The following is a 54,592-nucleotide window of genomic DNA, read 5'->3' as shown; positions in this document are numbered from 1 at the left end:
CCGTCGTCGACGTGCACGTGAACCGCGCCCCCTACGGCGGCCGGATCACCTCCTCCACGTACACGCCGGGCAGCTTCCTGGCCGCCTACCGCGCGGAGAGCGCGCACCGCAACGAGCACAGCGAGCTGTGGGTGCGCGACGGCGACCGCACGGTCGTCTTCCGTCAGATCGTCGGCGTGCTGGCCCGCCGGATCGTCACCCGCGTGGTGCCGGGACAGCAGGTGGCCACCGGTGAGCGGGTCGGGCTGATGAAGTTCGGGTCCCGGATGGACGTCTTCGTCCCCCCGGAGTGCACCGTCACCGTCACGAAGGGACAGCGGGTGCGGGGCGGCGAGACCGTCATCGCCCGCTGGTCCCACCCCAGCTGAGGAGCGGGCGGATGCCAGGGAGGCGCACCACCACCGTCGAGTTCGTCCGGGGTTCCGTACGCGGCGGGCGGCGGCGGGCTCGCTCGTGGCTGCCCAGCCTGTTCACCCTCGCCAACATGATGTGCGGCTTCGGGGCCATCCTGGTCGCGTTCCGCGGCGAGTACCGGCTGGCCTGTCTGCTGATCGCGTTGTCGGTCGTGTTCGACATCGCCGACGGCGCGGTGGCCCGGCTGGTCGGCGCCGTCTCCCCGTTCGGTCTGCAGTTCGACTCGCTGGCCGACCTGGTCTCCTTCGGCCTGGCCCCGTCCCTGCTGGTCTTCGCCCTCTTCTCCGACGGTCGGGACTCCCTCGACGCCCTGGGCTGGGTGGCCTGCTTCCTCTGGGTCGCCTGCGCCGCCATCCGGCTCGCCCGCTTCAACACCACGATCGACCCGACGGCCGACAAGCGCTTCTTCACCGGCCTGCCCAGCCCTGGCGCGGCCGGGGTCGTGCTGGCCAGCGTGTACGCCTTCGCCGACCTGATGCAGGGCCGTGACCGGCTGTGGGTGCTGCTGGTCGTCGTCGTCCCGGGGCTGCTGATGATCAGCAACATCCGCTACCGCTCGTTCCGGTCCTTGGTCAGCCCGAAGAGCGGCAAGCCCTACGGCCTGGTCACGTCGGTCGTCCTCGTCGTCGTCGGCCTGCTCACCGTCCCGACCGTGACCAGCCTCGTGGTCGCCTACAGCTACCTCGTCTCCCCGCTGGTGATGCCGGTGCTGACCCCCCTGGGCAGGCTGGTCCCCGACCGGGTGAAGGAGGTGCTGTCCTGAGCGTGCGCCGGGTCCGGCCCGACGACGTCCCGACGGTGCTCCGGCTGGTCCGTGAGCTGGCCGCCTACGAGGAGTCCGTGCACGAGGCCCAGATGACCGCCGACCAGCTGCACGCAGCGCTGTTCGGGGAGTCCCCGGCCCTGTTCGGGCACGTGGCGCTGGGCGGCGACGGCGACATCGCCGGCTTCGCACTGTGGTTCCTCAACTTCTCCACCTGGCGCGGCACCCACGGGCTGTACCTGGAGGACCTCTACGTCTCCCCGTCCCACCGGGGGACCGGGCTGGGCCGGGAGCTGCTGCGCACGCTGGCCGACGAGTGCGTGGCCCGCGGGTTCGCCCGGCTGGAGTGGTCCGTCCTGGACTGGAACACCCCGTCCATCGAGTTCTACAGAGCTGCCGGTGCGGTGCCGATGGACGGGTGGACGGTCTTCCGGCTCACCGGTGACGCCCTGACCCGGTTCGCGGCCGACCGTCGCTGACCCACCCGACCGACAGGAGAACGGCGTGACCACCGAACGCGGCGAGTCCGAGTGCTGGCTGACCGACATGGACGGCGTCCTGGTGCACGAGGGCAAGGCGCTGCCCGGCGCCGCTGACTTCCTGGCCCGGCTGGTCGAGCGCAATCGCCGGTTCCTGGTGCTGACCAACAACTCGATCTTCACCCCGCGCGACCTCTCCGCCCGGCTCTCCCGCAGCGGCCTCGACGTCCCCGAGCAGGCGATCTGGACCTCCGCGCTGGCGACGGCGGACTTCCTGGCCTCCCAGCTGCCCGGCGGCTCGGCGTACGTCATCGGCGAGGCCGGGCTGACCACGGCACTGCACGAGGCCGGGTACACGATGACCGACACCGACCCGGACTACGTCGTCCTCGGGGAGACCCGCACGTACTCGTTCGAGGCGATCACCCAGGCGGTCCGGCTGGTGGGCGCCGGCGCCCGGTTCATCGCCACCAACCCCGACGTCACCGGCCCCTCCCCCGAGGGCCCGCTGCCGGCGACCGGCTCGGTGGCCGCGATGATCACCAAGGCCACCGGCGCCGAGCCCTACTTCGTCGGGAAGCCCAACCCGATGATGTTCCGCAGCGCGATGAACCGGATCCAGGCGCACTCGGAGTCCACCACGATGATCGGTGACCGGATGGACACCGACGTCGTGGCCGGCATCGAGGCGGGGCTGGACACGATCCTGGTGCTCACCGGCTCGACCCGCGCCGAGGACGTCAGCCGGTTCCCGTTCCGGCCCAGCCGGGTGCTGCCCTCGATCGGCGAGGTCATCGAGCTGATCTGAGGGAGGAAGCCCTCGCCCCCGCGAGGGGGCCTCAACGTTCGAAGAAGGCCAGCCGGGCCTCGGGGGTGGCCAGCAACCACAGCTCGGTGGCGACCAGGGCCAGCACCGGCAGACCGATCAGCGGCTGCTGCGCCTCGAACGCCGCGTTGTAGGCGAGCAGGCCCAGCAGGATCTGCAGCACGATGACCGGGCCGCGGGCCCAGCCGGACACCCGCCACAACCCGACGGCAGCGGCCGCCAGCAGGGCCGCCCCCAGCCCCACGTAGACCACCTCGGCCAGCGCCCGGCCGACGCTGTCCGGCGAGCCGGTCAGCGTCAGCACGAGCAGCGTGAGCGCGAGGGCGGTCAGCGCGAGCGCCTCCACGGCGACCACCAGCGCAGCCCGCCGGACGGCGGTCGGCGCCGGCGTGCGGGGCCGAGCCCGGCTGGCTGCGGTGGGCTCGGCCGCCCTCCCGAGCAGGCCCTCCGCCCACGGCCGACGACGGCCCGGGGTCTGTCCGTCCTGACCTGACACGCCGCCGAGGTTACGCGCGGGGCACCTCACCTCCCGGTGCCCCGGACGTGCCGCACCGTCGCCGCGGGGCCGGTCGATATGTTGGGCGGCATGCGTGCGCTGCTGGTGGCGAACCCGGCGGCCACGACCACCACCCGCAAGGTGCGCGACGTGCTGGTCCGGGCACTGTCCAGCGAACTGCGGGTCGAGCTGGCCGAGACCGCGCACCGCGGTCACGCGCGGGAGCTCGCCGCCCAGGCCGCGGTGGACGGCGTCGACGTCGTCGTGACCCTCGGGGGCGACGGCACCGTCAACGAGGCCGCCAACGGGCTCCTGACGGCCGGTCCGGGGCCCCGGGTGCCGATGCTCGCCGTCGTCCCGGGCGGGTCGACCAACGTCTTCGCCCGCGCCCTCGGCCGCTCCCGCGACCCGGTCGAGGCGACCGGGGAGATCCTCGACTCGCTGCGCGCCGGCCGCACCCGCCTGGTCTCCCTCGGCACCGCCTCCGCGCTGACCGGCGACGAGGGGACGACGGAGGGCTGGACCACGCCCCGCTGGTTCGTCTTCGCCGCCGGGATGGGCTACGACGCCGACGTGATCTCCCGGGTCGAGGCCCAGCGCGCCCGGGGGCGGCGGTCCACCGGCAGCCTCTACATCGGGGCCGGGGTCAACGCGTTCCTGCTGGGGCGGGACCGGCGTCGTCCGCCGATGACCCTCGACCTGCCCGGCGAGCCCCCCGTCGACGGGCTGTTCCTCGCCCTGGTCTCCAACGTCAGCCCGTGGACCTACCTGGGGGCCCGCCCCATCGACCCCAGCCCCGACGCGTCCTTCGACACCGGCCTGGACGTCTTCGCGATGGGTCGGGTCGGCGTCGTCCGGATGCTGCACCACCTGCGCCAGACCATGGCCGCCCGGCCGGACGCCCGGGGCCGCGGGGTGCACCGCTGGCACGACCTCGGCGAGCTCACCCTGACGTCCACCCGCCCCCAGGGCTGGCAGCTGGACGGTGACCACCTGGGCACCGCCACCGGGCTCCGCGTCCGGTCGGTCCCGGAGGCGCTGCGCGTCGTCGTGTGACCGAGGCGCTGCGCGTCGTCGTGTGACCGAGCGCTCGACAACGAGACCCCACGGGGTGGTGCACGGTCGCGCCGAGTGGGGTAGGACGGAGTGGCGAGGTCGTGCGGGGCGTGGTGAGGTTGCTCACGAGCGCCGTCGAACGCCCGGCGAACTGCTTGACAGTGCGTCCACTCGTGAAAGCATCACAAGCAAGCAACCTGCTGGTAACACAGCAGGCGGTCGTCGTTCTCCGTGCTGACACCAGCCCCCGAGCAGCAGGGGCGGTCTCCGGACCGACGACCGGACACCCTGACGAGATCGAGGAGTACATCGCCATGGACTGGCGCCACCGCGCGCTCTGCCGGGACGAGGATCCGGAGCTCTTCTTCCCGATCGGGACGACGGGCCCGGCAGTCGTCCAGATCGAGCAGGCCAAGGCTGTGTGCCGCCGCTGCCCGGTCGTCGAGTCCTGCCTGGACTGGGCCCTGACCTCCGGACAGGACTCCGGGGTCTGGGGCGGTCTGTCCGAGGACGAGCGCCGTGCCCTGAAGCGTCGGACCGCACGCACCCGGGTCCGCACCGCCTGACGAAGGACCCCGTCCTGCGCACGCCCGCACACTCGGGGCGAGCCTCTGGACGGGGCCGAGTGCAGCAAGGGCCGCTCCGTACCGGAGCGGCCCTTGCTGCGTTCACCGGCGAGGGCGCCCGGCGCCCGGGAGGCTGAGCACCGCCTCGGTCCCCGGGCCGCCGTCCGACGGCGGGCCCATCTCCAGCGTCCCGTGCAGCTCGCTGGTCACCAGCGTCCGGACGATCTGCAGCCCGAGCCCCGTGCTGGCCGCCGGGTCGAACCCCGGTGGCAGGCCGCGGCCGTCGTCGCGGACCCGGACCACCAGGTCGTCACCCGTCCGCTCGGCGGCGAGCACGATCGTCCCCGGCTCGCCCTCCTCGAACGCGTGCTCGGCCGCGTTGTGCAGCAGCTCGGTCACCGCCATCACCAGCGGCGTCGCACAGGCCGCAGGCAGCTCCCCGATCGCGCCGTCGCGGGTGATCCGCGCCGCCGGCCCCACCGAGGTGACGTCGCCGAGCATCGGCAGCACCTGGTCCAGGACGTCGTCGACCTCCACGACGTCCTCCCGGCTGCCCGCCAGCGTCTCGTGCACCACCGCGATCGAGGCCACCCGGCGCACCGACTCCTCCAACGCCGCCCGGGCCGCCGGCTCGGTCATCCGGCGGGCCTGCAGCCGCAGCAGCGCGGCCACGGTCTGCAGGTTGTTCTTCACCCGGTGGTGGATCTCCCGGATGGTGGCGTCCTTGGTCATCAGCGCCCGGTCCCGGCGGCGGACGTCGGTGACGTCCCGGACCAGCACCAGCGCGCCCGCCTCGCCGCCCGGGGCCTGCAGCGGCAGCGCGCGCACGAGCATGGTCGCCGCGTCGTTCTCCACGTCCATCGGCTCGGGGAACCGGCCGGCGACCGCGGCGGCGATGCTCGCGGCCACGGCCTCACCGGCGACGCGCTCCGCCGAGACCCGGCGCGTCACCTCGGCCAGGTCGGCGCCGACCACGTCCCCGGTCAACCCCATCCGCCGGTAGGCCGACAGGGCGTTGGGGCTGGCGTAGACCGCGTGCCCGGTGCCGTCCAACCGGACCAGCCCGTCCCCCACCCGCGGGCTCATCTCCGCGTCGTCCAGCATCCGCGGCGGGAAGGTGCCGGCCGCCACCATCAGCGAGAGGTCGGCGGCGATGTCGAGGTAGGTGAGCTCGAGGGTCGACGGGGACCGGGTCGCTGCGAGGTTGGTGTCCTTGGCCAGCACCGCCACCACCGCGCCGTCGTGCCGCACGGGGATGACCTCCCGATGGCGGAGGCTGGTCCCCGACACGTCGCGATCTCCGTCGGTGATCGGCTGGCCCTCCCGCTGGGCACGCAGCAGCGGCTCGGCGTCGGCTCCGGTGGCCTCGCTTCCCACCAGGTCCTCCGGCTGGCTCGTGGGCGCCGTCAGCGGGCGGACCTGGGCCACGCACCACCAGGCCCCGCTCTGCAGCGGCACCCACAGCGTGAGGTCGGCGAAGGACAGGTCGGCCAGCAGCTGCCAGTCGGCCACCAGCCGGCGCGCGTGGTCGACCTGGGACGGGCTCGCCGAGCCGCGGGTGAGACGTTCGGAGAGGCTGCTCATCGTGAGCCGGAGCCTACGGCCCTGTCCGGAGGCCACCCGGGCCTGCGAGGACGGATCGGGACAGGGCCCGCTGTCTACTCTGCTCCGGTGGCCTCCTCCGCACCCGTCGTCGGCCCGGCCGGCCCTGCGGACTTCGCCCGCATCGCCGAGCTCACCGTCGCCGCCTACGCCGCCGAGGACCTCGCGCCCGCCGAGTACCTGCCCCAGCTCGCCGACGTGGCGGGCCGGGCGGAGCAGTCGAAGCTGCTGGTGGCTCGTGACCTCGACGGGGGCATCGTCGGCAGCGTGGCGCTGGTGCTGTCCGGGGACTTCGGCGAGGTCGTCGAGTCCGCGGACGAGGCGGCGTTCCGGATGCTCGCCGTCGACACCGCGGCGCGCGGCCGAGGCATCGGGGCGGCGTTGGTGCGCGCCTGCCTGGACCGGGCCCGGGCAGCCGGCAAGCGGCGGATGGTGCTGTCCACCGGCGACCAGATGGCCGCGGCGCACCGGCTCTACCGGCAACTGGGGTTCACCCGGCTGCCCGAGCGGGACTGGACGCCGGTGCCCGGCGTCGACCTGCGGGTCTACTCGCTCGACCTCTGAGGGGTCCGTCAGCCGGGGAGGACGGTGGCGATCAGGTCGCCCTCCTGGAGGACCTCGCCCTCCACCACGTGCAGCTCGCCGACCGTGCCGGCGCGCTCACTGAGCACCGGGATCTCCATCTTCATCGACTCGAGGATGACCAGCGTGTCGCCGGCAGCGACCTCCGTGCCGGGGGCCACGAGCACCTTCCACACGCTGGAGACCATCTCGGCGTGGATCTCCTCGACCGCCACCGGTGCCCCCTGTTCCCTGACCTGCGCCGACCCGCCTCAGCCGACGGTGTGCACATGAAAGCACGCGGAGAGCCGGAGGCCGCAGTCCACCGAGCGCCGGCTCAGTTGCAGTCGGGGACGAGTGCACCGGCGATGCGGCGCAGCACGCTGCAGACGGCGGCCCCGTCGTGCGGGACGCCGATCTCCGGGACACCGGTGAGGAGCTCCGCTGCGGCCCGCGCCGCGCTCGCCGCATCGGGACCGGCGGCGCTGACCGTGGCCAGCAGCGCGTCGTACCAGCCGTCGAGCCGGTCCCCCTCGTCATAGCCGCTGACCGCGACCAGCTCGGTGCCCCCGGCGATCCGACCACCGGAGGGCAGGACGTCGGGGAGCCGGCCGCTGACCCGGCCCTCGGTGCCCGGCGGCAGCGTCGACCGCAGCTGGACGGCCAGCCCGGCGCGCGGCGGCTCCTCGGCGTCGTCGGGGAGCCCGCCCACCGGCGCACCGGACACGCTGCCGAGCGCGAGGGCGACGGCGTCCAGCCCGTGGGCCCGCTCGAGCACGGCGATGTCGAGGGAGAACCCGGCCGCGACCTCGGCGAGCTCACCACCGGGGTCGATGCCCACGGTGACCAGCCCGCGCCAGCCGAGCTCCGGGAGCCGCCGGGCGGCCGCGGGCAGCGACCCCAACCCGTCGGGGGGCGTCCAGGAGACCCGTGGGGTGCCCCCGGCGCGGTCGCGCAGCACCGGGGTGACGTGGTGCAGCCCTTCGGCGCTGACCCAGGCCAGGAAGCCGCGCTCACTGGCCGGCTCGACCCCGTCGCCGCCGAGGCGCTCGAGCACCCCGGCCTCCGGGCCGACCCAGCCCAGCCCGGCGTCGGCGACCGCGGCGGCCAGCCGGGCGTTCCCGGCGAGAGCGGGGGGAACGGGGAGCACCGCGTCGACCCGGGTGCGCCGGGCGGCCTCGACCAACCGGCGGACGTCGAGGTAGGACTCGGCCGCCGGGGCCGGACCCAGCAGCACGGACTCGTCTGCCATCCGCACGTGCCGGGCGTTGCGCTCGGCCTCCGAGTGGACCGCCACGGCCTTCACGCCCAGCTGACCGCACGCCCGGATCACCGCGCAGGCCATCGGCCCGCGACCGGCCACGAGCACGCTGTCGACTGCCTGGACCACGTCGTCCTCCTCTTCCCGGCTGGGCCGGTCCTGCGCACATCGGCGGTACCGGCATCCTGCCGGTGGCCCGGTCCACCACCGGCCCCGACCGCGCACCAGCGCACGGTCCCCGGCCCACCCGTGAGAGCCTTGCAGGGTCAGCTTGACCGGTGGACAGGTGCCCTGCAGCTCACACGGGGCACCCCACCACCGGGACCGATCCGCACCCGGGCGTCCTGCCCGGGTGGAGCACAGAGAGGAGGGGCAGCGATGTCCAAGCGTGGACGCAAGCGGCGCGCCCGCAAGAAGAGCGGCGCCAACCACGGCAAGCGCCCCAACGCCTGACGGCGGGGGGAGCGCTGCACCGCCCTAGGTGGTGGGGCGCTCCCCCGGCGGCTGGTCGCCGTGCACCCGGATCGTGCTCGACTCGATGCTGGCCTTCTCCACGCGCACCTGCGTGCCGTCCTCCTCGAAGGAGACGCTCGTCAGCTGCACCTTGATCCGGTCCCGCAGGCCCATCGGCGTGGGGTCACCGCCGCAGCGCCGGCGCACCAGCGCCTTGAACTCCTGCTCGATGCCGAACTGACGCAGGCACGGCGAGCAGTCCTCGAGGTGCTCGGCGATGACCGCCCGGCGGGCGTCATCGGTCTCGTGGTCGAGGAACTCGAAGACGTGGGAGAGCACGTCGTCGCAGGAGGTGACGTCGTCACCGTGGAGGTCGTGCCGAGCGCCGTCGTGAGCGTCGGTGCTCATGAGCGGGTCGCCTCCTCAGCAGCTCCGGCCGCGACGAAGCCGCGTTCCCGGGCGTAGTCGGCCAACAGCTTCTGCAGTCCGCGCCGACCGCGGTGCAGGCGGGACATCACCGTGCCGATGGGCGTGCCCATAATCTCGGCGATCTCCTTGTAGGCGAACCCCTCGACGTCGGCCAGGTACACCGCGAGCCGGAAGTCCTCCGGCAGCTGCTGCAGCGCGTCCTTGATGTCGGTGTCCGGCAGGTGGTCCAGCGCCTCCATCTCCGCGGAGCGCAGGCCGCTGGAGGTGTGCTCCTCGGCGGCGTACAGCTGCCAGTCCTGCACCTGCTCGGTGGGGTACTGCTGCGGCTGGCGCTGCTTCTTGCGGTAGCTGTTGATGTAGGTGTTGGTGAGGATCCGGTACAGCCACGCCTTGAGGTTGGTCCCCTCGGCGAACTGGTGGAAGGCGGAGTACGCCTTGACGAAGGTCTCCTGCACCAGGTCCTCGGCGTCGGCGGGGTTGCGGGTCATCCGCAGCGCCGCCGGGTACAGCTGGTCCAGGTAGGGCAGGGCGTCGCGCTCGAAGCGGGCGTCGCGCTGGGCCCGGGTCTCGGCGAGCTCGGCACGACTGCCGTCGGCGCGCGCCTCCGGCGTCTCATCGGGCTTCCCCGTCTCGACGACGGGGCTGTCGCTCGCGGGCTCCTCGGGCACCGACCGTCCTCTCTGCGGCGCCCGGGAGCGGGCGACCACGTCGCTCGATCCTAGCCGGGTGCGGCCGGGACGGCCGGGGGGACGGCGGGCGGGCGCGGGACCGCGCGCGATGCGCGCCGGGGCGCCCGAGACTGTGCTGCTCACGGTCGGTGCAACGGCACGCACCCGGGCTCGATTCCCCGCCGGGGCGTTCGTCGGGGAAACCGCTGCCGGCGCCGTCGCGTCCGGCCTAGGCTGCTGCGCCGTGGCGGCGACACCGGCGGTGCGGACCCTGGACGAGGCGCGGGCCGCCTACTCCCTGCACGAGTACGACCCGGCCGACGGCGCGGACGGACACGGCTACGGCGAGGTGGCGGTGGCCGCCCTGGGCGCCGATCCGGCCCAGGTGTTCAAGACCCTGGTCGCCCGGGTCGACGGTGCGCTCACCGTCGCCGTCGTGCCGGTCAGCGGCCAGCTGGACCTCAAGGCGCTGGCCGCCGCCGCGGGCGGCCGGAAGGCCACCATGGCCGAACCGGCCGACGCCGAGCGGAGCAGCGGCTACGTCCGGGGCGGGATCAGCCCGCTGGGCCAGCGCAAGGCGCTGCCGACCGTGGTGGACGACAGCGCCCTGACCTTCCCGACCGTGCTGGTCAGCGCGGGTCGGCGCGGGCTGCAGGTGGAGCTGTCGCCGGCGGACCTGGTGCGGCTGACCCGGGCCCGGACCGCCCCGATCGCCCGCGCCTGACACTCAGCCGTACGGGGTGAGCAGCTGGTCGACCGGCGCGAAGTCGTCGGTGAGGACGCCGGCGTCCCCGATGAGCCGGTCGAGCTCGGGCCCCTCGGCCACCTGCCAGGCGAGTCCGCGTTCGTCCAGTGCGGCGGCGATCTCCGTCACCGGCAGCGGGCGCTGCGAGGCGACCGCGACCACGTTCCCGCCGTCCTCGCCGGCCAACACCGGTGCCCTGGCCAGCAGGAGCACGTGGTCGAAGACCTGCTGCAGGGTCGCCAGCTCCGCGCGGACGAAGGACAGCGGCGGGTTGTCGATGAGGTTGGCCGCGTAGACGCCGTCCTCGGCCAGCGCGTCGTCGACCAGGCGCAGCGCCTCCTCCGTGGTGAGCTGCCACGGCACCGACAACCCGCCGAAGGCGTCGCCGACGACGAGGTCCCGCTGCCCGGTGGCCTCCTGCCCGAGCCCGACCCGGGCGTCGCCGACCTGCACCTGCAGCTCGTCGGAGGTCTCCAGCCCCAGCTCCTGCTCGTCGATCGCGACGACGCCGGGGTCGACCTCCAGCACCCGGCTGAGCGTGCCCGGCCGCACCTCGGCCAGGTACCTGGGCAGGGTCAGCCCACCGCCACCGACGTGCAGCGCCGACAGCGGTTCGGCCGGCGGGGCGATCGCATCGGCCACCGAGGCGATCGCCTGGACGTACTCGAACTCCAGGTACGTCGGGTCGGCCAGATCGACGTAGGAGTGCCGCAGGGTGTCCAGCAGCAGCACTCGGCCGGTGTCCCGCTCGGGGTCGGCGACCACCCGGGCGCAGTGGTAGGCGGTCTCCCGCTCGCAGGGCGTCGGCGCCACCGCGGCCAGCACCGGGGCGGCCACGGCCAGGGCCAGCAGCCCGACCGGGAGCCGGCCGGCCACCCCGGGGGTCCGGCGGCGCAGCAGCACGGCGAGGGCCACCCCGACCACGACGACGAGCAGCCCGGTGCCGACCAGGATCACGCTGCTCGGCAGGATCGCGACCAGCAGGAAGCCGGTGGCGAACGTCGCCACGATGCCCCCGATCGTGCCGATGCCCGACAGCCGGCCGACCACCGAGCCGGTCCGGGCCAGGTCGCCCAGCTGGAGCGCGACCACCATCGGCGGGACGGCGGAGAGCAACGCGGCCGGGACGACCACGCTGACCGCGGCCAGCAGCAGCACGTTGCCGGCCGCGGCGCCGGTGAGCAGCTCCCCGGCGAACCGGACCAGCGGCAGCACCGCCACCACGAGAGCCCCACCGGCGACCATCAGCGGCGCGATCAGCCGTCGCGGGTCGGTGCGGTCGGCCGCCGCCCCGCCGGCCCAGGCACCGATCGCGATCGCCGCCAGCGCGAACCCGATGATCGCGGTGCTGGTCTGCAGCGTGATGCCGACGTAGGGGGCGATCAGCCGCAGGCCGACGATCTCCATCACGAGCACCGCTCCGGAGGACAGGAAGGTCACGCCCGCGGCGATCCAGTCGGGCAGCGCCCGGGCGGAGACCTGGACGTGCTCCGGGTCGGTCGACGCGGTGGTCGGGTGCGGGTCCAGCGGGCTCACCTCGGGGATCGGGGGATGGTCAGAACAGGGCGGGCTGGTCGGCGGGCTCGCTGACCGACTCCACCCGCGCGGTGAGCTGGGGCCCGTTGTGGGCCACGTTGCCCACGGCCGGGCCGACCGGGCGGATCTCCAGTCGCTCGACGTACTCCGGTGGCGTCGGGGCGGCGACCTCGGTGACGTCCTCGGCGGCCGGGTCCAGCCACTGCGCCCAGCGGTCGGGCGGCAGCACGAGTGGCATCCGGGGGTGCACCTCGGTGAGCGCGCCGACGGCAGGTGCGGTGACCACGGTGCAGGTGTACAGCCGGTCCTCACCCCGACCCCACACCTCCCACAGCCCGGCGAAGGCCAGACCGGACCCGTCCTCCGGCGTCACGTAGTACGGCTGCTTGCCGGGGCGGTCCTGCCGGGGGGCCCACTCGTACCAGCCGTCGGCCGGGACCAGGCAGCGTCGGCTCGCCGCCGCGGTGCGGAACGCGGGCTTCTCGGCCAGCGACTCGACCCGGGCGTTGAGCATCCGGTTGCCGACCGACACGTCCTTGGCCCAGGAGGGCACCAGGCCCCAGCGCACGACCCGGAGCTCGCGGTGCCCGCCGCCGGTGAGCGCACCCTCGGCGTCCCGCTCCTTCTTGTGCCGGACCACGTACACGTCCTTGGTGGGGGCGACGTTGTGGTCGGCCGGCAGCGGGGTCTGACCCTCGGCCGGGACGGCCTCGAACTCCAGCGCGAGGTCCTCAGGACGGCGGCTGGCGGCGTACCGACCACACATGACGGGCTCCTCCTCCGACGACGACGTCCCCGAGCGTAGGTGCGCCCACCGACGACCCGCCGTGCGTCACCGGTGCGGAGAGGGGTAGGACGGAGACCACAGACCCGACGCACCGCGACGAAGCACGACGGAGGGCACATCACGTGACGACCACCCAGGCTCCCTCGACCGAGCAGCCGAAGACCGCCAGCGACGCAGGCGCACGCCCGTACGCGACGGTGAACCCCTACACCGGGAAGACGGAGAAGGAGTTCCCCTTCCTGGAGACCGACGCCATCGACGGCGTGGTCTCCCGGGCCCACGCCGCCTTCGGTGAGTGGCGTCGCCGGTCGGTGGAGGAGCGCGCCGCCGTCGTCGGCCGGGCCGCCGAGCTCATGCGCGAGCGGCAGGACGAGCTCGCCGCCCTGATCACCCGGGAGATGGGCAAGCGGATCCAGGAGGCCGCCGGTGAGGTCCAGCTGGCCGCCAGCATCCTGGAGTACTACGCCACCAACGGCCCGCGGTTCCTGGCGCCCAAGCCGATCGACGTGATGGGCGGCGGCGAGGCCGAGGTGGTGAACGAGCCGATCGGCGTCCTGCTGGCGATCGAGCCGTGGAACTACCCGCTGTACCAGGTGGTGCGGGTGGCCGGCCCGAACCTGACCCTGGGCAACACCGTCCTGCTCAAGCACGCGGAGAACAACCCGCAGTGCGCCCTCGCCCTGGAGCAGCTGTTCCGGGACGCCGGGGCCCCCGAGGGCGTCTACACCAACCTGTTCCTGCGGATCGCCGACGTCGAGCAGGTCATCGCCGACCGGCGGGTGCAGGGCGTGACGCTGACCGGCAGCGAGCGGGCCGGGGCGAGCGTGGCCCAGCTGGCCGGCAAGCACCTGAAGAAGTCGGTGCTGGAGCTCGGTGGCAGCGACCCGTTCATCGTGCTGGACGCCCCGGACCTGGGCCGCACCGTCAAGGCCGCGACCATGGCCCGGATGGCCAACACCGGCCAGGCGTGCATCGCCGCCAAGCGGATCATCGTGCTCGACGACGTCTACGACGACGTCGTCGCCGGCCTGCAGCAGGCCTTCGGCACCTTCGCTCCCGGCGACCCGGCCGACCCGGCGACGACGCTGGGCCCGCTGTCCACCGAGCGGGCGGCACAGGACCTCGCCGCGCAGATCCAGGACGCCGTCGACAAGGGCGCCACCGTGCTCGCCGGCGGCAGCCGCCCCGAGCACGACGGTGCGTTCGTCCAGGCGACCCTGCTGGCCGACGTCACCCCCGAGATGCGGGCCTACCACGAGGAGCTCTTCGGCCCGGCCGCCGTCGTCTACCGGGCGAAGGACGCCGACGAGGCCGTCGCGCTGGCCAACGACAGCGACTTCGGGCTCTCGGCGGCCGTCTACAGCGGCGACACCGAGCGGGCCCGCGAGGTGGCCGACCGGCTGGAGTCCGGGATGGTCTGGATCAACCAGCCGTCCGGCTCCTCCCCCGAGCTGCCCTTCGGCGGGGTGAAGCGGTCCGGCTACGGACGCGAGCTCTCCGAGCTGGGCATGTTCGAGTTCGCCAACCGCCGGCTGGTGCGCACCATGCCGCCGAAGAAGCAGGCGGCACCGGCGCAGCACGTCGGAGGCTGATCCCGCCCCCGGGTCCTGCTCCGGCGGGGCCCGGGGCCCGGCCGCGGTCACGACACGGGGGCCGAGGACGTCGGCAGGGCAGGATGAGCGGCATGACCGAGGTCTGGACGACGCCCGCCCGCCGCACCCCGGTGGACGCCGTGGTGACCCTCCCCGGGTCCAAGTCGATCACCGCACGCGCCCTCGTGCTGGCCGCGATCGCCGACGGGCCCAGCCGGCTGGTGCGCCCGCTGCGCGCCCGCGACACCGACCTGATGGCCGCCGGGCTGCGGGCGATCGGGGTGGGCATCGTCGCCGACGGCGGGGACTGGCTGGTCACCCCCGGGCCGCTGCGGGGGCCGGCCGAGGTGGACGCCGGGCTGGCCGGCACGGTGCTCCGCTTCCTGCCGCCGGTCGCCGCACTGGCCGCCGGGCCGGTCCGGATCGACGGCGACGCCCGGCTGCGCGACCGACCCAACGCCGGCCTGATCGCCGGCCTCCGGGACCTCGGCGTCCGGGTCGACGACGACGGCCGCGGCCGGGCCCCGTTCACCGTGCACGGCACCGGTGCGGTGCGTGGCGGTGCCGTCACCGTCGACGCCAGCGAGTCCAGCCAGGTGGTGTCCGGGCTGTTGCTGGCCGCGGCCCGCTTCGACAGCGGCATCGAGCTGACCCTCGCCGGGAGCCTGCCGTCCCTGCCGCACGTGGAGATGACCGTCCGGACGCTGGCCGAGCACGGCGTGCAGGTGAGCCGGACCGACGGTGGGTGGCGCGTCGCGCCGGGCCCGATCGCGGCGCTGGACCGCGTCGTCGAGCCGGATCTGTCCAACGCCGCACCGTTCCTCGCTGCGGCTCTCGTGACCGGCGGCCGGGTGACCGTGCGCGACTGGCCGACCGACACCACCCAGCCCGGCGCCCAGCTCGACCGGCTGTTCACCGCGATGGGCGCCACGGTGGTGCGCACGCCCGAGGGGCTGCAGGTGACCGGAGGCTCCCGGATCGCCCCGCTGGAGGCCGACCTGGGCGAGGTGGGCGAGCTGACCCCGGTGCTCGCCGCACTGTGCGCCCTGGCGGACGGGCCGTCCCGGCTCACCGGCATCGCCCACCTGCGCGGCCACGAGACCGACCGGCTGCAGGCGCTGGACGAGGTGCTCAGCGCCGTCGGCGCCCGGGTCGAGCAGCTGCCCGACGGGCTGGTCATCACCCCGGGGCGGCACCGCCCGGCCCGGCTGGACTCCTACGCCGACCACCGGATGGTGCACGCGGCGGCGGTGCTGGGCCTGGCGGTCGACGGCATCGAGGTCACCGACCCGGGGGCGGTGACCAAGACGCTGCCGGACTTCCGGGAACGCTGGGCCGGTCTGCTCGGCGAGGACGCCGGGGTGCCCGCGTGAGCCGGAAGATGGACAGCCGGTCCGACGAGGACGACGTCCGCGTCCGGGCCTCACGGCACGGCTCCCGCCCGCGCACCCGCACCCGCCCCACGCACGAGGAGGCCGTGCCCGGGCTGGTCATCGCGGTGGACCGCGGCCGGATGACGGTGCGGGTCGAGGGCCCCGGGGGCTCCCCGGTCGACGTGACCGCGATGCGCGCCCGCGAGCTGGGCAAGCACGGCGTCGTCGTCGGCGACCGGGTGCGGCTGGTGGGCGACACGACGGGGCGCACCGACAGCCTGGCCCGGATCGTGACCATCGCCGACCGGGTCACCTCGCTGCGCCGCACCGCCGACGACACCGACCCCACCGAGCGGATCGTGGTGGCCAACGCCGACCAGCTCGTCGTCGTCACCTCGATCGCCGACCCCGAGCCGGCGCTCGGCTTCCTGGACCGATGCCTGGTCGCCGCCTACGCCGGGGGGCTGTCGCCACTGCTGGTGCTGACCAAGTCCGACCTGGCCAGCCCGCAGCCACTGCTGGACCGGTACGCCGGACTGGAGGTCGACGCGGTCCCGATGTCCCGCGAGGCGCCGCTCGATGAGCTGGTGACCCGGCTGCGGGACCAGATGAGCGTGCTGGTCGGCCAGTCCGGGGTCGGCAAGTCGACGCTGTTCAACCGGCTGATCCCGGGCGCCTTCCGGGCCATCGGCGACGTGAGCAAGATCGGCAAGGGCAGGCACACGTCCTCCTCGGCGGTCCTGCTGGACCTGCCCGGGGGCGGCACCCTGATCGACACCCCGGGCATCCGCTCCTTCGGGCTGGCGCACGTGACCCCGCAGGACGTGCTGGCCGCCTTCGACGACCTCGCCGAGGCCGCGGTCGACTGCCCGCCCGCCTGCGGGCACACCGCCGCGGACCCGGAGTGCGCCCTGGACCCCTGGGCCGCCCAGGGCACACCCGCAGCGCGGGAGCGGTTGGGCAGCTTCCGCCGACTGCTCACCGCCGTCGGCCAGCTCACCCCCGGCCACTGAAGAAGGACCCCGTCCTCCTCATCCCTCGCGAGCTCGGGACGAGCCTCGGGACGGGGCCGCCGGGAAGGGGCGGGGCTTCGCGGGTCAGATCTCGCGGGGGGTGATCGCGCGCTCGGTCCAGCCGCCGCGCCCGTCCGGGTCCACCCGCCACGCCCGGGCCCCGGGCCGCACCGTGACCGCCTCCGCGAGCTCCGCACCCACGTAGTGCAGACCCACGCCGTCCTCGGTCGCGTGGCCGGCCGGCAGGGTCCCGGCGGCGACCAGCCTGCGGTAGGTCTCCCGGCGCGGCTGGTCGGTCAGGTCGTCGTGCACGCCGTTGCTGTAGGGCAGGAACCCCAGCCCGTCGGTGAACGGGTCGAGCCGGTCGGACCACGAGTCGGTGGGCCCGCCCACGTGCCAGCACAGGCTGCCCGCGCTCGGCCCGGCGAGCACCACCCCGGCCTCCCAGCACTCGCGCAGCACCGTGTGCAGGCCATGTGCCCGCCAGACCGCCATCGCGTTCACCACGCTGCCGCCCTCGACCAGCACGACGTCCTGGGTCAGCAGGTGGCTGCGCACGTTGGCGACGCTGGGTTGCGGGAACAGCCGCAGCACGCTCAGGACGACGTCGTCCCGGCCCCCGAACACCCGCTGGTACGCCGAGACCGCCGCCGGGTCGTCGCCCACCGCCGTCGGGAGGTAGCAGAGCCGCACCGGCCCGCCGTCCGTGCGACGGGCCGCACCCAGCGCCAGGACGTGCTCCAGCAGCGGCCGGTTGCCCCGCTCTCCCGGCCGCGGCTGGATCACTCCCGAGAACGCGAACACCTGCCGTCGCACCGTCACACCTCCACGTATCCGCCGCTGCGCCAGTAGACCCCGGACTCCCGGGACAGCAGCGCCTCGTCCACCAGGTATCGGCGGAGCGCGGCCACATCCGGGTGCCAGGCGGCGAGCAGTGCGTTGACCTCCCGCTCCGGGTAGCGGACACCCGGCTCGAAGACGTGCACGAGGTGCTCGAGCACGACCCGCCGCTTGCTGTGCTGCGCGGGGACGGAGACCAGCCTGCCGTCCCGGACGAAGGCGCGCAGCACGGCGTCCGCCCCGGGATCGGCGGACAGCTGCGGCGCGGGCGGTGCGGTGGCGGCCGCTGCCCGGGCCGCCTCCCCGAAGCGCTCGGCGTGCAGCGTGAGGAGGTGACCGTCGCGGTGCACCAGGCCGGCCCGGGCCAACCGCCGCGCGGCCAGCGCGACCTCCTTCAGGGACAGCCCCGACAGGTCGGCGACGTCCTGGATCGTGGTCGCGCCGAGGGCCAGCGCGGCAACGACCTTCAGCCGCACCGGATCGGCCAACAGCCCGACGATGCTCCCGGCTTCCACGCCCCGACGGTATCCGTGCATCGCCGGCACAGCTGTCGGGTACCCGGCGGGCCATGGTGAGCCCGATCGACATCCAGAAGGCCCTGTCCGGCATGGACTACCCGGCGAGGAAGGACGACGTGGTGAAGCACGCGGAGTCCCACGGAGGCAGCGGCGAGGTCCTCGACGCCCTGAAGGGGATCGACGACCAGGAGTACGACACCCCGGCGGCGGTCAGCAAGGCCGTCTTCAACTAGAAGGACCCCCTCTCCCCCCACCCCTCGCACGCTCGGGGCGGGCCCCTGAGAGGGGGCCGCTCCAGCACGTCACCGTCGGCGGGCGGGGCTCTGCGGACCCCGCCCGCTAGGTTCGGGCCATGACGGCTGGCCAGCGGGGATACAACGAGGACATGCGCCTGGCGCACGTACTGGCCGACCAGGCCGATGCGATCAGCCTGGACCGGTTCCGGGCGCAGGACCTGAAGGTGGACACCAAGCCCGACCTCACCCCGGTCACCGACGCCGACCACGCGGTCGAGGAGCAGCTGCGCAGCACGCTGGCCCGCGCCCGCACCCGGGACGCCGTGCTCGGCGAGGAGTTCGGCAGCACCGGCCGGGGAGATCGCCGGTGGGTGATCGACCCGATCGACGGCACCAAGAACTTCGTCCGCGGCGTCCCGGTGTGGGCGACCCTGGTCGCCCTGCTGGACGGCGACCTGCCGGTGGTCGGACTGGTCTCGGCACCGGCCCTGAACCGGCGGTGGTGGGCTGCGGCGGGCACCGGCGCCTGGACCGGACGCCGGCTGGAGAACGCCACCCGCTGCACGGTCTCGCAGGTGGGTGCCCTGGCCGACGCGAGCCTGTCCTACTCCAGCCTCTCCGGCTGGGAGGAGCAGGACCGGCTCGAGCCGTTCCTCGACCTGACCCGTCAGGTCTGGCGGACCCGCGCCTACGGCGACTTCTGGAGCTACATGATGGTCGCCGAGGGCGCCGTCGACGTCGCCTGCGAGCCCGAGGTGTCCCTGTGGGACCTCGCCGCCCTCGACGTCATCGTGCGCGAGGCGGGGGGCGCGTTCAGCGACCTCGCCGGCAACGCCGGGCCGGCCGGCGGCAGCGCGGTGGCCAGCAACGGCGTCCTGCACGCCGACGTGCTGACGGCGCTCGCCCCCCGGGGGGAGTGAGCGCCGCCGGCGTGGGTCGGACGGGTCAGTGCACGCGGGTCAGTGGGTGGTGCCCGGCCCGGTGCCGGAGCCGCCGCGACCGCCCTGCAGCCGGCGCCGGACGTCCTCGATCTTCGCCCGGTTCTTCGGGTCGTTGGCCAGCTGCTGGGCCTTGTCCGTCGCCTGACGGACCATCTGCTTGCCCTTCGGGCTGTTCGCGAACTGCATGACCTTGTTCATCAGCGACGCCATGGTGCGCCCACCCCCTTGCACTCCTGCGGCTCCCGGCCGGGCCCGCTCGTCGAGGACAACGGTGCCAGCGACGCGGGCGTTCCGCGCGGCGACCGGGGGTCAGCGCCGGGCCGCGGCCCAGCGCTCGCGGACGGCGGCGAACGCCGCCGCCTGTCGCGGCTCGACGACCGGCCCGGCCGCCCGACCGGGCTCCAGGGCCAGGCCCACGCCGCGCGCGGCGAGGACCGCGGCGCCGGCTGCCGATGCGCTCCGGACCTGCACGTGCTGCACCGGCCGGTCGAGCACGTCGGCCAGGAGCTGCTGCACCCCGGCGTCCCGGCCACCCCCGCCGGTCAGCACGACCGGCCCGCCGGCCTCCGGTCCGAGCAGGTCCAGCGCTGCCGCCACGGCGCACGCCACGCCCTCCAGCGCCGCGCGGGCGAGGTCGGCCCGGGTGGTGTCGGCCGACAGCCCCGTCCAGCCGCCGCGGTCGGCCGGCCCGGCCACCCCGCCCCGCTCGCCGGTCAGGAACGGGGAGAACACCACGCCGCCCGCTCCTGGGCGGGTGGCGGCCAGGCCGGCGGTGAAGGCCGGCCAGTCCAGGCCCAGCACCTCGCGGACCCAGGCCCACGCGGTGCCGGCGTTCTGCAGCGCGGCCATGGCGTACCAGCCGCCCTCCACGTCGGCGTAGCAGTGCACGACGGGGTCGGCGACCGGCTGCGGGGAGACCTGCGGCCGGATGACCTGGGCGCCCGAGCCGAGGTTGACCTGGACGCCGGTGGTGGTGCCGGCGGCCAGCAGCGCGAGCGGGGTGTCCGCGCCACCGACCACGACCGGCACTCCCCCGCCGAGCACGGGCGCCACCCCGACGACGGTCGACCCCGGCACGACGGCCGGGAGCAGGGCCGGGTCGACGCCGGCGGCGACGGTGGCCGTGGTCGACCAGCGGTCGCCGGGCACGTCCCACAGCAGCGTCGCCGACGCGTCGCTGCGGTCGGTGACGGCCGGGTCCGCACCGGGCACCAGCGCGGCCCGGACGGCGTCCTTGGGCAGCAGCACCGTCGCAGCCCGGGCGACCAGCTCCGGGCGGTGGACCCCCAGCCAGGCCAGCAGCGGTCCGGTCATCCCGGCGGCCAGGGGGTTGGCCAGTGCGGCGCGGTCGGGTCCGGGGAGCTCCCGCCAGCGCGCCAGCTCCCCGGTCGCGCGCTGGTCGGGCCACAGCAGCGCCGGGGCCAGCGCGGCGCCGGACCGGTCCACCAGCACGGCGCCGTGCATCTGGCCGGAGAACCCGAGGGCGGCCACCGGCCGGTCGCCCAGCGTCCCGGCCACGGCGGCGAGGGCGTCGTCCAGCGCCCGCAACCAGACGGCCACCTCCGTCTGCGCCCAGCCCGGCCGCGGGCGGTCGACCGGGTAGCCGACCTCGGCCTCCGCGACCACGGCACCGTCGAGGTCCAGCGCGGCGAGCTTGAGCCCGCTGGTGCCGAGGTCGGCGCCGAGCACGACGGTCATCGGGCGCCCGGCACCGCGGCCGGCCGGCGCCGGGTCTGTCGCATGCCCTGATCCTCGCCCCGCCCCCGAGCAGGACGCCAGCCGCCGGTCAGCTGCCGCGCAGCAGCCCGGTCGCGGCGAGCTCCTCGGCGATGTCGCGCAGCTTGACGTTGGTGCGCTGCGACGCGTGGGTGAGCAGCGTGAACGCCTGCTCGGGCGTGATCTTGTAGCGCTCCATCAGGATGCCCTTGGCCTGCTCGATCGCCGCGCGGGAGGCCATCGCCTGACGCATGTTGGCCACGTCGTTGGTGGCCCGGGCAGCGGCCTCGGCGTTGCCGACGGCGATCGCGACGAAGGCCGCCACCTCCTCGCCGATGGTCACGTCGGCCACGCCGAAGGCCCCGGGGTGGCGTGCGTAGTTGTTCAGCGCGCCGATGTTCGCGCCCTGGAAGGGCAGCGGGATCGACAGCGAGCTGAGCACCCCCAGCCCCGCGACCTGCTGTGCGTACTCGGGCCAGCGCTCCTCGTGGCGCATGTCCTCCACGAGGAAGACCTCCCCGGACCGCCCTGCGTCGACGCACGGGCCGTACCCGTACGCGTACTGCAGCTCGTCGGCGTCCATGGCGATCTGCCCGTCGAAGGCAGCGGTGAAGGGGCGGTCGTCACGGATGAGCGTGATCGAGGTGGCCTCGGCACCGGGGATCGCACGGTGGGAGATCTGGACGATCTCGGTCAACACCTCAGGCAGCTCCCGCCCCACGAGGACGACGCCCGCCAGCTCCTGGTGCAGTGCGCCCAGACTCTCGGTCATCGTCTCGGGGGTCCCTCTCCAGTGCGGCGGGTGAGCCGTGGGTTCGACGTCCGCCTGGCCGGGGGGTGACGCCCCGGCGGACCGAGGGTATACGGCGTAAAGCGACGCTCAGCGCGCCCGGGCAGAGAACTCGGTTGCCGCCGCGCCGCCTCGTGCGCCAGGGTCCGCAGGATGAGCCCGACGGCGGCAGCGGAGCATCTGCTCCCCGGCGGGCTCGTGCTGCGGGGCTGCCGGCCCGGCGACCTCGAGCAGGTGGGTGCGCTGCTGGCCGACCGCGGTGAGCCGGCCGACGCCCTGGACCATCGGCTGGTCGTCGAGGACCCGGACACCGGCTGGGAGGCCACCGCCGTCGTCGTGGACGGCAACCGGGTGGTCTCCACCGCCACGCTGCTGGCCGAGTCCGTGCGGCTGGAGGACGTCGTCCTGCCCGCCGGCCAGGTCGAGCTGGTGGCCACTGACGCGGCTTACGAGGGCCGGGGTCTGGTGCGGGCGCTGATGGCCTGGGCGCACGACCGTTCCGCGGCCCGGGGTGACCTGCTGCAGGTGATGATCGGGATCCCGTACTTCTACCGGCTGTTCGGCTACGAGTACGCGATCGACGTCCCCCCGGCCCGGCCGGTGCACACCCTCCCGGCCCCGGCTGCGGGGCTGCGGCCGGCCACGCCGGCGGACCTGCCGGCGCTGGCCCGGCTGCAGGACGCCGCCCAGGCCGGTGCGGACGTCGCGATGCCGCACCCGGCGGCCCGGCTGCGCTGGCTGGTGGCGCACGAGGCGAGCACCACCTGGGTGCTGGACCGGGACGGCGCGGTCGTCGCCTCCGCCCGGGTCCCCGAGCCGGACGACGACGTGCTGGTCGCCGAGCCGACCGCGGTGGACGACGCCGCGGCCGCCGGGTTGCTGGCCGGCGTGACCGCGCTGGCCGCAGGCCGGCCGGTCCGGGTCACCGACCGCCCGGCCAGCCTCCCCGGCCGCGCCTGGGCCGACCGGCTGGGCGCCGGCAGCGACCTGGCCGAGCAGTACTACGTGCGGGTCCCCGAGCCGGGCGCCCTGTTGGAGGCGCTGCGGCCGGTGCTCGGCCGCCGGGCCGGCGCCGTCGGCGCCCGCCGCGACGTCGTCGTCTCCACCTACGGCGCGAGCTGGCGACTGCCGGCCACCGACGACGGGCTGGGTCCGGTGGTCGCGGGTGGGCGGCTGCAGGCGCCGGGGACGGCCGGCGGCGCCGGCGTCGCCCCGGACCAGGTGGGCGCCCTGCTCCTCGGCCCGCACGGCATGCACGGGCTGTCCCGGCGGCGGCCGGACGTGTACCCCGGCCGGGACGCCGAGCTCTACGAGGCCCTGTTCCCCCCGCTGACGGCCGACCTGCTCACCTACTACCTGCCGTACTGAGGCACCCGGCGGCGTCTGGTGGGATGGTCGGGTACGCCGGTGCGCGGGATCCGCCGCCGGCCCACCCGCAGAGCAGGAGACCCCGTGCAGTACGCCGAGTCCGTCGTCGAGCTCATCGGCGACACCCCGCTGGTCCGGCTGAACGCCGTGACCTCCCACCTCGGCCCGGACGCACCGCTGGTGCTGGCCAAGGTCGAGTACGTCAACCCGGGCGGCTCGGTGAAGGACCGGATCGCGCTGCGGATGATCGAGGCAGCCGAGGCCGCCGGCGACCTCCGGCCGGGCGGCACGATCATCGAGCCGACCAGCGGCAACACCGGCATCGGGCTGGCGCTGGTGGCCCAGACCCGCGGCTACAAGTGCATCTTCGTCTGCCCGGACAAGGTGGGCCAGGAGAAGATCAACGTGCTGAAGGCCTACGGCGCCGAGGTGCACGTCTGCCCCACCGCCGTCGACCCGGCCGACCCGCGGTCCTACTACTCGGTCTCCGACCGGCTGGCCAAGGAGACCCCGAACGGCTGGAAGGCCGACCAGTACGCCAACCCGAACAACCCGCGCTCGCACTACGAGACCACCGGGCCGGAGATCTGGACGCAGACCGACGGGAAGATCACCCACTTCGTCACCGGCGCGGGCACCGGCGGCACCATCTCCGGCGTCGGCCGCTACCTCAAGGAGGCCAGCGGCGGCCGGGTCCAGGTCATCGGCGCCGACCCGGAGGGCTCGGTCTACTCCGGGGGCACCGGCCGCCCCTACCTGGTCGAGGGCGTCGGTGAGGACTTCTGGCCCGAGGCCTACGACAAGTCGATCGCCGACGAGATCGTCGCGGTCTCCGACGGCGACTCCTTCGCGATGACCCGGCGGCTGGCCCGCGAGGAGGGCCTGCTGGTCGGCGGGTCCTGCGGGATGGCCGTCGTCGCGGCCCTGCGGGTGGCCGAGCGGCTGACGAAGGACGACGTCCTGGTGGTGCTGCTGCCCGACGGCGGCCGCGGCTACCTGGGCAAGATCTTCAACGACGAGTGGATGGCCGACTACGGGTTCCTGGACGCCGGCGGCGGCGAGACCGTGGGCGAACTGCTGGACGCGAAGTCCGGCAGCACCCCGACGCTGGTGCACACCCACCCGAACGAGACGGTGCGCGACGCGATCGACATCCTGCGCGAGTACGGGGTCAGCCAGCTGCCGGTCGTGAAGGCCGAGCCGCCGGTGACCGCCGGTGAGGTGGTCGGCTCGGTCGCGGAGAAGACACTGCTCGACGCGCTGTTCACCGGCCGGGCAACGCTGGCCGACCCGGTGGAGCGGCACATGTCCGCCCCGTTGCCGATCATCGGCTCCGGCGAGCCGGTCTCGGCCGCGGTCGGGGCCCTCGGCGACGCCGATGCGCTGCTGGTGCACGTGGACGGGAAGCCGGCCGGCGTCGTCACCCGGCAGGACGTGCTGGGCCACCTGGTCGGCATCCCGGCTCCTACGGTGGGGCCATGACCGGGTTCAACACGCGCGCCATCCACGCCGGGCAGGACCCTGACCCCGCCACCGGCGCGGTCATCCCGCCCCTGCACCTGACCACCACCTACAAGCAGGACGGCGTCGGCGGACTGCGCGGCGGCTACGAGTACAGCCGCAGCGCCAACCCCACCCGGGACACCCTGCAGACAGCCCTGGCCTCCCTCGAGCAGGGCACCCGCGGGCTGGCCTTCGCCTCCGGGCTCGCCGCGGAGGACACCCTGCTGCGCACCGTGTGCCGGCCGGGTGACTCGATCGTGCTCGGTGGCGACGCCTACGGCGGCACCTACCGGTTGATCTCGCGGGTGCTCGCCCCATGGGGCATCAGCCACCAGCCGGTCGACCTCAACGACCTGGACGCCGTCCGGGCCGCCGTCGCACCCGAGACCGCGCGGGTGATCTGGTGCGAGACGCCGAGCAACCCGCTGCTCAACGTCTCCGACATCGCCGCGCTGGCCGAGATCGCGCACGCCTCGGGCACGCTGCTGGTCGTCGACAACACCTTCGCCAGCCCCTACCTGCAGCAGCCGCTCACGCTGGGCGCCGACGTCGTCGTGCACTCCACGACGAAGTACCTCGGCGGGCACTCCGACGTCGTCGGCGGGGCGCTGGTGGTCGCCGATGCCGACCTCGGTGAGCGGCTGGCCTACCACCAGAACGCGATGGGCGGGGTGGCCGGCCCGTTCGACGCCTGGCTGGTGCTGCGCAGCCTGAAGACCCTCGGCGTCCGGATGGACCGGCACAGCGCCAACGCCGGCCGGATCGCCGAGTGGCTGCTGGCCCACCCGGCCGTCGACGACGTGCTCTACCCGGGCCTGCCGCAGCACCGCAACCACGAGATCGCGGCGAAGCAGATGTCCGGCTTCGGCGGGATGGTCTCCTTCCGGCTGAAGGGCGGCGAGGAGGCTGCGCTGCGGGTCTGCGAGCGCACGTCGCTGTTCACCCTGGCCGAGTCGCTGGGCGGCGTGGAGTCGCTGATCGAGCACCCGCACCGGATGACCCACGCCAGCGCCGCCGGCTCCCCCCTGGAGGTGCCCGCCGACCTGGTCCGCCTGTCGGTCGGCATCGAGGACGTCGACGACCTCCTCGCCGACCTGGACCAGGCCCTCGCCTGACGGCCGCAGCCGTTGGTCACCCAGCGTCGTCTCCCGATCCGGGAGACCGCGCTGGGTGACCAACGGCGTGCTCAGGCGGGGAGGGTGAGGATGCGGGGGCCGTCGGCGGTGACCGCCACGGTGTGCTCGACGTGGGCGGCGCGGCTGCCGTCCGCGCTGCGCAGCGTCCAGCCGTCGGCGTCGACCCGGTAGTCGTCGCTGCCGCCGGCCAGGAACCAGGGCTCGATCGCGATCACCAGCCCCGCCCGCAGCGGCAGCCCGCGGCCGGCCCGGCCCTCGTTGGGCACGTGCGGCGCCTCGTGCATGGTGCGCCCCACCCCGTGCCCGCCCTGGTCGGTGTTGATGCCGCAGCCGCCGGCCCGGCCGACGGCGGCGATCGCCGCGGAGATGTCGCCGACCCGGTTGCCGACCACGGCCGCAGCGATCCCGGCAGCCAGCGCCCGCTCGGTGGTCTCCACGAGCTCGAGGTCCGCCGGCCGGGGCGTGCCGATCGGGTAGGTGCGGGCCGCGTCGCCCACCCAGCCGTCGAGCGTCGCCCCGGCGTCGACGCTGAGCAGGTCGCCGTCCTCGAGCTCTTGGGCGGTGGGGATGCCGTGCAGCGCCACGTCGTTGACCGACAGGCAGACCACCCCGGGGAACGGCGGGGTCGTGGGCGAGGGCGCGTAGCCGAGGAACGGAGAGGTGGCGCCGGCGTCGGCGAGGACCTGGCGGGCCGCGGCGTCCAGCTCACTCAGCCGCACCCCGGGCGCGGCCAGTGCCCGCACCGCGGCGTGCATGTCGGCGACGACCGCCCCGGCGGCGCGCATCGCGTCGATCTCCTCTGGTGTGCGCAGCTCGATCATCTCAACCCTTCCGGTATTGGTATCCCAGTATTACTATCACGACCATGGTCCGACCGCCGCTGAGCCCCGAGGAGCGCGAGCGCGGCCGCCGGCTGGGTGGCCTGCTCCGCGCCGCGCGCGGTGACCGCTCCCCCGCCGAGGTCGCCGCCACCTCCGGCGTGAGCCTCGAGGCGCTGCGGAAGATCGAGTCCGGCCGGGTCCCGACGCCGGCCTTCTTCACCGTCGCCGCGCTGGCCGACACCCTGGACCTGCCCCTGGACTCCCTGGTCGCCGCGCTGCACACCCCGGCCGAGGGCACCGCCCTCACCGCCTGAGCCCGGGCCCGGTGGCCGGTCCCACACCGCGACCACCCGTTCAGTGCCGGGCAGCCGGGTAGGGGCTGGTCGTGAGCGAGCCCCGGGTCAGCGTCGTCGTCGCCACCATGGACCGACGTGAGTCGCTGCTGCGCTCCCTCGACCGGCTGGACTCCCCCGGCGGGCCACCGGTGATCGTGGTGGACAACGCGTCCTCCGACGGCACCGCCGACGCCGTCCGGGCCACGCACCCCCGGGTCGAGGTGCTCTCCTTGCCCGCCAACGCCGGGGCAGTCGCGCGCGACCACGGCGTCCGGCGGGCCGGGACCCGCTACGTGGCCTTCGCCGACGACGACTCCTGGTGGGAGCCGGACGCGCTGGAGACGGCGGCCGACCTGCTGGACACCCACCCGGACGTCGCCGTGGTCGTCGGCCGGGTGCGGATGGCCAGGGACGGCAGCGAGGACGCCGTGACCGGCAAGCACCGCGCCGCCGCCCTCGGTCGCTCTGCTGCCGGTCCGGACGTGCTGAGCTTCCCCGCCTTCGCCGCCGTCGTCCGTCGGGACGCCCACCTGGCCGTGGGCGGCTTCTCCCCACTGTTGTTCTTCGGCGGCGAGGAGCACCTGCTGGCCCTGGACCTGGCGGCCGCCGGATGGCAGCTGGTGTTCAGCGGGGACGTCGTCGCCTGGCACGACCCCGCCGGCCCGGACGCACCCAGCCCGGCCCGGTGGGCGCTGCAGACCCGCAACGACGTGCTCGTCGACTGGCTGCGCCGCCCGCTGCCGGTGGCACTGGCCGCGACCGGCCGGCTGACCCGGCAGGCGACGGCGGACGCGGCTGCCCGCCGGGCGCTGGCCGGGGTGCTGCGCCGGCTGCCCGCCGCGCTGCGGCAGCGGCGACCCGTGCCGGCCCGGCTGGAACAGCGGTTCGCCACCGCACTGCGCCCGCTGGGGTGAGCCGTCAGTCCTCGACCAGCGAGAGCGCCCCGGTCGGGCACGCGCGCACCGCGGTCTCCACCGCCGTGAGGTCGGTCGGCTCACCGACCTGCAGCCGGCCGGCGGTGTCCAGCTCGAAGACCTCCGGCGCCTCCACCTCGCACACCCCCGCGCTCATGCAGACCTCGCGGTCGACCACCACCCGGGTCATCGCACCCCCGTCAGCCGCGCCGGCAGCCGCTTGAGCCCGTTGACGAACGAGGACTCCAGCCGGGCCGGTGGGCCGATGACCTCCAGGTCGGGCAGCTGGTCGGCGAACGCCCGGAAGGCCACGCCGATCTCCCGGCGGGCGAGGTGCGCGCCCAGGCAGAAGTGCGGACCGCGGGAGCCGAACCCGACGTGCGGGTTCGGGTCGCGGGAGAGGTCGAACCGGTGCGGGTCGGCGAAGACGGCGGGGTCGCGGTTGGCCGCCCCGTAGAACAGCAGGAACTTCGACCCGGCCGGGAACGACTGCCCGGACAGCTCGACGTCCTGCGTCGCCGTCCGGCGCATCCAGGTGATCGGGCTGGTCCAGCGCACGATCTCCTCCACCGCGGTGCGGGTGAGCCCGGGGTCGGCGGCCCACCGCTCCCGCTCCGCCGGGTGCTCCGCGAGCGCCAGCACGCCCTGGGAGATCGCGTTGCGGGTCGTCTCGTTGCCGGCGACCAGCAGCAGGATGAAGAACGAGGCGATCTCCTGGTGGGTCAGCCGCTCACCGTCGACCTCGGTGGTGACCAGCGCAGTCGTCAGGTCGTCGGCCGGGTGCGCGTGCCGTTCCGCGGCCAGCCGGGCCATCAGGCCGGCGAGCTCCTCCCCCGCCTTCAAGAAGGCGGTGACCATCTGCTCCTCGTCCACGACGAGCTCGGGGTCACCGCCGGAGAGGATGACGTTCGACTGCCGCAGCACCAGGGCACGGTCGCCGTCCGGGATGCCCATCATGTCGCAGATGACCCGCAGCGGGATGGGCGCGGCCAGGTCGGCGACCACGTCGATGGTGCCGTCGCCGTCCTCGGCGGCGCGCCGGGCGCGGGTGACCACGTCGTCGGCCACGGCCTGCACGTTGCCCACCAGCTTCTCCAGCACCCGCGGCGTGAACGCCTTGGCCACGATCCGCCGGATCTTGCCGTGCCGGGGGTCGTCCATGCTGATCAGCGACCCGTAGAACTCGTTGAGGTCCGGGGGCATGTCGGCGATGGAGACCGCCCCGGCCCCGGAGGAGAACAGCATCGGCTGGCAGCTGATCGCCTCGACGTCGGCGTACCGGGTGACCGCGTGGTAGCCGGGACCGGGCTCGATGTAGGGGATCACCGGCTCGGCGAAGAACGCGAACGGGCGCTCGCGGCGCAGCTGGTCGTAGACCGCGTGCCGCTGCTCCGGAGGGGCGCCCCAGAACGTCCGGTCGGACAGGTCGACGGCGTCGAGGTCCAGCATCGGTGCGGTCACGGCGGCCTCCAGGCGGACGGTGGTCAGCACCCCGACGCTAGCTCAGCCGTGACGCCGCTCACACCCATCCGGTCACCCGGCGGCGAGCTCCTGGAGGAACCACTCGCGCGCCGCCGCGTTGCCGACCGCTCCCCGGCGCCGCGCCTCGGCGAGCTCCTCGGTCAGCGTGCCCGACAGCGCGTGCTCCAGCGCCGCGTCCAGGGAGTTGGCGTCGACCTGCTCGGCGGGCAGCACGACCGGCCAGCCGAGCGCCGCGGCCTGGGCGGTCACCTTCGCCCCGCCGACGACGGCGTCGCAGGCGACCACCGGGACGCCGTGCGCCAGCCCGAGGACCAGGGCGTGCAGCCGCATGCTCACCACCACGTCGGCGCGGCGGACCAGCGCCTCCACCTGCAGTGGGAACCGCTCGTGCGGCTTCTCGTAGAGGTCCATGGTGAGCTCGAACCACGGGATCGCCCGGGCCCCCAGCCAGCTCTCGATCGCGCTCCGCACCTGGGCGGCCCGACTGCGGTCGCCGTACTCCTCCTGCGGCGGCGCGAAGGCGACAGCGACGACCGGGACGTCCGGGGTGGTGGTCCCGATCGCCAGGTCCGGCCGGGCGATGCCGGGGGCGTCCCGCTCCCAGACCCGGTGGAACAGCCCACGCCCGGCCTCGGAGACGACCGAGACGTTCACCGCCCACCGCTGCGCGTCGGCGAAGGCATCGGTCAGCTCCCGCAGCAACGGGCTGTCCGACAGCGGACCGCTGACGAAGACCAGGTGGGTGTAGTCGGCCGGGTCGACGTCGCGCCAGTTCGCACCCCGCTGGAGGTAGGGCGCCCAGGCGACGTCGTGGTCGATGCCGGCCTCGGTGAGCCAGCCGACCACCGCATCGGCACCCAGTTCGTCGCCGATGGTGGCGATCACCTCGTCGAAGCTGAACCAACCGGTGACCAGGGCACGCATGCCCCCAGCCTCTCAGGCGCGCGCCGCGCGCCCGCAGCTGGCTCAGGCCCCAGCGACCCTGTCGCCTCAGGCCCCAGCGACCCTGTCGCCTCAGGCCCCAGCGACCCTGTCGCCTCAGGCCTCGTCGGCGACCAGGTCCCGGTACTCGGGGTGCCGCTCGATCCAGCCGCGCACGAACGAGCACATCGGCACGACGGTGCCGCCCTTGCTCCGCACGTCGTCCAGGGCGGCGCGCACCAGGGTGCTGCCCACCCCGGAGTGCCCGGCGTCGCTGTCGACCTCGGTGTGGGTGAACACCACCTGGTCGCCGCGGCGCTGGTAGGCGGCCTGGCCGAGCAGCCGGTCGCCGTCCCGGATCTCGTAGCGGCTGTCCTCGGGGGCGTCGGTGACGGTCGGCTCCATGCTCTGCCGAACCCCCGTCGCGGCCGGGGTGTTCCCCGGCCGCGACGGGTCAGGACAGCCGGCGGGCCGCCGGACCGGAGGTGACGGTGAGGATGCCGGGCAGCGTCAGGTCCCGCGCTCGGCAGGCGGCCGTGACCGCGTCGCCGACCGCCGGGGCGTCGGTGGACCGGATGAGCGCGATGGCCGAGCCGCCGAAGCCGCCGCCGACCATCCGGGCGCCGAGCGCACCGGCTGCCCGGGCCGCCGCCACGACCACGTCGAGCTCCACCGCCGACACCTCGTAGTCGTCGCGCAGCGAGGTGTGCGAACCGTCGAGCAGCGCCCCGATCTCGGCGACCCGGCCGGCCCGGACCAGTTCGACGACCTCGTCGACCCGCTGGTTCTCGGTGACCACGTGCCGGGCGCGGGCCTGCAGCCGCGGGTCGCCCAGCCGGGCCACGTCGGCCGGGGTGGCGTCGCTGAGCCACTCCAGGCCGAGCTGGCGGGCCGCCTCCTCGCAGTCGGCGCGGCGCTGGGCGTACTGGCCGTCGGCCAGGGTGTGGGAGACCCGGGTGTCGATGACCATCAGCTCCAGGCCGGCCTCGGCCAGCCCCAGCTGCACCGGCTCGGTGCGGGAGTCCCGGGTGTGGATGAGCAGGGCCGAGCCCTCCTCGGCCAGCAGCGCGACGGTCTGGTCCATCCCGCCGGTGCCGGCGCCGACGACCTCGTTCTCCGCCCGGATCGCGGCCTGGATCAGCAGGTGCCGCAGCTCGCGGTCGTCGCCCCGGCCGGCCAGCTCGGCCGCCGACAGGGCCACCGCCGCCTCCAGCGAGGCGGAGCTGGACAACCCGGCGCCCAGCGGCACGTCGCTGCTCACCGCCAGGTCCAGGCCCGGCACGTCGACGCCGGCCTGCTGCAGCGACCAGAGGGTCCCCGCGGCGTAGGCGACCCAGCCCGAGACGTCGCCGGGGCCGAGGTCGGCCAGCGTCCCCTCGAACGGTTCGGCGTCGGGGTCGGTGCTGCTGATCCGGACCCGGTCGTCGTCCCGCCTGCGGACCGCAGCGGCGGTCACCCGGGTCAGCGCGAAGGGCAGGCAGCGCCCGCCGGTGTAGTCGACGTGCTCCCCGATCAGGTTGACCCGGCCGGGTGCGGCCCAGACGCCGTCCGGGTCGCTCCCCCAGGTGGCCCGCAGCTCGGCGACGGCGAGGTCGCCCTGCTCCTGCGCGGTCACGACGCCACCTCGCGCAGCCGCTCGGCGATCCGCTCCGGGGTCGTGTCGTTGATCCAGGCGCCCATGCCGGACTCCGAGCCGGCCAGGTACTTCAACTTCCCGGGGGCCCGCAGCAGCGAGAACAGCTGCAGGTGCAGCCGGCCCAGGTCGCGCTCCTCGCCGGTCGGTGCCTGGTGCCAGCCGGAGATGTAGGGCACCCGCTCCACACCGGGGTGGAAGCGGTTCACCCGGCGCAGCAGCTCCTGGTAGAGCCCGGCCAGCTCGGCCCGCTCGGCGTCGTCCAGGGCGGCCAGGTCGGGCACGTCGCGGTGCGGTGCGAGGTGGACCTCCACCGGCCAGCGCGCGGCTCGAGGCACGTAGGCGGTGAAGTGCTCGCCGGCCAGCACGACGCGGGTCCCCTCGGCCTGCTCGGCGGCCAGCACGTCGGCCAGCAGGTTGCCGCCGGTCGCGTCGCGGTGCCGGCGGGCCTGCTCGAGCAGCTGGCCGGTGCGCGGCGCGACGACGGGATAGGCGTAGACCTGCCCGTGCGGGTGGGTCAGCGTCACCCCGATCTCCTGGCCGCTGTTCTCGAACACGAAGACCTCGGCCACCCCGGGGTCGGCCGAGTGGACCGCCGTCCGCTGCGCCCAGGCCTCCACGATCGTGCGCATCCGGGCAGCCGGCAGGTCGACGACCGCGGCGTCGTGGTCGCTGGAGAACACGACCACGTCGCAGTGCCCGTAGGCGGGGGCATCGGGCGGGCCGAACGGGACGGCGGGCGCCCCCTCGGCCGGTCCGGCGGTCAGCGGCGCGAAGCTCGGGAAGCGGTTGGCGAAGACGGCGACGTCGTACTCGCTGTCGGGCACCTCGGTCGGCCGGGCCGGGTCGCGGGTGGGGTCGAGCGGGCAGTCGGCCGCGCTGGGCAGGAACGTGCGGTTCATCCGGTGCCCGGCGATGGTCACCCACTCACCGGTGAGGACGTCGTAGCGCACCTCTCCCGCCCGGGGCGCCTCCAGCAGCGGACGGGCGTCGGCCGTGGTGTGCACCGGGCCGTCGGTCGCCTCGTCGTCGAAGTAGAGGATCGGCCGCCCGTCGGCCAACGTCCGCTCGGTGACCTGCCCCGGCCATCGACGTGCCCGGTCGGCGATCGGTCCCGCGTCCATCTGGAGGTCCTCCTCATCGACGGCGCTGCCGGGTCCTCCGGCAGCAGCCAGAGTCTGCCCAACCGGCTGGGCGCACAGACGGAGGGCCCGGTCACCATGACGGTGACCGGACCCTCCGGTTGGTAGCGGGGACAGGATTTGAACCTGTGACCTCTGGGTTATGAGCCCAGCGAGCTACCGAGCTGCTCCACCCCGCGTCGCAAGGAGAACGTTACCCCACGCCGCGGACCACCTGCACCGGGGGGGGTCAGAGGGTGAGCTCGGCGGCGGGAACCGGCGCGGCCGCCACCTCCAGCGCATCGGTCAGCAGGGCGACCAACGCCTCGAGTTGCACGTCGGTCGAGGAACCGACCTCCTCGTCCGACCCGTCCAGTGCGCGGGCCGCGAGACCGGCCTTGCTGTCGATCAGCTCGGCGATCCGGGCGTCGATCGTCTGCGCGGCGATGATCCGCCAGGCGGTGACCGGCTCGGTCTGGCCGATCCGGTGGGCGCGGTCGATGGCCTGGGTCTGCTCGGCGTCGGTCCAGGAGAGCTCGGCGAGCACCAGGTTCGAGGCGACCTGCAGGTTGAGCCCGACGCCGGCCGAGGTCAGGGAGCAGACCGCGACGGAGACGGCCGGGTCGTTGACGAACGCGTCGATGTTCCGCTGCCGCGCCCCCGGCGTCTGGTCACCGCGGATCGAGGAGAAGCGCACACCCTGTTTGGTGAAGACCTCCTCGGCGGTGTCCATGACGTCGATGTGCTTGGCGAAGAAGACGACCTTGCCGGCGCTGCGGGCGAGCTGCGCGGCGTAGTCGGCGGCGAGGCCGGCCTTCGCCTCGCCGATCCGCCGCATCATGCTGAAGACGTTCTCCCCGGCCTTGGTCGAGGTCGCGTCCTTCAGCTCCCAGCGCGCCACCTGGCGCACCAGGCTTGCGTCGATGCCCTCGACGGCGGTGGCGGACTCGCGGGCCGCGAGCGCGGACTCGTACCGCTTGACCAGCCGGCGCGAGAGGTCGCGCTCGGCCGCACGGATCGACCGGCCGGCCGCCCCGTCGAGCTCGACGGGCAGGTCGGCGATCCGGCGCGCGGGGATGTCGGCGGCCACGTCGACCTTGCGGCGCCGGACGATGCCCAGGTCGATCACGCATCGGCGGGCCGTGGCGTAGAAGCCGGCGTCCGCGGGCGTGAGCCCGGTCTCCTCGAGGGAGTCCATCAGCTCCGCGAGCGGCTTGGCGTCGTCGATCCAGCCGAGGAACTGCCAGATGGCCCGGAAGTCCTCGATGTCGTTGATCAACGGCGTCCCGGTGAGCGCCATGAGCAGGGGCCGGGGGTTGCGGGTGCGGATCCGCTGGGAGAGCTCGAGCACGTGCTGGGAGCGCTGCGACGTCTTGTTCTTGATGAAGTGCGCCTCGTCGACGACCATCCCGCCGAACCCGAAGTCGCCCAGCCAGCCCACGTGGCGGTCCAGGACCTCGTAGTTGACGACGACGATGTCCGCGAAGCCGTCGATCGTCTCCCCGTTGCCGTGGATCACGGTCGCCGTGCGGTGGGGCGTCCAGAGGCCGGCCTCCCGTGCCCAGTTGGTCTTGACCACGTTCGGGACGACGACGAGCAGTGGGTAGGCGTCCGCCGCCTCTGCGGCCAGCAGCGCCTGCGCCGTCTTCCCCAGTCCGGGTTCGTCGGCCAGCAGGAACGTCCGGTGGCCGGCGGCGGCTGCGGCGACGAGCTGCCCCTGGTGCGGCATCAGGTCGAGCCCGGCCGGGGTGAAGCGGCTGGTCGGGAACGGCAGGTCCAGGCAGGCCGGTGCGCCCCCCGATGCGCGCTCGAAGGAGTTCAACAGCGGGCCGATCAGCTCCCACCCGGCCAGCCGGCGCGGCCGGGGCTCCGCGGGCCGGACGGCGGAGAAGTCCGGTGCGAGGAACGGGTTGGCCAGCTGCCGCGACACGACCGACTGGGGCACCACCTGGCGCTCGGGGGCGACGGTGGCCGCGACCGGCTCCGGCGCCGGCGCCACCTCGGGGACCGGCTCGACGCCGACGGACGCCAGCAGCTGCCGCTTGAGCGACCTGGCCGCCTCGGACACGACCGCGTCCTCGGCGAGGAGCGCGAGCAGACCGGAGTCCCGCACGGCGGTCTTCGCGAGGATCGTCCCGATCCCGTCGAGCCGCTTGAGCTGCTCGGTCCGGCGGCTGTCGCTGCCGGCCCCCTCCGCCCGGACCCGAGCGTGCTCCTCGCGCACCAGGAGCGCCACCACCTGGAACTTCGCTCGCACGGCGGGGGTCACGCGACCGCGCTGGGCGGCCGCCTCGACCTCCCGGACGGTGCGGGCGAGCACCGCGATGAGGTCGCCCTCGTCACGGTCCCGGGCGCGTCGCTGGGTGCGCGGGGCGCCACGGCGGGTGCCCGCCTGGGCCTGGCCTCGTCGAGCCAACAATCCTCCTCTGGAACGCCCGGCCCGGTGGCCGCGGCGGGTGCCGCACACAGGTCCGCGATCGGGGTGACGGCTGTCGCGAGGAGACGACCAGGACGGTCGCTCCGATCCACGACCCGGCCCCACGGATCTGCAGCAGATCGACGTGATCGGGGCCGGACAGCCCACCCACGGTGGGGACCTGCAGCCACCACTCGATGGCCGGGGCACCCACCGCACAGGAGAAGTCGTCGCCGGACGAGCGACAGGTCCCTGAAGCAGGTGCTCGACCCATGCTAACGGCCATCCCCCCGGCCATCTTCCCGGCCGTCCTCCCGGCCGTCCTCCCGGCCGTCCTCCCGGCCAGGGACACCGGCACGGCAGGACGACCCGGCACGAACGAGGACGGCGCCCCACGGTGACCGTGGTCGAGCCGTCCTGTCCTGCGGGGAGGGGGCCGGTCCCGTGGTCCCCCGGCGTGACCTGGCTGGGCAGACGTCTCCGCCGACGGTCAGTTCGTGCTGGGCGGGGAGACGCCGCACTCGGCCTGCGCGTGCTCCATGATGTCGTCCATGGGCGCTGCGCTCCGGGCCGAGTAGTCGTCGAAGGCCCCCTGCCACGCCGCCAGGCCCTCCGTCGAGACCGGGGCAGCCCCGTCGGTCTGCTCGATGGCGTCCTGCCCTGCCCCGACCACGGCCGAGAACTGACCGTCGAGCTCCGCGGGCGGCTCCATCGCCGCCAGCTGGTCGGTCAACGCGCTGAGCACGTCGCGCACGGCACCGGGGTCGCCGGCCGCCACGTCCTCGGCCTCCGCCGATGCCTCCAGCCCTCTGAAGAGGTCGTCCATGTCGGCACAGAAGGACGTGGCGTCGGCAGCCGACCCGGTGTCCTGCGCGGTCTCCGACACAGCCCCGTCGGCCGTGACGGCCGTGTCGTCGGCCTCCCCGCCGCAGGCGGTGACCACCACCAGAGCGCCGGCGGACAGGACCGTTCGGACGACGAGGCGGGCGCGCATGCCGAGGAGACTAGCGACGCGAGGCCTCGATCCCCGATGCAGCACCAGGAGGCCCGGAGCTCGGGGCCCAGACACACACGACAGGGCCCCTCACAGTCACTGTGAGGGGCCCTGTCTTTTGTAGCGGGGGCAGGATTTGAACCTGCGACCTCTGGGTTATGAGCCCAGCGAGCTACCGAGCTGCTCCACCCCGCGTCGGTAAGGACAACACTACCAGGTGTGCGGGGAGGGGGCGCTCAGGCCCCCTCCCCGCCGCCAGCTCAGCCGCCCGGTGACGCCTCGGCTGCCGCCTGCGCCGCCTGGTAGGCCTCGACCGCGACCTGCAGGTCCTCCAGCGCCGCGCCCTGGCCGGCGAAGTCACCACCCTGCTGGGCGGTCTGGAGCGCCTCCAGCGCGGCGTTGATGTCCGAGACCGCGTCGGCCATCTCCGGGGTGCCCGGGGTCCCGCCGCCGATCGCCCCGTCGGGGACGTCGGTCGTCCCGTCAGTGGCCTCGTCGTCCTCGGCCCCCGGCACGACCTCCGGGGTGGCGTCCTCGCCGACGGTGTCGGCGATGTCGTTGCTGTCGGTGGCCGACTCCCCCGCCCCGGCGCCGAAGACCTGGTCCAGGGCCTCGGAGAGGGTGTTGGCGTAGCCGATCCGGTCACCGAAGTTGACCAGGACCTTCTGCAGCAGCGGGAACCCGCCCTCGCCCGAGGACCGGACGTACAGCGGCTCGACGTAGAGCAGCCCCTCGTCCCCGATGGGCAGGGTGAGCAGGTTGCCGAACACCGCCGTCGAACTGTCGCTGTTGAACAGGGTCAGGTCGGGCCGGATCAGGTTGTTGGTCTCGAAGGCGTTCTGCACCTGGCCCGGCCCGCGGAACGGGGTGTTGCCGGGCAGTTGCAGGACCTGGATCTCCCCGTAGGTCTCCGGCGCACTCGAGGCCGAGATGAACGCCGACAGGTTCTGCCGTTCGAACGCGTTCATCGGGCTGGTCAGCTGGAAGCTGGCCTGCTCGTCACCCGGCCGCTGGGCCAGGATGTAGTACGGCGGCTGGTCCTGCGTGGTGTCCTGGGTCGGGTCGTCCGGGATCTGCCAGCGGTCGTTCTGGTTGTAGAAGTCGACCGGGTCGTCGACGTGGTAGCGGGTGAGGATCTCCCGTTGCACCTTGAACAGGTCCTCCGGGTAGCGCATGTGGCCCTCCAGCTCCTCGCCCATCGAGTCCCGCGGCTCGACGACTCCCGGGAACGCCTTCATGTAGGTCTGGAGGACCGGGTCGGACTCCCACTCGTACAGCGTCACGGAGCCGTCGTAGGCGTCGACCGTGGCCTTCACCGAGTTGCGGATGTAGTTGAACGTCTCGTTCGGCAGCGCGGTCGTCCCCGTGCCCGTGAGGGCATCGGTCGCGGCCTCGCCCAGCTCCATCTGCTCGGCGTAGGGGTAGGAGTCCGAGGTGGTGTAGCCGTCGAGGATCCAGACGATCCGCCCGTCGATCACCGCCGGGTAGGGGTCGCCGTCGACCTCGAGGAACGGAGCGGCCTTCTGCACCCGGTCCCGCGGGTTGCGGACGTGCAGCACCTTGGACTCCTCGTTGACCGCTTCGGAGAGCAGGAAGTTCCGCTCGCGGTAGAAGATCGCGAAGGTCAGCTGGCGGAAGAAGCTCCCGGCCGCGATGCCGCCGTCACCGTCGTAGGTGTTGTTGATCTGTCCCTCGTCCGAGCCGCCCTCCGGCTGGTCGAACTCCCGCGGGGGCACCCCCTCGGGGGCACCGACCACCGAGTAGTCGCTCATCAGCTCGCCGTAGTAGACGCGGCTCTGGTCCACCGGGATGTTGCCGGTGGTGGGCAGGTTCCCGGTGGTGAAGTTGGGCTCGCCACCCTCGCGGCCGGCGGTCACCTGGTTGGCCGGGGCGGCCACGAAGCCGTTGCCGTGGGTGTAGACGGTGTGCCGGTTGATCCAGCTGTCCTGGTTCTCGCTCAGGCCGTCGCTGTTCAGCTCACGGACGGCGACCACGTAGTCCTGGGTCTGGCCGTCGATGGTGTACCGGTCGATGTCCAGCTTCTCCGGGAACCCGTACACGTTGCGGATCTGCTGGCGCGCGGTGAACGTGTCGCTGAGCACGTTGGGGTCCAGCAGGCGGGCGTTGGGGATGGTCTGGTCGTCGTTGCGCAGCTCGGACAGGACGGCGTCGACGTTGGGATCGCCCGCGGTGTCCTGCGCGTAGTTGACGTACTCGACGTCGTCGAGGCCGTAGGCGTCGCGCGTGGCCGCGATCGCCCGCTCGATGTAGGGGGCCTCGCGCTGGTTGGCGCTGGGGTTGACGACGAACTGCTGCACGATGGCCGGGTAGGCCACCCCGATCACCAGGCTGGAGGCCAGCAGCAGCACCAGCGCCGCGGCCGGCAGCAGCGTGTTGCGCACCAGGATGTTGGCGAAGAAGGCGATGGCGCAGATCGCCGCGACGCCGACCAGGATGTTCTTGGCCGGCAGCAGGGCGTTCAGGTCGGTGTAGGACGCACCGCTGAAGACCTCACCGCGGTTGGAGTAGACCAGCTCGTAGCGGTCCAGCCAGTAGGCGACCGCCTTCAGGGCCACGAACACCCCGACCAGGACCGACAGCTGCACGCGCGCCGCGCCGGTGAGCTTCTGGCCCGGCGTCTGCAGCCGCAGGCCGCCGAACACGTAGTGGGTCAGCACCGACCCGATCAGCGCCAGAAGGACGATGGCGAAGCCGAAGCCCAGCAGCAGCCGGTAGAACGGGTAGTCGAAGACGAAGAACGAGATGTCCAGCCCGAACTGCGGGTCGACCGTGCCGAAGTCGGTGGAGTTGCGGTAGGTCAGCCAGGTCTGCCAGCTGCCCTGCGCGGTGATGCCGGCGAAGAGGCCGAGGCCGACGCCGATCCCGGTCAGCACCAGCTTGCGGCGCGGCTCGACCGACTGGCGGTAGCGCTCGAGGTTCTGCTGCTCCAGCGACATCGGCCGGAACGTCGGGCGGAACCGGTAGGCCAGGTACACCGCGAGGGCGACCAGCCCCCCGGTGGCCACCGCGGCCACGGCGAACAGGAGCGCACGGGTCTGGATCTCGGTCCAGAACACCTCGGTGAAGCCGGTCTCGTCGAACCAGAGGTAGTCGACGTAGGCGTTGGTCAGCGTGCCGATCACGGTGAAGAGCACCAGCAGCACGGCGACGACGCCGATGACCAGCTTGGCGCGCCGGGACAGCGTCGGCACCGGCACGGGGGGCCGCATGGCCACGGTCGGTCTCCTGTCTTCTTGCGACTTCGAGGCAGCGCGGGCTCGAAGGGCCCGGCCGGGGAACACGATCACAGGGGCCCGGGAACCGCCAGGGGCGGTGGGCGGGACCGCTGGGTCCGCCCCCTCCAACTGTTGTCAGCGGCGCCGGGTTCCCAGCGGGGTCACGAGCAGGTCACGGATCGCTGACAGCCGGTGCCATCAGGCGCCGTGGGCACGGTGCGGACGCCGACGTCAACACGGCGTGGGCGTCCGCCCGGCCCGCAGGTCCGCCAGTGCGGTCAGCGCGTCGTCCAGCGTCGCCACCCGGGCCGTGGGCAGGCCCTCCTGGGGGTTCTGCAGCGCCTCGGCACAGTTCTCGGCGGGCACCAGGAAGAGCTCGGCCCCGATCTCGCGGGCCGCGACGAGCTTGAGCGGGATGCCGCCGATCGGGCCCACGACGCCCTCGGTGTCGATGGTCCCGGTGCCGGCGATCACGGCCCCCTCGGTGAGGTCGGTGTCGCCCACGAGGTCGATGATCCCCAGGGCGAGCATCAGGCCGGCGGACGGGCCGCCGACGTCCGCGACCTCGATACCCACGTCGAACGACGCGTACGGGGTCTGCAGCACCAGCACGCCGAGCGCCGAGCCCTCACCCTCGGCTGCCGGGGACGTGGTCACCGTCGTCGACCCCGGCTCACCGCCGCGCCGGTAGTCGACGACCACCGAGGCACCGGGCGGGGTCTCCGCCAGGACGGCTGACAACGCGTCCAGGTCCGGGGTGGGCGTGCCGTCCACCGCGTCGATCGCGTCGCCGGCCTCCAGGCTGCCCTCCGACGCCGAGTCCTCGGCGAGCTCCTGGACGACGACCGCCTCGGGGTACCCCAGTTCGCCCAGCGCGGCGCCGCGGGCGGCCTGCTCCGAGGTGAGGAAGGCCTGCCGGTTCTCCGCCTGGGTCTCCTCCACCGACCGGTCCGGCGGGTAGACCTGCTCGCGGGGGACGACCACCACCTCGTCGTCCCACCAGCCCTGCACCGCGCCCACCAGCGTCAGCTGGTCCTGCGGGATGCCGACGGTGGTCAGGTTCAGGTTGCCCGAGACGTCGTTGGGCTCCCGGCCCTCCACGCTGATGATCGGCGTGCCGTCGATGTCACCCAGGGTGTTGTAGGTCGGGCCGGGCACCTGGGCCACGAAGGGCACCGGGAGCAGTGTCCCCAGCACGCCGAAGAACAGCAGCAGCGCGGTACCGGCTACCAGGACCGTGGTCCGCCGGGTCACCGGTGCACCGCACCGGCGGCGCCCGGCCCCATCCGGGACGTCGCCGTCCCCACGCCCTCGACCACGACCCCTCCTCGTTGACGGTCGACCGCCCTCGGCGGGTCCGCCACCGTCGTCGGGCCCACGGCCCGGCGAGCGGGCCCGTCGAACGGCGAGCGTAGGTGACCAGCGCAGGTCGCCGGTCCGACGCAGGTCAGCGCCCCGTCGGGGCGGTGCGCCCGGTGGCGGGTCCGGACGCCGGTCGGCCGGGGTCGCACGCGGTTACGGTGGGACCATGAGCGATCTCCCCTTCGGCTTCGGGCCCCCTGACCGCGACCCCGAGCGCCGGGGCGAGCCCGGCGGGCAGGGCGGCGGCGGCCAGGGCGGCGACGTGCCGGGCAACGACCCCTTCGGCCTCGGCGCACTCTTCGGCGCGGGCGGAGCGGGCGGTGGCAACCCGGCGGAGCTGCTGGGCAAGATGCCGCTGTTCGCCGAGCTGCAGAAGCTGATGAACTGGTCGGGCGGCCCGGTGAACTGGGATCTCGCCCGGCAGGGCGCGATCAGCCAGCTGGCTCCCGGCCACCAGCCGACGTCCGCCGGTGAGCAGGCGGCCGTGAGCGAGTCGCTGCGGCTGGCCGACCTCTGGCTGGACCAGGTCACCGACCTGCCCTCCGGCGTCGACCGGGGCCTGGCCTGGTCGCGGGTGGAGTGGGTCGAGCAGACGCTGCCGGCCTGGACCGCACTGATCGACCCGCTGGCCGAGCGGGTGGTCGCCGCCATGACCAGCGCACTGCCGGCCGAGGCGGCGTCCTTCGCCGGTCCGCTGGCCGGGATCATGGGCCAGATGGGCGGCGTCATGTTCGGCGCCCAGGTGGGTCAGGCGCTGGCCCGGCTCGCCGACGAGGTCACCACCAGCACCGACGTCGGCCTGCCGCTGGGACCGCAGGGCGCCGGCGTCCTGGTGCCGCAGAACGTCGCCGCGTTCGGCGAGGGGCTGGACCGTCCCGAGGACGAGGTCCGCCTCTTCCTGGCGCTGCGCGAGGCCGCCCACCAGCGGCTGTACGCCCACGTGCCGTGGCTCCGCCAGCAGCTGACCGACGCCGTGCACGCCTACGCGCGGGGCATCCACGTCGACCGCGAGGCCATCGAGCGCGGGCTGAACGACGCGATGAGCGGCATGGAGGGCGGCCTGGACCCCAGTGACCCGGAGAGCATCCAGAAGCTGCTGGGCAGCGGGTTGCTCGAGCCCGAGGAGACCCCCGAGCAGCAGATGGCGCTGCGCCGGCTGGAGACGCTGCTGGCCCTGGTTGAGGGCTGGGTGGACAGTGTCGTGTCCGCAGCCGCCGCCGAGCGGCTGCCCGGTCACTCGGCGCTGGCCGAGACGATGCGCCGGCGGCGGGCCTCGGGTGGGCCGGCGGAGCAGACCTTCGCCACCCTGGTCGGTCTGGAACTGCGCCCGCGGCGGCTGCGTGACGCCAGCACGGTCTGGGGTGCGATGGCTCAGCAGCACGGCCCGGCCGAGCGCGACCGGCTCTGGTCGCACCCGGACCTGCTGCCCACGTCGGACGACCTGGACGAGCCGCTGGACTTCGTTGCCCGCCAGGGAGCAGGCGACCCGTTCGCCGAGCTGACCGGGGGCATGGACGAGGAGTCGGCGGGCACGCCGCCGGAGCAGGGCGAGAGCGCACCGGACGACGAGGACGGCGGAGCCGAGCCCCGCGCCTGACTGCCCGGCCCCCGCCACGAGCCCGTGGCGGGGGAACGGCCCCGCTGCAGGGGCCCGCCACGAGCGTGCGAGTGGTGGGGGGCAGCGGGGTCTTTCAGTCGACGGCGCCGGGCTCCAGTTCGTCGTCGCCGGCTGCCCGGTCGCCAGCGGAGCCGTGTTCGACGCCCTCGAGGAAGCCCAGCGCGCGCTCGGCGCGCGGGTAGGCGTGCACCAGCGCCCAGAACCGCTGGTCGTGGCTCGCCTCCAGCAGGTGGGCCAGCTCGTGGACCAGCACGTAGTCGACGACGAACTCCGGCATCCCCCGAAGCCGACTCGACAACCGGATCGTGCGGTCGGCCGGGGTGCAGGACCCCCAGCGCCGGTTCTGGTTGTCCACCCAGCGGACGCTGGCCGGCACCGCCCGCCCGTCCAGGTGCGCCCGGGACAGTTCCATCGCCCGGGCCATGAGGTCGTCGTCGGAGCCGAGGGTGCGGCGGCGCCGCTCTTCGCGGGTCTGCAGCTTGGCGACCATCTGATCGACCCAGCGCTGTTCCTCGGCAGCACTGAAGGCCGCCGGGATGAGCACCACGGTGCGCCCGTTCTCCCGGTAGGCCGTGACGGTCCGGCGTCGTCGGGCGCTGCGGCGGACCTCCACCTCCGGCACCGGGCGGGGCGCCGTGCGGACGGCAGGGACCGCCGTCGACGCAGCCGGCGCGCCGCGGTCAGGTCGCTTCTCCACGCACGCACCGTATCGGGCCGGACGGCGGGCCTCCGGGGTGAGGACACCCGGTCGTGGACAGGTGCACACGGACAGTGGACACGGGGCGGACGGTTGTCCCCCGAACGATGGACGGGGCCGCTCCGTCCACAGGCTGGAACCGGGCGTTCCTGCAGGTGAGCGCACCGGGGGTACGGCCTTGCCGGGCATCGTCCCCGCCCGCTCCCCCGGGTCGTGCACAGCGACACGCCTGGTGGTCAACATCGCGTCCACAGCACCGTCCACAGGTTGTGGGAGGAGGCCGGCGGCCGCAGTCCCTGACCTGTGGACGACGGCTGCGGGCGGAGCCACCGCACTGGCACGCTCCCTGCGATGACCGAGAGCCCGCATCCGCTCCTGCCGGCCGCGACGCCGCTGCTCCGGCTCGACCCGGACCTGCTGCAGATCGGCGGCGTCGACGGGCGGGACGGGCTGCGCGTCCAGCCGGCCGGGGACGAGGTCGCCGCCCGGCTGCGCAGACTGGACGGCCGCCGCAGCGAGCGTGCGGTGCGTGCCGAGTGGCTGGCCGACGGCGTGCCCGGTGACGTGGTGGACGACCTGCTGGCCGGGCTGCGCAGCACGGGCCTGCTGCACGACCTGGCCGCCGCCGACCTGCTGGCCGCCGAGCCCGGCCCGGCCGCGGTCGCCCGGGCCGGCCTTGAGCTGCCCGCTGCGGTTCCCCGGGCGGGCGCGGGCGGGCGGTGGCGTGCCCGCCGGCAGAGTGCGGTCGTCGTCGACGGCGCCACCCGGGTGGGCGTCCCGCTCGCGGCGGTGCTGGCCGCGAGCGGGGTGGGGTGGGTGCACGTCCGGGACCGGGGCGCCACCCGCGCCGGGGACGCCGTCGTCGGTGGGGTGACCGCGGCCGACGAGGGACGCCCCCGGGCGCTGGCTGCGGCCGACGCCGTCCGGCGGGCCAGTCCGCTGACCGACCTCCGCCCGCTCCCGCCGGACCGCGCGCCGGACCTGGTGGTCCTGTGCCGCCCATGGGCGGCCGCCGATCCCCTGTCTGCGGCCCTGCAGCAGGCGGGCACGCCACACCTGGTCGCCACGGTGCGCGAGGAGACCGGCGTCGTCGGTCCGCTCGTCCTGCCGGGCGGCTCCGGCGGGTGCCTGCGCTGCGCCGATGCCTGGCGGCGGGACGACGACCCGGCGTGGCCCCGGCTGGCGGCCCAGCTGGCCGCCGTCGAGCCGGCCGCCAGTGGCGCGACCATCACCTGCCTGCTGACTGCCCTGACCGCCGCCGTGCAGGTGCTGGCCCACCTGGACGGCGGCGACGACCCGGTGACCGTGGGGGCGACCCTGGAACTGCGCCCGCCCGGCATCCTCCCCCGTCTCCGCCGCTGGCCGCCGCACCCGGGATGCGTGTGTCATGGGGGTGGCCGGGGCGCGACCCCGCCGTAGAGGGGACACTGGTGTGGTGAGTGACACCGGACGGGACATCCCGCGGGGGGCGGTGTCCCGAACGGCGAGGCTCGCAGCCCTGCCGCTCGGCGCCGCCGGGCGAGCCACCCTGGGCATCGGCAAGCGGCTCTCCGGGCGCGATGCGGAGGACGTGAGCGCGGAGCTGCAACAGCAGACGGCAGAGCAGCTGTTCGCCGTCCTCGGGCAGCTCAAGGGCGGCGCCATGAAGCTGGGCCAGCAGCTGTCGATCTTCGAGGCCGCGGTGCCCGAGGAGATGGCCGGGCCCTACCGCGAGGCGTTGGTCAAGCTGCAGGAGGCGGCGCCGCCGATGCCGATCCGCACCGTGCACGCGGTGCTCGCCCAGCAACTGGGCGGCAGCTGGCGGGAGCGGTTCCGCGACTTCGACGACACCCCGGCCGCGGCGGCCAGCATCGGCCAGGTGCACCGGGCCACGTGGCGGGACGGCCGGGACGTCGCGGTGAAGATCCAGTACCCCGGTGCGGGCACCGCGCTGATGGCCGACCTCAACCAGCTCGCCCGGTTCGCCCGGATGTTCGCGGTGCTCTTCCCCGGCATGGAGGTCAAGCCGCTCATCGCCGAGCTCAAGGCCCGTGCGGAGGAGGAACTGGACTACGGGCTGGAGGCCGACGCCCAGCGGAGGTTCGCCGCCGCCTACGCCGACGACGAGCAGATCGTCGTCCCCCGGGTGGTGGCCAGTGCGCCGAAGGTGATCGTCTCCGAGTGGCTCGAGGGCGTCCCGCTGTCCCGGGTCATCGCCGACGGCACCCGGGAGCAGCGCGACCGGGCGGGACTGCTGATGGCGGTGCTGCACTTCTCCGGGCCGCAGCGCGCCGGGCTGCTGCACGCCGACCCGCACCCGGGCAACTTCCGGCTGGTGCCCGACGGGCGGCTGGGGGTCATCGACTTCGGTGCCACCGCCCGGTTGCCCGACGGCCACCCCGAGCCGATCGGCCGGCTCGTCCGCTGGGCACTGGAGGGCCGCGCCGAGGACGTGCTGGCCGACCTGCGCGCCGAGGGCTTCGTCCGCGAGTCCATCGAGGTCGACGCCCAGGGGGTGCTGGACTTCCTGCTGCCCTTCCTCGCCCCGGTGTCGGCCCCCTCGTTCCAGTTCAACCGGGCGTGGATACAGGAGCAGGCCAACCGGATCGGCGACCCGCGCAGCGACGCCAGCCGGCTGGGCCGCCAGCTCAACCTGCCGCCGGCCTACCTGCTGATCCACCGGGTGACGATGGGGTCGATCGCCGTCCTCTGCCAGCTCGACGCCGAGGCGCCCTACCGCGGCGTCTGCGAGGAGTGGCTGCCCGGCTTCGCTGCCTGACCTGTCGTCCGCACGGACGACACCGCGGCCAGGTGCGTCCTGGCTCGAGCGGAGCCGCTGGGTCCGTCCCGACCGGGAGCCGGCGGCCCCGCGGTCGGGACGGACGGCGGTGGCCGCACCGTGGTGCTGTTCTGGTCCTCGCGTGAGCCCCGCCGTCGTCACCAGACGGCGGAGCTGGCGCGGGCGGCACGCTGGGAGGCGCGCTCGGCCCGGCGGGCCCAGCGCCGGGCGGTGATCAGCCGGCGGGCCCGGGCGGAGGCCTCTGCCTCGGCCATCCGCCGGTTCATGTGGGATCTGGTCAGGTCTTGGTCGAACGAGTACATGGTGTTCCCTCAGGGTGAGACGGCACCGCTGCGCGGTGGCCGGGTGGAGGTGCACCGGGTGGCCGGTGGCCCCCGGTGGGGGCGCCGGACCGGCGGGAGCCGGGTGCTCGGGTGCTGTGGCCTCATGCCGCGGCCTCGGTCCGGGCCTTGGGCGGGCGGCCACGGGGACGCTTGCGGGCGATGACCACCCCGTGGTCGAAGATCTCCCCGCCCCAGACGCCCCAGGGCTCGGCGCGGTCGAGCGCCCCGGCCAGGCAGGTGGCCCGGATCGGGCACTCGCCGCACAGGCTCTTGGCCTGCTCGAGCCGCGCCGGGCTCTCGGCGAACCACAGGTCGGGGTCCTGCACCCGGCAGGGCAGCCCCCGACGGGTGACCTCCCGGCTCGGCCGCTGGGTGGACACGTGCGTGCGGTCGAGCCCGGGTCGGCGATGGGACGTCGCGGGGTCGATCGTGGTCGGCACGGCCGCTCTCCTCTTCCTTCGTCTGTGCGGCCGGTCGACGGGGCCCCGCCGACCGGTGGCCGGGGTCCGCGGAGGCTCGTCGAGACGGTGGGACAAGACGAAGGCCGCGGTACCCGGTGTCCGGGTTCCGCGGCCTCGAGGAGGACCTGCTGGGCTGTGCTAGCCCAGTGGGTCTTCCGGGGGCAGGTCACCCGGGGTGCTGCTGGTGTGCCGAGCAGGGGCGCCGATGACGGCGTGTCCCTTCAGGGCGGTGGTCTGGACGGACGTGGTCTGGACGGACGGCAGGGCATCGGTGCCGAGACGTGCGCCGGTGGTGGACAGGCCGGCCGTGCCGGCGGCGGCCAGGCCGCGGAGGCGGACGGTGGTCGAGCCGGCGACGGACAGACCGGTGCCGTGCTGCGGAGCGGCGGCGGTCGCCATCGAGACGACCCACTCGGCCGGGCCGGAGCAGCGCAGGACGACGGCCGGCGAGGTCACGCTGCGCACGCCGGCGGTGGTGATGTCGGTGCTGTTCACGGGGCCCCTCCTTCCGGGGTCGGAGCCCGGCCTGGCGGCCGGTCTCCCTGCGGTCTGCTGCGGGATCGTGCGTCCTGGATCACTCCCAGGTGGTGGCACGAAGGCTAGGGGAGCTGCCGGAGACGGGTCAATCGAATTAACCGAGATTCCTCAGGACGTGTGTTCGCCCTGGTCGGGGGCGGGCCGGCCCTCGATGGCCGCGATGACCTCGACCCCGTAGAGGTCCAGCTTGCGGGCCCCCACACCGGGCAACGCCGACAGCTCGCGCACCGTGGTGGGACGCGTCTCGGCGATGGCCTGGAGGGTGGCGTCGGTGAAGACGACGTAGGCCGGCACCGACGCCGCCGCGGCGGTGGCGCTGCGCCAGGTCCGCAACCGATCGAACAGCTCCCCCGCCTCGCCCTCGAGGACGACCTTCGGCCGCGTGGCCGGACGGCGGGGCGTGGCAGCCGCGTCCGGCGTCAGGCCGTCGAGGAACCGGCTGCGCGGTCGGGAGCGGCGGCCACCGGGCGTGCGGGCCAGTGACCAGGAGAGCGTGAGCTGCTCGCGGGCCCGGGTGACCGCCACGTACAGCAGCCGGCGCTCCTCCTCGACCGCCTCGGGACGGGACTGCGACTGGGCGATCGGCAGGACGCCGTCGACCAACCCGACGACGAACACGGCGTCCCACTCGAGGCCCTTGGCCGCGTGCATCGACGCCAGCGTCACCCCCTGCACCGTGGGGGCGTGCTGGGCGTTGGCGCGCTCGGCGAGGTGTGCCACGAAGCCGGCCAGGTCCAGCGTGGGCTGCTCGGCCACCAGGTCCACGGCGAGGTCGACGAGCGCGGCCAGGGACTGCCAGCGGTCCCGCGCGGTGCCACCGGGAGGGGGCCGGTGCTCCACCCAGCCGGTGGAGGCCAGCACGTCACGGACGGCGGGCACCAGTGCGCCGGGGTCGTTCCCGCCGGCCGCGGCCCCGCGCAGCAGCAGCACCGCCTCCCGGATCTCCGGCCGCTCGAAGAACCGCTCGCCGCCCTTGAGCACGTAGGGCACCCCGAGGTCGGCCAGTGCGGACTCGTACACCTGCGACTGGGCGTTGATCCGGAAGAGCACCGCGATCTCGCTGGCCGGCAGACCACCGTCGACGAGCTCCCGACAGGCCCGTGCCACCGCGGCGGCCTCGGCCGGCTCGTCGGGGTGCTCGACGAACCGGGGAGCCGGCCCCTCGGCCCGCTGACCCAGCAGCCGCAGCCCGGGCAGGCCCTTGCGTGGCGGAGCCTGGCCGATCAGCTTGTTCGCCAGCCCGACGACCTGCGGGGTCGAGCGGTAGTCACGCTCGAGCTTGACCACCTCGGCGTCGCCATAGCGGTCGGCGAAGCCCAGCAGGTACTCGGGGTCGGCGCCGGTGAAGGAGTAGATCGTCTGGTTCGGGTCGCCGACGACGCAGACCTCGGCCCGGCCGCCCAGCCAGGCGTCCAGCAGCCGCTGCTGCAGCGGGTTCACGTCCTGGTACTCGTCGACGACGAAGTGCCGGTACTGGGCGCGCACCTCGCGGGCGACGTCGCGGTGCTCCTCGATCGCGTAGGCGGTGACGAGCAGCAGGTCCTCGAAGTCCAGGGCGCCGTCGCGCTGCTTGGCCGACTCGTACTGCCGGTACACCTCGGCGACGGCGGCGGCGTCGAAGGGCAGGTCACGGGCGGCGGCCGCGGCGCGCGCCGGGTAGTCCTCCGGGGTGGCCAGCGTCGTCTTGGCCCACTCGATCTCACCGGCCAGGTCACGCAGGCTCGTCCGGTCGGTGGTCAGCCGGGCCCGGGCCGCCGCCCCGGCGACGACGCGCAGCTTGTTCTCGATCAGCTCGGGCATCGGCCCGCCGAGCACGCGCGGCGCGAAGTACCGCAGCTGGCGCATCGCCGCGGCGTGGAAGGTGCGCGCCTGGACCCCGCCGACGCCCAGCGCCGACAGCCGGCCCCGCAGCTCGCCGGCCGCGCGGGCGGTGAAGGTCACCGCGAGCACCTGCTCGGGGACGTACTCGCCCAGGTGCACGCCATAGGCGATCCGGTGGGTGATGGTGCGGGTCTTGCCCGTCCCGGCGCCGGCGAGGATGCACACCGGCCCGCGCACGGCCTCGGCCGCGGCCCGCTGCTGCTCGTCCAGGCCCGCCAGCACGGCCTCCGGCCCGGTCGGCCCCTCGACGACGCCCTGCCGCACCCGCTCGTCGTCGACCCGCTGCATCGCCACGACCCGATCCTCCCAGCCGCGTCCGACGGCCGGGGGAAGGATCCCCAGGCTCGGTGCGTTCCGCCAGCGGCAGGCCCCGGGGCACGGGGCCACCCTCCCCGGGTGGCCTCCCGGGGGACACACGAGGGAGGATCCACCCGATGAGCACTCCGACGGCCGCGGTCACGATGTACACCACGAACTGGTGTGGCTACTGCATGCGCCTGAAGAAGCTGATGGACCGCGACGGGATCGACTACGCCGAGGTCAACATCGAGGTCGACGAGAGCGCCGCCGACCTGGTCATGCAGGCCAACGGGGGCAACCGCACCGTCCCGACGCTGGTGTTCGCCGACGGATCGGCGCTCACCAACCCCAGCATCGACCAGGTGAAGGCCCAGCTCGCGCAGCTCCCCGGCGCGTGATCCCTGGTCCGTGGCCCCCGGGGAGCGATGATCGTCCACCCGGGAGCTGCGGCTCGTCTCCCGCCGACCGGGCCCCGGCACCGAGGGAGGCCGTGATGACGCCGATGACCGGAGCACCCCTGCCCGGGCCCACCAGGACGTCGGTCGCGCTGCCGCCCGACGTGCTGGTGGGCCCGTCCGGCGGCCCGGCGGCTCTCGTGGTCCGCACCAGGCGCGGCTGGTCGGTGCTGAGCCCCCTGCCCTCCTTCGGGGACGCGCTGGAGGGCTCGGTCGGCGACTCCGCCGCGGGCTGGGGCGAGCGGGTCGACGGGCTGGCGCTGATCGAGGCGATGACGCTGGCCGACCTGGTGGCCGGTGAACTGGGCGCCACGCCGGAGCCCGACCGGCAGGCGCGACGGGCGGCCCGCACGGCTGGCCCGTCGGCCACGGCCGAGACCTGTGCTGCCCCGGGGGACGACCCACGCGCCGAGGAGGTCGCCGCACTGCGCAGGACCGTCTCCCAGCTGGAGCACGCGCTGGCCGCCCGCGTCTCGATCGAGCGGGCCATCGGCGTCCTGGCCGAGCGGCACGGCACCACCCCCCGCGCCGCGTTCGAGGAGCTGCGCCGCCGGGCCCGGTCCCAGGGTCGGCCCGCCGCCGAACTGGCCGCGGAGGTGCTCGACGCACTCCCGACCCGCGACGCCGTCTCCGGGGCCCCCAGCTGACCGCTCCACTCCCGCTCTCCCCCGATGCGCTGGCCGACCGGCTCGCCGAACTGCTGTCGCAGCTGCCGCCCGAAACCGGGGCCGCCTCGCTCCGGGTCGCCGTCGACGGGCCGGAGCTGCCCGGTGCGCCGGGGACGACCGGCCCACGCGTCCTCGCCGACGCCGTCGCCGCCCGGCTGCCCGCGCTGAGCCGACCGGCGGTCGTCGTCCCGGCGGAGGGTTTCTACCGACCTGCCTCGCTGCGACTGGAGCACGGTCGCACCGATCCCGACGCCCGGTACAGCGACTGGCTGGACGCCGGCGCGCTGGCCCGTGAGGTGCTGGACCGGTGTGGGCCTCGCGGCACCGGCGAGCACCTGCCCGCACTGTGGGACCTCGAGCGGGACCGGGCCGCGCGGGCGGAGTACCGCCCGTCACCTGCCGGCGGGGTGCTGCTCGTCCCCGGTTCGCTGTTGCAGGGGCTCGGGTTGGCGTTCGACGTCGTCGTCCACCTGCGGATCAGCCCGGCCGCCCGGCGGCGGCGCGCTCCCGCTGACCGGGTGTGGGAGCTGCCGGCGTTCGACCGCTACGACGAGGAGGTGGATCCGGTGGCGCTGGCCGACGCGGTGGTCCTCGCCGACCACGCCGACCGGCCGGCCCTGGTCCTGCAAGGGCGGTGGTCGCTCAGCTGAACTCGCCGGCCACCCAGCGGTCGATGACGTGCCGGGCGATCGAGACCGTCGGTGGCAGCGCGTGCGGGCCGGTGCCCGAGCGCAGCTCCTCCCGGCTGAACCACCGGGCCTCCTCGATCTCGTCGTGGTCGACGCGCAGCTCCTCGCTCGTCGCGCGGGCGACGAAACCGAGCATCAGCGACTGCGGGAACGGCCACGGCTGACTGGAGACGTACCGGACGTCGGTGACGGCGATGCCGACCTCCTCGGCGACCTCCCGGACCACCGCGGCCTCGGCGGACTCACCGGGCTCCACGAAGCCGGCCAGGATCGAGAACCGACCGGGCGGCCAGACCGCCTGACGGCCCAGCACGCAGCGGTCGCCCCCGTCGTGCACCAACATGATCACCGCCGGGTCGGTCCGCGGGAAGATCTCCCGGCCGCTGTCCGGGTCGCGCTGCACCCAGCCGGCCCGCTCGATCGTGGTCGCGGCACCCGTGATCGGGGAGAACCGGTTGCGCTCGTGCCACTCGATGATGCCGACCGCCTGGACCAGCAGCCCCGCGTCGAGGTCGCCGAGCGCGCCCCCGACCTCGCGCAGGCCGGCCCAGGAGTCGACCGGCCGGCCGGCCACGCTCAGCGAGCGGGCGACGCGGAGTGCGCCGTAGGCGACGCCCTCGGCCTCACCCAGGTAGATGGCGCCCTCGGGCCAGGTGGACTGCTCCTCGTAGACCAGCTCGGGACCACCGGGCCCCTCGTGCACCGGCACCGCGCGCCGCTCGTCGACGCGCAGCAGGCGGACCGGCAGGCCCTGCGCCGGGTCGGTCAGGGAGCGGGCCAGGTGACCGCGGTCGTGGGCGGTACGGGACAGCAGGGGGACGTCGGTGACGGCCCCGGCGTGCCGGTCCTCCGGCCAGTCGCCGCGGGCCGGCGGCGGGGGGTTGTCCGCCGTGGTGCTGCCACCGGGCGGGACGCTCACGCGAGCGACTCGGGCACCGGCTCGACCGCCGGGGCGGTGACCTCGATGGGGCCGAGCACGCGCAGCTGGTCGGCGACCTCCTCGGCGTCGCCGACGACGACCGCGGTCAGCCCGGCCGGCGACAACCAGCGGCGGGACGCCTCCGCGACCTCCTCGATGGTCACCGACGCCAGCGCCTGCTGGTGCTCGGCGAGCCACTCGGCGGGCAGCCCGGCGCCGAAGAGGGCCGACAGCGTGCTGGCCAGCCCCGCGTGCGTCGCCGTCCCGAGGGCGAGGGTGCCCAGCAGGTACCGGCGGGCGGAGTCGAGCTCGGCCTCGGTGACCGGCGTCAGCGCCATCCGGCCCAGCTCGTACACCGTCTCGAGCAGGGCGGGGCCGGTGACGCCGGTGGCGACGTCGGCCTCCACGGTGAACGACGAGCCGGCCATCAGGTGCTCGACCGAGCTGCGCGGGCTGTACGTGTAGCCCCGGCGCTCGCGGATGTTCTCCACCAGCCGGGAGGAGAAGTAGCCACCGAACACCATGCTGGCCAGCCGGAGCGCGGGCAGCTGCGGATCGGTGCGGCCCGGCGCCGGGCCACCCAGCCGCACGTTGGACTGCACGGCACCGGGACGGTGCACCAGCTCCAGCGGGCCGGGGACGAGCGTGGGCACCGGCGCAGCGGCGACCGCCTTGCCCTCGGCGACCCAGCCGGCCAGGGCGGTGCCGACGACGTCGACCGCGGCCGCCGGGTCGACGTCACCGACCAGCACGAGCGTGCTGCCGGCGGGCAGCACCCGCTCCCGGTGCAGCTTGCGCAGGGCTGCCGGGGTGACCGCGGCGACCAGCTCGGCCTCGGGCAGCTGCTGGGCGTACGGGTGGGCACCGAACCGCCGGGCGGCCAGGGCCGAGCGGGCGATGACGCCGGGCTGGGACCGGGCGATGAGGATGCGCTCCCCCACGCGTGCCCGCTCGGCGTCGACCAGGCCCGCCGGGTAGGTCGGCGCGCCGAGCAGCTCGGCCAGCACGCCCAGGACGGCATCGAGCCCGTCGGGGAGCATCGTGGTGGAGAACAGCAGCCGGTCGGCGTCCGCCGAGACCGACAGCTCGGCGCCGTGCGCCTGCAGCAGCTGGGCGATCTCCAGCTGGTCGTGCCGGGCGGTGCCCAGCAGCACGGCGCTGGCCAGCAGGGCGGTCCGGGCCGCGTGGGTGGCCGCCGCCCGCGGCGCGGACGCGGCGAACGGGACGCGCAGGCGCAGCTCGACCAGCGGCACACCCGGCCGCGGGACGACGACCAGCCGCAGCCCGTTGGGCAGCGTGGTCTGGTGCACCTCGGGCGCCACGACGGGCCGCGGCTCGCCCAGCGGCGGGATCAGCGAGAGGTCCAGCACGGGTGCACTCATCGGGCTGCCCCTCCGGTCGCGCGCAGTTCCAGGACGGCGGCGGTGTCCGGCGAGAGCCCGCGGGCCGCTGCCTGCACCTGGTCGGGGCTGACCGAGGCCAGCCGGGCGGCGAGCTCGCCGGCCAGCTCGGCCCGGCCGTGGATGAGCTCGGCGGAGGCGAAGCCGAGGGTGCGGCCGAGCACGGAGTCCGCCTGCTGGAGCAGCTGCGCCTCGGTGCGCGCGGTCACCCGGGCCAGCTCCTCGGCGGGGACACCGTCGGTGGCGACCTTGTCGACCTCCTCGTGCACCGCCGCGAGCACCCGCTCGACCGGGACGTCGGCCGGGTGGTGCACCTGGCTGACCAACAGCGTGGCGTCGCGGACGTCGAACGGGTCGCCGAACAGGCCCAGGTAGCTGCTCTGCGCCACCGCCAGCCGGTCGGTGTGCAGCAGCCGGCGCTCGAGCCGGGAGGCGTCTCCCTCGCTGAGCAGCTCGGCCAGCAGCACGGTGCCCAGGTAGGTGTCCAGGTCACCGACCGGGTCGGGCACCCGCCAGCCGATCGCCACGGCCGGCGCCGGCGCCAACCGGTCCTCGACCACGCCGCGGCGGACCGTGGTGGGCGAGGGCTCACCGACGACCGGTGCCGGCGGGGCCGGTCGGGCGGGCACCTGGTCGAACCAGCGGCGGACGAGGGCCTCGGTCTCGGTGACGTCCAGGTCGCCACCGATGCACAGCACCGCGTTGGCCGGGGCGTAGTACCGGGAGAAGAAGTCGGTCGCGTCCTCGACGGTGGAGGACTCGAGGTCGACGAAGGACCCGTAGCCGTCATGCGTGTTGGCGAAGCTCTCGAACGCGATCCCCGGCAGCTGCAGCCACGGGAAGGCGCCGTAGGGCCGGTTCAGCACGTTGACCCGGATCTCCTCCTTCACCACGTCGATCTGGTTGCGGAGGTTCTCCTCGGTGATCGCCGGGGCGGCCATCCGGTCGGCCTCCAGGAAGAT

56 protein-coding genes and 2 tRNA genes (2 of these 58 cut by a window edge) are annotated in these 54,592 nt (G+C 74.5%); 25 read left to right on the top strand and 33 right to left on the bottom strand.

The annotated features are described in order from the left end of the window. The 4 genes in view from O2V61_RS14995 to O2V61_RS14980 are tightly spaced (at most 25 nt apart) and all read left to right on the top strand, a layout consistent with a single transcriptional unit that may run on beyond the window. On the top strand, nt 1-368 hold the 3' portion of the coding sequence (locus O2V61_RS14995; protein ID WP_269184069.1) for a phosphatidylserine decarboxylase. It extends 298 nt beyond the left edge of the window; only the last 368 of its 666 coding nucleotides appear in the window; the start codon falls outside the window, past its left edge; its stop codon occupies nt 366-368. Between the two features lie 11 nt (nt 369-379). After that, a complete protein-coding gene (gene pssA, locus O2V61_RS14990) occupies nt 380-1,177 on the top strand; it encodes a CDP-diacylglycerol--serine O-phosphatidyltransferase (RefSeq protein WP_269184068.1) in 798 nt (265 codons plus the stop codon). Nucleotides 1,178-1,179: 2 nt separating this feature from the next. Continuing rightward, nucleotides 1,180-1,656, top strand: a complete 477-nt coding sequence (locus O2V61_RS14985; RefSeq protein WP_269184067.1) for a GNAT family N-acetyltransferase — start codon at nt 1,180-1,182, stop codon at nt 1,654-1,656. 25 nt (nt 1,657-1,681) lie between these two features. Further along, the gene (locus O2V61_RS14980; protein ID WP_269184066.1) at nt 1,682-2,464 is read left to right on the top strand and encodes an HAD-IIA family hydrolase; all 783 of its coding nucleotides are present in this window, start codon (nt 1,682-1,684) and stop codon (nt 2,462-2,464) included. Nucleotides 2,465-2,495: 31 nt separating this feature from the next. Here O2V61_RS14980 and O2V61_RS14975 read toward each other — a convergent pair whose 3' ends face one another. Further along, nucleotides 2,496-2,978, bottom strand: a complete 483-nt coding sequence (locus O2V61_RS14975) for a hypothetical protein (RefSeq protein WP_269184065.1) — start codon at nt 2,976-2,978, stop codon at nt 2,496-2,498. A gap of 90 nt (nt 2,979-3,068) precedes the next feature. Here O2V61_RS14975 and O2V61_RS14970 point away from each other — a divergent pair, with 90 nt between their 5' ends. Further along, entirely contained in the window at nt 3,069-4,034 is a 966-nt protein-coding gene (locus O2V61_RS14970; protein WP_269184064.1) for a diacylglycerol/lipid kinase family protein, read from the top strand. Nucleotides 4,035-4,348: 314 nt separating this feature from the next. Beyond that, a complete protein-coding gene (locus O2V61_RS14965) occupies nt 4,349-4,600 on the top strand; it encodes a WhiB family transcriptional regulator (RefSeq protein WP_269158766.1) in 252 nt (83 codons plus the stop codon). Nucleotides 4,601-4,702: 102 nt separating this feature from the next. On the opposite strand, the gene O2V61_RS14960 is transcribed toward O2V61_RS14965, so the two are convergent. After that, complete coding sequence (locus O2V61_RS14960; RefSeq protein ID WP_269184063.1) at nt 4,703-6,184, bottom strand: sensor histidine kinase; 1,482 nt, start codon at nt 6,182-6,184, stop codon at nt 4,703-4,705. A gap of 87 nt (nt 6,185-6,271) precedes the next feature. Here O2V61_RS14960 and O2V61_RS14955 point away from each other — a divergent pair, with 87 nt between their 5' ends. Continuing rightward, nucleotides 6,272-6,766 (top strand): GNAT family N-acetyltransferase, encoded by a 495-nt coding sequence (locus tag O2V61_RS14955; protein ID WP_269184062.1) that lies wholly within the window; start codon nt 6,272-6,274, stop codon nt 6,764-6,766. Nucleotides 6,767-6,774: 8 nt separating this feature from the next. Here the strand turns inward: O2V61_RS14955 and O2V61_RS14950 are convergent, their stop codons facing one another. Then, the gene (locus O2V61_RS14950; RefSeq protein ID WP_269170787.1) at nt 6,775-6,999 is read right to left on the bottom strand and encodes a biotin/lipoyl-binding carrier protein; all 225 of its coding nucleotides are present in this window, start codon (nt 6,997-6,999) and stop codon (nt 6,775-6,777) included. Nucleotides 7,000-7,100: 101 nt separating this feature from the next. Continuing rightward, entirely contained in the window at nt 7,101-8,153 is a 1,053-nt protein-coding gene (locus O2V61_RS14945) for a biotin carboxylase N-terminal domain-containing protein (protein WP_269184061.1), read from the bottom strand. A 249-nt stretch (nt 8,154-8,402) separates the two neighbouring features. Between O2V61_RS14945 and O2V61_RS22440 the strand changes: the two genes are divergently transcribed. Beyond that, a complete protein-coding gene (locus O2V61_RS22440) occupies nt 8,403-8,477 on the top strand; it encodes a 50S ribosomal protein bL37 (RefSeq protein ID WP_014742531.1) in 75 nt (24 codons plus the stop codon). Between the two features lie 24 nt (nt 8,478-8,501). On the opposite strand, the gene rsrA is transcribed toward O2V61_RS22440, so the two are convergent. Next, a complete protein-coding gene (rsrA, locus tag O2V61_RS14940) occupies nt 8,502-8,885 on the bottom strand; it encodes a mycothiol system anti-sigma-R factor (protein WP_269184060.1) in 384 nt (127 codons plus the stop codon). Beyond that, nucleotides 8,882-9,574 carry a sigma-70 family RNA polymerase sigma factor gene (locus O2V61_RS14935; RefSeq protein ID WP_269184059.1) on the bottom strand — a complete coding sequence of 231 codons (693 nt, stop codon included), beginning with the start codon at nt 9,572-9,574 and terminating at the stop codon, nt 8,882-8,884. Before O2V61_RS14935 ends, rsrA begins: the two co-directional genes overlap by 4 nt. 244 nt (nt 9,575-9,818) lie before the next feature. Between O2V61_RS14935 and ybaK the strand changes: the two genes are divergently transcribed. After that, complete coding sequence (ybaK, locus tag O2V61_RS14930) at nt 9,819-10,298, top strand: Cys-tRNA(Pro) deacylase (protein ID WP_269184058.1); 480 nt, start codon at nt 9,819-9,821, stop codon at nt 10,296-10,298. Nucleotides 10,299-10,301: 3 nt separating this feature from the next. Here ybaK and O2V61_RS14925 read toward each other — a convergent pair whose 3' ends face one another. Both O2V61_RS14925 and O2V61_RS14920 read right to left on the bottom strand, forming a co-directional pair. Continuing rightward, nucleotides 10,302-11,855, bottom strand: a complete 1,554-nt coding sequence (locus O2V61_RS14925; RefSeq protein WP_269184057.1) for a fused MFS/spermidine synthase — start codon at nt 11,853-11,855, stop codon at nt 10,302-10,304. A gap of 19 nt (nt 11,856-11,874) precedes the next feature. Next, nucleotides 11,875-12,621 (bottom strand): SOS response-associated peptidase, encoded by a 747-nt coding sequence (locus tag O2V61_RS14920; RefSeq protein ID WP_269184056.1) that lies wholly within the window; start codon nt 12,619-12,621, stop codon nt 11,875-11,877. A 143-nt stretch (nt 12,622-12,764) separates the two neighbouring features. Here O2V61_RS14920 and O2V61_RS14915 point away from each other — a divergent pair, with 143 nt between their 5' ends. From O2V61_RS14915 to rsgA, 3 genes are all read left to right on the top strand, one after another. Further along, on the top strand, nt 12,765-14,234 hold the full coding sequence (locus tag O2V61_RS14915) for an NAD-dependent succinate-semialdehyde dehydrogenase (RefSeq protein ID WP_269184055.1): 1,470 nt from the start codon (nt 12,765-12,767) through the stop codon (nt 14,232-14,234). A 92-nt stretch (nt 14,235-14,326) separates the two neighbouring features. Beyond that, nucleotides 14,327-15,607 (top strand): 3-phosphoshikimate 1-carboxyvinyltransferase, encoded by a 1,281-nt coding sequence (aroA, locus tag O2V61_RS14910; protein ID WP_269184054.1) that lies wholly within the window; start codon nt 14,327-14,329, stop codon nt 15,605-15,607. Further along, the gene (rsgA, locus tag O2V61_RS14905) at nt 15,604-16,620 is read left to right on the top strand and encodes a ribosome small subunit-dependent GTPase A (RefSeq protein ID WP_269184053.1); all 1,017 of its coding nucleotides are present in this window, start codon (nt 15,604-15,606) and stop codon (nt 16,618-16,620) included. The genes aroA and rsgA overlap by 4 nt, the downstream gene beginning before the upstream one ends. Nucleotides 16,621-16,704: 84 nt before the next feature. Here the strand turns inward: rsgA and O2V61_RS14900 are convergent, their stop codons facing one another. Further along, complete coding sequence (locus O2V61_RS14900; RefSeq protein WP_269184052.1) at nt 16,705-17,436, bottom strand: peptidase E; 732 nt, start codon at nt 17,434-17,436, stop codon at nt 16,705-16,707. Between the two features lie 2 nt (nt 17,437-17,438). Next, nucleotides 17,439-17,975 carry a DUF2087 domain-containing protein gene (locus tag O2V61_RS14895; protein WP_269184051.1) on the bottom strand — a complete coding sequence of 179 codons (537 nt, stop codon included), beginning with the start codon at nt 17,973-17,975 and terminating at the stop codon, nt 17,439-17,441. A gap of 53 nt (nt 17,976-18,028) precedes the next feature. Between O2V61_RS14895 and O2V61_RS14890 the strand changes: the two genes are divergently transcribed. Beyond that, nucleotides 18,029-18,211 carry a DUF2795 domain-containing protein gene (locus tag O2V61_RS14890; RefSeq protein WP_269184050.1) on the top strand — a complete coding sequence of 61 codons (183 nt, stop codon included), beginning with the start codon at nt 18,029-18,031 and terminating at the stop codon, nt 18,209-18,211. Between the two features lie 119 nt (nt 18,212-18,330). Further along, nucleotides 18,331-19,134, top strand: a complete 804-nt coding sequence (hisN, locus tag O2V61_RS14885) for a histidinol-phosphatase (RefSeq protein WP_269184049.1) — start codon at nt 18,331-18,333, stop codon at nt 19,132-19,134. Nucleotides 19,135-19,173: 39 nt separating this feature from the next. On the opposite strand, the gene O2V61_RS14880 is transcribed toward hisN, so the two are convergent. The 3 genes from O2V61_RS14880 to O2V61_RS14870 all read right to left on the bottom strand — a co-directional run bounded on the left by O2V61_RS14880 (nt 19,174) and on the right by O2V61_RS14870 (nt 21,643). Then, nucleotides 19,174-19,365, bottom strand: coding sequence for a hypothetical protein (locus O2V61_RS14880; RefSeq protein WP_269184048.1), 192 nt, complete (start codon nt 19,363-19,365; stop codon nt 19,174-19,176). A 99-nt stretch (nt 19,366-19,464) separates the two neighbouring features. Then, nucleotides 19,465-20,853, bottom strand: a complete 1,389-nt coding sequence (locus tag O2V61_RS14875) for an FGGY family carbohydrate kinase (RefSeq protein WP_269184047.1) — start codon at nt 20,851-20,853, stop codon at nt 19,465-19,467. Between the two features lie 88 nt (nt 20,854-20,941). Then, on the bottom strand, nt 20,942-21,643 hold the full coding sequence (locus O2V61_RS14870; RefSeq protein ID WP_269158747.1) for a GAF and ANTAR domain-containing protein: 702 nt from the start codon (nt 21,641-21,643) through the stop codon (nt 20,942-20,944). A gap of 171 nt (nt 21,644-21,814) precedes the next feature. Here O2V61_RS14870 and O2V61_RS14865 point away from each other — a divergent pair, with 171 nt between their 5' ends. The 3 genes from O2V61_RS14865 to O2V61_RS14855 all read left to right on the top strand — a co-directional run bounded on the left by O2V61_RS14865 (nt 21,815) and on the right by O2V61_RS14855 (nt 25,647). Continuing rightward, entirely contained in the window at nt 21,815-23,029 is a 1,215-nt protein-coding gene (locus tag O2V61_RS14865; RefSeq protein WP_269184046.1) for a GNAT family N-acetyltransferase, read from the top strand. 84 nt (nt 23,030-23,113) lie between these two features. Continuing rightward, a complete protein-coding gene (locus O2V61_RS14860; RefSeq protein ID WP_269184045.1) occupies nt 23,114-24,511 on the top strand; it encodes a cystathionine beta-synthase in 1,398 nt (465 codons plus the stop codon). Then, a complete protein-coding gene (locus O2V61_RS14855; RefSeq protein ID WP_269184044.1) occupies nt 24,508-25,647 on the top strand; it encodes a cystathionine gamma-synthase in 1,140 nt (379 codons plus the stop codon). The genes O2V61_RS14860 and O2V61_RS14855 overlap by 4 nt, the downstream gene beginning before the upstream one ends. Before the next feature lie 71 nt (nt 25,648-25,718). On the opposite strand, the gene map is transcribed toward O2V61_RS14855, so the two are convergent. Further along, nucleotides 25,719-26,489 carry a type I methionyl aminopeptidase gene (gene map, locus O2V61_RS14850; RefSeq protein ID WP_269184042.1) on the bottom strand — a complete coding sequence of 257 codons (771 nt, stop codon included), beginning with the start codon at nt 26,487-26,489 and terminating at the stop codon, nt 25,719-25,721. Nucleotides 26,490-26,533: 44 nt separating this feature from the next. On the opposite strand from map, the gene O2V61_RS14845 reads away from it, so the two are divergent. Both O2V61_RS14845 and O2V61_RS14840 read left to right on the top strand, forming a co-directional pair. Beyond that, nucleotides 26,534-26,803, top strand: a complete 270-nt coding sequence (locus O2V61_RS14845) for a helix-turn-helix domain-containing protein (RefSeq protein ID WP_269184041.1) — start codon at nt 26,534-26,536, stop codon at nt 26,801-26,803. A 71-nt stretch (nt 26,804-26,874) separates the two neighbouring features. After that, nucleotides 26,875-27,738 (top strand): glycosyltransferase family 2 protein, encoded by an 864-nt coding sequence (locus O2V61_RS14840; protein ID WP_269184040.1) that lies wholly within the window; start codon nt 26,875-26,877, stop codon nt 27,736-27,738. Nucleotides 27,739-27,742: 4 nt separating this feature from the next. Here O2V61_RS14840 and O2V61_RS14835 read toward each other — a convergent pair whose 3' ends face one another. From O2V61_RS14835 to O2V61_RS14780, 12 genes are all read right to left on the bottom strand, one after another. Then, nucleotides 27,743-27,928: a ferredoxin gene (locus tag O2V61_RS14835; RefSeq protein ID WP_269184039.1), complete on the bottom strand. Its 186-nt coding sequence runs from the start codon at nt 27,926-27,928 to the stop codon at nt 27,743-27,745. Further along, complete coding sequence (locus O2V61_RS14830) at nt 27,925-29,199, bottom strand: cytochrome P450 (protein ID WP_269184038.1); 1,275 nt, start codon at nt 29,197-29,199, stop codon at nt 27,925-27,927. The genes O2V61_RS14835 and O2V61_RS14830 overlap by 4 nt, the downstream gene beginning before the upstream one ends. Nucleotides 29,200-29,271: 72 nt before the next feature. Next, nucleotides 29,272-30,144: a polysaccharide pyruvyl transferase family protein gene (locus O2V61_RS14825; RefSeq protein ID WP_269184037.1), complete on the bottom strand. Its 873-nt coding sequence runs from the start codon at nt 30,142-30,144 to the stop codon at nt 29,272-29,274. Between the two features lie 114 nt (nt 30,145-30,258). Next, the gene (locus O2V61_RS14820; protein ID WP_269184036.1) at nt 30,259-30,546 is read right to left on the bottom strand and encodes a GNAT family N-acetyltransferase; all 288 of its coding nucleotides are present in this window, start codon (nt 30,544-30,546) and stop codon (nt 30,259-30,261) included. A gap of 49 nt (nt 30,547-30,595) precedes the next feature. Then, nucleotides 30,596-31,756 carry a galactokinase gene (gene galK / locus O2V61_RS14815; protein ID WP_269184035.1) on the bottom strand — a complete coding sequence of 387 codons (1,161 nt, stop codon included), beginning with the start codon at nt 31,754-31,756 and terminating at the stop codon, nt 30,596-30,598. Then, on the bottom strand, nt 31,753-32,898 hold the full coding sequence (gene galT / locus O2V61_RS14810) for a galactose-1-phosphate uridylyltransferase (RefSeq protein ID WP_269184034.1): 1,146 nt from the start codon (nt 32,896-32,898) through the stop codon (nt 31,753-31,755). The genes galK and galT overlap by 4 nt, the downstream gene beginning before the upstream one ends. Nucleotides 32,899-33,018: 120 nt before the next feature. After that, nucleotides 33,019-33,095: transfer RNA gene (locus O2V61_RS14805), tRNA-Met, on the bottom strand. Nucleotides 33,096-33,145: 50 nt separating this feature from the next. Continuing rightward, a complete protein-coding gene (locus O2V61_RS14800) occupies nt 33,146-35,311 on the bottom strand; it encodes a DEAD/DEAH box helicase (RefSeq protein WP_269184033.1) in 2,166 nt (721 codons plus the stop codon). 490 nt (nt 35,312-35,801) lie between these two features. Continuing rightward, nucleotides 35,802-36,305, bottom strand: a complete 504-nt coding sequence (locus O2V61_RS14795) for a hypothetical protein (RefSeq protein WP_269184032.1) — start codon at nt 36,303-36,305, stop codon at nt 35,802-35,804. A gap of 121 nt (nt 36,306-36,426) precedes the next feature. Continuing rightward, nucleotides 36,427-36,500 (bottom strand) — tRNA-Met (locus O2V61_RS14790). 65 nt (nt 36,501-36,565) lie between these two features. Then, nucleotides 36,566-39,535 carry a UPF0182 family membrane protein gene (locus tag O2V61_RS14785; protein ID WP_269184031.1) on the bottom strand — a complete coding sequence of 990 codons (2,970 nt, stop codon included), beginning with the start codon at nt 39,533-39,535 and terminating at the stop codon, nt 36,566-36,568. A gap of 237 nt (nt 39,536-39,772) precedes the next feature. Continuing rightward, complete coding sequence (locus O2V61_RS14780) at nt 39,773-40,795, bottom strand: YlbL family protein (RefSeq protein ID WP_269184030.1); 1,023 nt, start codon at nt 40,793-40,795, stop codon at nt 39,773-39,775. 274 nt (nt 40,796-41,069) lie between these two features. On the opposite strand from O2V61_RS14780, the gene O2V61_RS14775 reads away from it, so the two are divergent. Further along, a complete protein-coding gene (locus O2V61_RS14775) occupies nt 41,070-42,500 on the top strand; it encodes a zinc-dependent metalloprotease (RefSeq protein WP_269184029.1) in 1,431 nt (476 codons plus the stop codon). Between the two features lie 94 nt (nt 42,501-42,594). Here the strand turns inward: O2V61_RS14775 and O2V61_RS14770 are convergent, their stop codons facing one another. After that, nucleotides 42,595-43,218 (bottom strand): M48 metallopeptidase family protein, encoded by a 624-nt coding sequence (locus O2V61_RS14770; protein ID WP_269184028.1) that lies wholly within the window; start codon nt 43,216-43,218, stop codon nt 42,595-42,597. Between the two features lie 351 nt (nt 43,219-43,569). Between O2V61_RS14770 and O2V61_RS14765 the strand changes: the two genes are divergently transcribed. Together O2V61_RS14765 and O2V61_RS14760 are read left to right on the top strand one after the other, a co-directional pair. After that, nucleotides 43,570-44,637, top strand: a complete 1,068-nt coding sequence (locus O2V61_RS14765; RefSeq protein ID WP_269184027.1) for a ThiF family adenylyltransferase — start codon at nt 43,570-43,572, stop codon at nt 44,635-44,637. Between the two features lie 16 nt (nt 44,638-44,653). Further along, on the top strand, nt 44,654-45,976 hold the full coding sequence (locus O2V61_RS14760) for an ABC1 kinase family protein (protein WP_269184026.1): 1,323 nt from the start codon (nt 44,654-44,656) through the stop codon (nt 45,974-45,976). A 445-nt stretch (nt 45,977-46,421) separates the two neighbouring features. Here O2V61_RS14760 and O2V61_RS14755 read toward each other — a convergent pair whose 3' ends face one another. The 3 genes from O2V61_RS14755 to O2V61_RS14745 all read right to left on the bottom strand — a co-directional run bounded on the left by O2V61_RS14755 (nt 46,422) and on the right by O2V61_RS14745 (nt 49,487). Continuing rightward, nucleotides 46,422-46,760 (bottom strand): WhiB family transcriptional regulator, encoded by a 339-nt coding sequence (locus tag O2V61_RS14755; protein WP_269184025.1) that lies wholly within the window; start codon nt 46,758-46,760, stop codon nt 46,422-46,424. Nucleotides 46,761-46,919: 159 nt separating this feature from the next. Continuing rightward, complete coding sequence (locus tag O2V61_RS14750; RefSeq protein WP_269184024.1) at nt 46,920-47,276, bottom strand: hypothetical protein; 357 nt, start codon at nt 47,274-47,276, stop codon at nt 46,920-46,922. 150 nt (nt 47,277-47,426) lie between these two features. Next, nucleotides 47,427-49,487 carry an ATP-dependent DNA helicase UvrD2 gene (locus tag O2V61_RS14745; protein WP_269184273.1) on the bottom strand — a complete coding sequence of 687 codons (2,061 nt, stop codon included), beginning with the start codon at nt 49,485-49,487 and terminating at the stop codon, nt 47,427-47,429. Nucleotides 49,488-49,633: 146 nt separating this feature from the next. Here O2V61_RS14745 and O2V61_RS14740 point away from each other — a divergent pair, with 146 nt between their 5' ends. From O2V61_RS14740 to O2V61_RS14730, 3 genes are all read left to right on the top strand, one after another. Next, nucleotides 49,634-49,897 carry a mycoredoxin gene (locus O2V61_RS14740; RefSeq protein WP_269158725.1) on the top strand — a complete coding sequence of 88 codons (264 nt, stop codon included), beginning with the start codon at nt 49,634-49,636 and terminating at the stop codon, nt 49,895-49,897. A 104-nt stretch (nt 49,898-50,001) separates the two neighbouring features. Next, nucleotides 50,002-50,601, top strand: a complete 600-nt coding sequence (locus O2V61_RS14735) for an ANTAR domain-containing response regulator (protein WP_269184023.1) — start codon at nt 50,002-50,004, stop codon at nt 50,599-50,601. A gap of 317 nt (nt 50,602-50,918) precedes the next feature. After that, nucleotides 50,919-51,272, top strand: coding sequence for a hypothetical protein (locus O2V61_RS14730; RefSeq protein WP_269184022.1), 354 nt, complete (start codon nt 50,919-50,921; stop codon nt 51,270-51,272). Here O2V61_RS14730 and nudC read toward each other — a convergent pair. The 3 genes in view from nudC to O2V61_RS14715 are tightly spaced (each overlapping or abutting the next) and all read right to left on the bottom strand, a layout consistent with a single transcriptional unit that may run on beyond the window. Then, nucleotides 51,265-52,230 carry an NAD(+) diphosphatase gene (gene nudC / locus O2V61_RS14725; RefSeq protein WP_269184021.1) on the bottom strand — a complete coding sequence of 322 codons (966 nt, stop codon included), beginning with the start codon at nt 52,228-52,230 and terminating at the stop codon, nt 51,265-51,267. The genes O2V61_RS14730 and nudC overlap by 8 nt on opposite strands. Further along, nucleotides 52,227-53,612 (bottom strand): M16 family metallopeptidase, encoded by a 1,386-nt coding sequence (locus O2V61_RS14720; RefSeq protein ID WP_269184020.1) that lies wholly within the window; start codon nt 53,610-53,612, stop codon nt 52,227-52,229. The genes nudC and O2V61_RS14720 overlap by 4 nt, the downstream gene beginning before the upstream one ends. Beyond that, nucleotides 53,609-54,592 carry the 3' portion of a M16 family metallopeptidase gene (locus O2V61_RS14715; protein WP_269184019.1) on the bottom strand. 330 nt of this gene lie beyond the right edge of the window, so 984 of the gene's 1,314 nt are visible here — the last part of the coding sequence; its start codon lies beyond the right edge, outside the window; the stop codon is at nt 53,609-53,611. The genes O2V61_RS14720 and O2V61_RS14715 overlap by 4 nt, the downstream gene beginning before the upstream one ends.

The organism is Modestobacter sp. VKM Ac-2985, from assembly GCF_026967925.1.
Lineage (GTDB): Bacteria > Actinomycetota > Actinomycetes > Mycobacteriales > Geodermatophilaceae > Modestobacter.
The sequence above is the reverse complement of the archived record's forward strand: the minus strand, read 5'-3'. Positions and strand labels throughout refer to the sequence as shown.

What these genes read in the sequence shown, in the direction of transcription:
- rsrA (WP_269184060.1), bottom strand. Translation starts at nt 8,885, where the DNA reads ATGAGCACCGACGCTCACGACGGCGCTCGGCACGACCTCCACGGTGAC.
- pssA (WP_269184068.1), top strand. Translation starts at nt 380, where the DNA reads ATGCCAGGGAGGCGCACCACCACCGTCGAGTTCGTCCGGGGTTCCGTA.
- O2V61_RS14765 (WP_269184027.1), top strand. Translation starts at nt 43,570, where the DNA reads ATGACCGAGAGCCCGCATCCGCTCCTGCCGGCCGCGACGCCGCTGCTC.
- O2V61_RS14745 (WP_269184273.1), bottom strand. Translation starts at nt 49,487, where the DNA reads ATGCAGCGGGTCGACGACGAGCGGGTGCGGCAGGGCGTCGTCGAGGGG.
- O2V61_RS14735 (WP_269184023.1), top strand. Translation starts at nt 50,002, where the DNA reads ATGACCGGAGCACCCCTGCCCGGGCCCACCAGGACGTCGGTCGCGCTG.
- O2V61_RS14965 (WP_269158766.1), top strand. Translation starts at nt 4,349, where the DNA reads ATGGACTGGCGCCACCGCGCGCTCTGCCGGGACGAGGATCCGGAGCTC.
- O2V61_RS14880 (WP_269184048.1), bottom strand. Translation starts at nt 19,365, where the DNA reads ATGGCGTCGCTGATGAACAAGGTCATGCAGTTCGCGAACAGCCCGAAG.
- hisN (WP_269184049.1), top strand. Translation starts at nt 18,331, where the DNA reads ATGACGGCTGGCCAGCGGGGATACAACGAGGACATGCGCCTGGCGCAC.
- galT (WP_269184034.1), bottom strand. Translation starts at nt 32,898, where the DNA reads ATGGACGCGGGACCGATCGCCGACCGGGCACGTCGATGGCCGGGGCAG.
- O2V61_RS14855 (WP_269184044.1), top strand. Translation starts at nt 24,508, where the DNA reads ATGACCGGGTTCAACACGCGCGCCATCCACGCCGGGCAGGACCCTGAC.
- O2V61_RS14825 (WP_269184037.1), bottom strand. Translation starts at nt 30,144, where the DNA reads ATGCGTGCCCTGGTCACCGGTTGGTTCAGCTTCGACGAGGTGATCGCC.
- map (WP_269184042.1), bottom strand. Translation starts at nt 26,489, where the DNA reads ATGATCGAGCTGCGCACACCAGAGGAGATCGACGCGATGCGCGCCGCC.
- O2V61_RS14720 (WP_269184020.1), bottom strand. Translation starts at nt 53,612, where the DNA reads ATGAGTGCACCCGTGCTGGACCTCTCGCTGATCCCGCCGCTGGGCGAG.
- O2V61_RS14865 (WP_269184046.1), top strand. Translation starts at nt 21,815, where the DNA reads ATGAGCCCGACGGCGGCAGCGGAGCATCTGCTCCCCGGCGGGCTCGTG.
- O2V61_RS14845 (WP_269184041.1), top strand. Translation starts at nt 26,534, where the DNA reads ATGGTCCGACCGCCGCTGAGCCCCGAGGAGCGCGAGCGCGGCCGCCGG.
- aroA (WP_269184054.1), top strand. Translation starts at nt 14,327, where the DNA reads ATGACCGAGGTCTGGACGACGCCCGCCCGCCGCACCCCGGTGGACGCC.
- O2V61_RS14890 (WP_269184050.1), top strand. Translation starts at nt 18,029, where the DNA reads ATGGTGAGCCCGATCGACATCCAGAAGGCCCTGTCCGGCATGGACTAC.
- O2V61_RS14740 (WP_269158725.1), top strand. Translation starts at nt 49,634, where the DNA reads ATGAGCACTCCGACGGCCGCGGTCACGATGTACACCACGAACTGGTGT.
- O2V61_RS14875 (WP_269184047.1), bottom strand. Translation starts at nt 20,853, where the DNA reads ATGACCGTCGTGCTCGGCGCCGACCTCGGCACCAGCGGGCTCAAGCTC.
- O2V61_RS14870 (WP_269158747.1), bottom strand. Translation starts at nt 21,643, where the DNA reads ATGACCGAGAGTCTGGGCGCACTGCACCAGGAGCTGGCGGGCGTCGTC.
- O2V61_RS14920 (WP_269184056.1), bottom strand. Translation starts at nt 12,621, where the DNA reads ATGTGTGGTCGGTACGCCGCCAGCCGCCGTCCTGAGGACCTCGCGCTG.
- O2V61_RS14785 (WP_269184031.1), bottom strand. Translation starts at nt 39,535, where the DNA reads ATGCGGCCCCCCGTGCCGGTGCCGACGCTGTCCCGGCGCGCCAAGCTG.
- O2V61_RS14820 (WP_269184036.1), bottom strand. Translation starts at nt 30,546, where the DNA reads ATGGAGCCGACCGTCACCGACGCCCCCGAGGACAGCCGCTACGAGATC.
- O2V61_RS14960 (WP_269184063.1), bottom strand. Translation starts at nt 6,184, where the DNA reads ATGAGCAGCCTCTCCGAACGTCTCACCCGCGGCTCGGCGAGCCCGTCC.
- O2V61_RS14795 (WP_269184032.1), bottom strand. Translation starts at nt 36,305, where the DNA reads ATGCGCGCCCGCCTCGTCGTCCGAACGGTCCTGTCCGCCGGCGCTCTG.
- O2V61_RS14970 (WP_269184064.1), top strand. Translation starts at nt 3,069, where the DNA reads ATGCGTGCGCTGCTGGTGGCGAACCCGGCGGCCACGACCACCACCCGC.
- O2V61_RS14835 (WP_269184039.1), bottom strand. Translation starts at nt 27,928, where the DNA reads ATGACCCGGGTGGTGGTCGACCGCGAGGTCTGCATGAGCGCGGGGGTG.
- O2V61_RS14775 (WP_269184029.1), top strand. Translation starts at nt 41,070, where the DNA reads ATGAGCGATCTCCCCTTCGGCTTCGGGCCCCCTGACCGCGACCCCGAG.